Origin of the sequence: Vibrio sp. HENC-03 (assembly GCF_000305755.2) — a bacterium.
GTDB lineage: Bacteria > Pseudomonadota > Gammaproteobacteria > Enterobacterales > Vibrionaceae > Vibrio > Vibrio owensii.
In genome coordinates, this window is record NZ_JH976124.1 from 57,672 (window position 1) to 115,342 (window position 57,671).

A 57,671-nucleotide genomic window follows, 5' to 3' on the forward strand; every position below is an offset into this window, starting at 1 on the left:
CTAATTGCTCATCCAACCAAGTCGCATTCTCTTCACCCAAGGTGTGGTGCAACACGGTATTGCTAAAGAAGTTGGTAAACGCCGATGCATGGCGGTTGTCATCCAAGTTAATGTTCGTCACCACCAAGGTTTCATCTAGCGTGCCGTTTTTGGCTTTTTCGCTTAGCTCTCGGTAGGAATACATGACAATGCCGACTTTGCTTCCTGTCCCTTCAAGTAGGTTAGCAATTGCACGCGCACATCGTCTCAATGCCGTGTAGTTGTATCCTGCGATGGTGATATGTTTAGGCAGTTTGCTTTCTTCACCAAACGGTCTTAGTACGGGCTTCCACGTTGGCAGCATGTTGTAAGCAGGTACGCTGCCAAACACGATCTTTTCTTTGCGCATCACATCGGCAAGCCGTTCCGGTTGAATCAGCTCGGCGATATAACGGCGCTGCGCTTGAGACAGAGGATACTTGGCATGTTGATTAAACAAGGCAAACAAGCAGCCGTCCTCGGTGCGACTGTGCTGACTCGCCGGGGCCGCCTCGGCATCTTGTGTCGACATGTAATGCCCGCACATGCTGTCGGCAAGCTCATCGTCTGCTTTTTCTACCTGCTTAGGTGGAGTGTTTGCAGCTAGAGATGGGTTCTCCATTTTCTCATCATTGACGATCCAGATTGTTACCATGTCGGTCAGTACTCGACAGGCGTAATAGCCATCAAAAGCTTGCAGTTTTAATCGATGAGCACTGTGTTCAATCACAGAGAAAGGACCACTGCCAACGACCAAATTGTTATTGGCAACGTTTACTTGGCTAACAGGTTGAATACCGTACTTCACGCCAGAAATAAGCCCAGCAAAACCCAAATCTGGCTTGCTGAGGGTAAACACAACCTTGAGTGGGTTTGGCGCGGTAATGTTATCGACATGAGCTAGCTCTTTCTCATACAACTCAAGAGAACTGAGTTTGGCAAACAGGCTAACAACGGTATCGGCATCAATCGGTGCGCCATTGTGAAAAGTTAAGCCTGGCCGCAGATAAAAGGTCCATTCATAACTTTTCTCGTCATACCGCCAATGATGAGCAAGCTCTGGCTTCACCACACCGTTGTAGTCACTCGATACCAAACAACAGTAGATTTGACGCAAGAAGAAGCGCTCACTGCTGCGATGCAGTTGATGAGGAACAATACGCTCAAACATACGTTTGTAGGTGAGCTGAATGTTGAGTCGACCTTCTTGAACAGAAGCCCCTGAAGTCGTTTTGAGCAAACGTCCAAACGCAGCTTCATCTTCATCGAGAATCGCCAACGCTTTTTCGTATTTACCCAGCTTGATCCGCTCCAGTGCGAGGCTTTCTTTTAAGGCACTCAACTCGATGTTCAGTAATAACGTTGAACGCTGATTACGTCCCGCTTTTGGCAGCCAACTCAACCACGCTTGCTCCTGCATTTGCGACAGTAAGCTGCGTGCATGGCGAGGAGAAGTGAACAGCAAGTCAGCGACTTCCTGCAATGTGGTTTTGGCTTCACTTCCCACGCCAAATGGTGTGAGTCGTTGGTAGTAGCGGAACAAGTTGAGATCAGACACCGCGCGCCCTCAAAAAGTGGATATAGGTTTATTTTACTCAACTTATTCGAGAGAAAATAAGAAAACTTCCAAACACTTTGTTCCCCTTTTTACCCTCACTAACGCAAAAATCGGTGAGTTAGCGCACCTTCTGGGGCTAACTAGGAATAAACCACAGAAATCTACTCTCTTTTTCAGCTCCTCTTTTCTTCGCATACTGACCCTGTCAGCAACAAGGAGGAAACACTATGCGATTCCAAATTCGATCAGCAAAAGACATGCCTACAATGGCAACCTATTTCCGAGAGCGCGTTGCGCATTCGGACAACAAGCTTGAAGTAATGGCTCTGGTAACAATGAACGATTTCTTCAACTGGTAAACGAACCTTAAGCAGAACTTAGCTCCTGATACTACCCCCCCAATTCGTTGTATCTTTAAGTTCTGCTTTCCTCTTCTAACTGTTTCTTTTTCTTGCCATTCATTATCTAGGTTACCAAAAGTTAACTAGTTGAAATGCCGTAAAACTGGGTCTACATTGAAGTCTCACCCCCTACACAATCGCTTTTTATTGAGAAGGGGCATCCATGGATATATACCACCAATTCGGGAGTCATTATGGCAACTTCAGTGAAACTTAAAGCGGGCAACAGCTTCCCTTCTCTTCAAGCAACCTTGCTAGATGGTTCAAGCGTGACGTTAGGTCAGCCGCAAGGTGATGCGACTTGGCAAGCCGTATTCGTTTATCGTGGTAAACACTGTCCTCTTTGTACCAAATACCTCAATGAGTTAGAGGGCTACAAACAAGCTTTTGCAGAAGCAGGCGTTGATATTCTTGCGGTTTCAGGCGATTCAAAAGAGCAGCTTGAGGGACATCTAGAGAAACTCGAAATCAGCTTCCCGATTGCTTACGGCCTAACCGAAGAACAAATGAAAACATTAGGTCTGTACATTTCACTGCCTCGTTCAGAGCAAGAAACTGACCATAACTTCGCAGAACCAGGTCTGTTTGTAGTGAATGAACACGGCAACTTGCACGTGGTGGATATTTCAAACAACCCGTTTGTTCGCCCTGAGCTTGGCGCGCTGTCACGTGGTTTGGCTTGGATTCGTAATCCAGACAACAACTACCCTATCCGTGGTACGTTGGACTACTAAGCGGATTACGCTCAATCAGTCCCAGACAACAATCAAACATAAAAAATGCCAGCGATATGCTGGCATTTTTATTCGCTCAAACCGTTAAGCGATGATGAGATACAAGAGACCGCGTTATTTACGCAACTCAATCTGGTGAGTCTCAGACCAAATTCGCAAATCATCAAGAATCTTAAGTGCGGTACGGCCGAACTCTGTTAGCTCATAGCTTACTGCAATTGGGCGATCGCTGATCACTTTGCGTACCACCATACCTTCCGCTTCTAGCTCTTTGAGGCGCTGGTCGATCATCTTTTTGCTTGCGCCGCCTAGCATGCGTGCTAGGTCATTGAAACGAACTGGGCCATCTTTCAAATGAAAAATCAAAGAGCCTTTCCATTTACCACCAATTAGACGCATCCCTTTCTCGATAGCACATGGCTCCGCACATACGTTCGCCACTGACTTACGACCTTTGCTATCTACACTGATTCTGCTTTCCACAATACACCTCAAGATACGCACCTAATCTAGGTAACGAAAAGTAAGCTAGATACATTTAGTGCTTTAGAGTAATAAAAACGTCACCTCGCCGCAAACAAATAAAAATGGACCGCATGCAGCAGTCCATCTCAATTCATCATTCAGTTCGCACTATGTTTCTAAAAGGATTAGAAGTTTTCGTTAATGTGCGCTTCGAAACGAACAAAATCGTTTTCGATATCTGCGTTCTTCATCACGTCGTAACACGCGAATGTAGGCAGTGCTGACATACCAAAGAAGCGGAAATTAGCGTGCATGTGGAACATCAAATCGTCCACGCCTTTACCTTGGAATAGATATTCGTTCTCATCATCAAACGATTCTTCTGGCGCGTTGAATGTCAGTGACAGCATGTATTTGCTGTTGGTTTGAGTGCCGCCTGTACCATAGTTTTTCTTTGGTTCTTCTGCGCTACGGCCATCGAATGCACACAGTGCGCCGCCCATACCCGCAGTAAACACGTCGTCCATGTATTTTTTGAATGACCAAGGCACAGACATCCAGTTGATTGGGCTTTGGATGATCACGCGATCAGCCCATTCAAAGTGTGCGAGTTGCTCATCTACGTTGATCTCATCTTGCATTGTCACAACGCGAACCTCATGGCCTTTTGCTTGCAGAAGCGTCTGTGCTTTGTCGACAAGAGAAGCGTTTAGACGACCTTCTGAGTATGGTGATGGTTCGTGTGCGTTGATGATCAGTACGTTGCTCATGGGATTACCTTTAAATAAGTTCACAAGATGACGCAATAACCATTGTGCGTCGGATGTGGTTTATTATGGTAACCTAGAAATATAGTGCAATTAGTTAACTTTTAGTAACCTACTTAATTTTTGATTATATCACTGTTTTTAAAAGAGATATTTTTTCAATTTTTTATTCATCGTTATTTCCCGATTAATTTTTTCATCGATTTGTTGCATCTTCCACAGAGCAGGCGTACACTTTATCGCAATTCGACGATTAACTATTAAGGCCAGCGAATGAGTGATAAGTGCAACGACACGTGCGAAGTTGTTTTTCAGACAACACAACAACAGCTCGAGAAAGAGCAAACTCTAGCAGCACAAGCAAAAGCTTTGTCACATCCAGCACGTTTGCGCATTCTGCATATCCTGCACACGCTCGATACCATGGGCGGTTGTTTGAACAGTGATTTGGTTTCTGAACTGGGTCTTGCGCAATCTACTGTTTCCGAGCACTTACGTATTCTAAAGCAAGCTGGCTTTATCAGCGCCGAGCCAAACCCACCTAAGGTGTGTTACCGCATTCAACGCGACGCGTTTGATCAGTTCAATCTAGGATTTTCCAAGTTATTTGATTAATTCCCTTTGCACGCTGGTCAGGCGTGCAGAGATAAACTATACCTTTAACTATCGTCTTTCGACGATAAACGAATAAGAGAACACTATGACTACTCAAGTTTTAAATAGTGCCAGCGACAAAATGAGCTTCTTGGACCGTTACCTAACGGTGTGGATTTTTGTTGCAATGGCAATCGGTGTAGGTATTGGCGCAGCATTCCCTCAAGTTGCTGAGTGGAACGAGTCAATGTCAGTTGGTAGCACAAACGTACCGCTAGCGATTGGTTTGATTTTGATGATGTACCCGCCACTCGCAAAGGTGAACTACAACCTGCTAGGTACAGTGACGAAAGACAAAAAAGCAATCACGCTGTCTTTGGTCATGAACTGGATTGTCGGCCCTATTTTGATGTTCATCCTTGCATTGACTTTCCTAGGTGATCATCCGGGTTACATGGTTGGTATCATTCTGATCGGTCTTGCTCGTTGTATTGCGATGGTGCTTGTCTGGAACGATATCGGTGGCGGTAACAAAGAATACGGCGCAGCCCTAGTTGCACTAAACAGCGCTTTCCAAATCGTGACTTACAGTGTGATGGCATGGTTGTTCATCACTGTGTTGCCACCAGTCTTTGGTTACGAAGGTTTCGTGGTTGATATCTCGATGATGGACATCGCGGAAAGCGTTCTGATTTACCTTGGTATCCCATTCCTAGCGGGCTTCCTAAGCCGTAAATGGCTGGTCGCTGCGAAAGGTGAACAATGGTACAACGACGTGTTCATACCACGCATTTCACCAATTACGCTTATCGCCCTGCTTGCGACCATCGTACTGATGTTCAGCTTGAAAGGTGAAATGATTCTTGAACTGCCAATGGATGTATTCCGTGTAGCAATTCCACTGGCTATCTACTTCGTGTTGATGTTCTTTGTCAGCTTCTTCGTTGGTAAGAAAATGGGCATCGACTACGACAAAAACGCATCGATTGCTTTCACGGCAACGGGCAACAACTTTGAATTGGCGATTGCGGTTTCTATCGCGGTGTTTGGCCTAAACTCAGACCAAGCTTTTGCTGGTGTCATTGGTCCACTGATCGAAGTGCCTGTATTGATTGCTTTGGTGAACGTAGCACTCAAAATGAAGAAGAAATACTACAAATAACCAAAGGTTATAGTGACTTGAAAGCGCCCGTCGTTAAAGCGATGGGCGCTTTTTTATATCCGCTCTAGGCATAGGCTTATTAACAAATTCCTATTTGCTAACTCAAAGTTTTGAACAATGTTTTAAATTAATCATTCACATAGGAGTTTGAGTATGAATTTAGAATATAAAAAACTGAAGTGGCATGCTGTTCTCAAGCTTTCACAACAGACAATTAAATACCTTGAAGAAGAAAACAGTACGAGTTGGAGTGACGTTGATAAAGTAAAAGCGAACGTCCACGCTGCAGAATTACTGCAACAGCTTTTGTCTGATTTGGCGATTGCAGATTCGAAAGCCCCCACTGCGTTGCACTCAGTTAAGCGCGCGTAAACGATTAAACGCGCACAAGCAATTTTTCGCTAGCGCTAACTGACCACAACCGTTTTGATGTAGTCACTCGGAGTCAATCCGAATTTGCCTTTAAAGCGTTGACTAAAACGCCCCTCGGATTGATAGCCGCAAGACTGAGCCAACAGCGCGACGTTGTAGTGGCCGTTCTGCATCAAATACAAGGCATGATTTAAGCGCACTTCCGCCAGCACTTCCCGATACTGAGTACCCTCTTGCTTGAGCTTGCGAATCATGGTCGCGCGGCTCATGGCAAAACGTTCAGCTACCAGTTCTAGTGGGTGTTCCTCTCCCGGAGAATGCGACAAATAACGGCTCAGCTTCTGGCTGAATGTTGTGTTCGCACTCGCAAACAAGTGATGCAACACGCCACGCTCAGCAAGTTGTTGATACACCCCCATTACCCAGAAGGTTTGGGTCTCTTTGCTCATGGTTTGTTGGTCAAACGAAAACAAAGCATTGAGCGTGTCTTCCAAGGCTTTATCGGCTTCTAATGTCGGCTTTTCTTCAGCCTTGTCAATGCTCGCGCTAAGTTCAAGCATTGCTTCTGACGGCAAGCAATGAAAGCTAAACATTCTAGAGAGAAACTTACCTTTTTGCGGTAAGTTCTCAAAACTCAATGATGCGGAAGCCTCACAAAGCAGCAACTCAGAATGGGAAAGATCCAGCGCCGATTCTTTCCAGAAAAGACGCTTACTACCTGTGATGATCTGAATGATACTTGGGGAATGGATCTTCACATTACGCAGTTTCTGTAACTGCTCGGCACGAAACAACGTGACTCGATATTGATGGCTCATCTATTCCCCTCGTTTTCTATCATCTACCCATTACGGTTTAACGTGTGTACGTCGCCGTAAGTTTAGCTTTGTCTAGTGCCATGCTGTTAAGCGTAAAACCAACCACAGCAGCCGGCGTGTTTTCATCTAGGTTTAGTTTCTCTGTTGGCAATGCCCAAACCGTAAATTGGTAGCGGTGCATGCCGTCTGCTTCTGGTGGGCAAACGCCACCAAAACCAACTGTTCCGTAGTCAATACGCGACTCTTTACCGCCCAATTTTTCAATGTTCACTGCGCGAGGCAGTTCGCTTACTGAATCTGGAATGTTAAACGCAACCCAGTGCCAGAAACCACTGCCAGTAGGTGCGTCCGGATCGTACGCAGTAATGGCAAAGCTCTTAGTTCCTGCTGGCGCATCCTTCCACATCAATTGTGGAGATTGGTTGCCGCCATTACAGCCCCAGCTGTTGTATTCGAAGGTCTTCGCCATAGGATGACCTTCTTGGATGTCTTTACTGGTTAACTCAAATGCTTGTGCTGAACCCACTGCCAATAAGCTTAATGCCAAAACCGATGTAGTGATTGCTTTCATGATGATGCTCCTATTTCTTAAGTTCGGAATAAGTGTATGTCCCAAAAGAAACAGCAACCAATCATTAAGTATCAACAACATTCATTTTAAGCCAATCAGTGATACTTTTCGTAATATTTTTAAATTCGTGCTTATCGACGACTTATTTGGTTTATGCTGATTAGCCCAAAAGCAAACAAGGAAGCGTAAATGGAACTGGATATCTACGTGGTGGACGCCTTCACCGATACGCAATTCAAAGGCAACTCTGCAGCAGTGGTACCGTTAGAGGAATGGCTTGCTCCAGAGTTGATGCAAAACATCGCGGCAGAAAACAACTTGTCGGAAACGGCTTTTCTAAAATCCATTGGCGCAAACCGATATGAGATTCGTTGGTTCTCTCCTATAACTGAAATCGACTTTTGCGGACACGCCACACTGGCCTCGTCGTTAGTTCTGTTTGATGAGCTTGGCATGAGTGGCACGATTGAGTTCCATACTCAAGAAGTAGGAACGCTCACCGTAGAAAAGAATGCGCAAGGTAAGATTGAAATGACGTTCCCTGCTCGTCCTCCAAAAGCCGTTTCTGATATTCCCTCGGCATTAATTGAAGGCTTAAGTTGCGATGTGGAACGCGTACTGCTTAGCCCCCAAGCTTACTTTGTGGTGGTCGACAGCCAGCAGGAGGTACTTGAGGTTCAATACCGTTCTGAGCACCTCAAGACACTCGCCCCTCATGATGTGGTCGTTACTGCGAAAGGCGATCAACAAGACTTTGTATCGCGTTACTTTTGGCCTGCAAATGGTGGCGATGAAGACCCCGTAACCGGCTCGATTCACGCTGGATTAGCACCGTTCTGGGCAGAAGAATTAGGCAAAACATCACTGGTCGCTTACCAAACTTCTCAACGCGGAGGCATTTTGCACTGTGAAGTTATTGGCGAACAAGTAAGAGTATCTGGCGACGGCGTGCTCTACATGAAAGGAAAGATTTTTGTGTAGACCTTTAGCTTGTCTTTAGCATTAGCCCAATGGAACAAAGCCCAGCGTTATTGAGCTATATAACGCTGGGCTTGAGGATAACGCTGGACTTGATGGTTTGAGTAGAGTGATGTCGAACTACTGGAACTTCTCACCCGCAGCAGCAACGAACGCCATTTCTACCAACAGTTCAGGATTTGCCAATTCAACTTTGACGCATGCACGGCTTGGTGCACAGCCCTCAGGGAACCACGCATCCCATACTTCGTTAAGGGCATCGAAGTTAGCAAAATCCGTCACGTAAATCGTCACAGATAAGATGCGCGACTTGTCGCTATCAACACTGGCTAGCATTTGCTCGGCTTGGTCGAAAATCTGTTGTACTTGCCCTTTCATATCCGCAGTAGTGTCAGCTTCTGCCACCTCAACAAAGTTGGCAATACCGTTGAACACCGTTACATCAGACCAACGTTTGCATGGATTAATACGATGAATTGTCATGTTATTTCTCTTAATTACGGCTTCTCAACCAAACACACAGGCGCACCGATGTCGCACGAATATCCGGTTGGAGTGATAGCGCCAGTTTCCGGATTCCTGTGAAAGCTAGCGACATTATGTGAATGTTGATTGGCAACGAGCATCCACTGCCCGTCACGGGATAAAACAAAATCTCTTGGGAACGCGCCACCACAATCGGACGCCGCAATTTGAACCGGAGTATTGCTCGTTACATCAAATGTACTGATCAGATTTTGCGCGCGGCATGAGACATAGACAAAGCGCTCATCCGCAGAGAGGCGAATCGCAGACGCCGCTTCTTTGTTCTCTTCATCGGCTAGCAGTTTAACTTGCTGAGTCAGATTCCATTGTCCGTTTTGCTTGCGAAGTACCACCAGAGTTTCAGACAATTCGCAAACAACGTACGCGACAGACTCATCACGATTGAAGACCAAATGACGAGGCCCAGAACCAGCAGGCATAGCGATGCTTTGAGAAAGTGAAAACTTAACTGTCTTACCGTCATTGTCGTAGTCATAGAAATGAACACAGTCTGTGCCTAAATCGACCGCAGCCAATTGAGCGGAGTGTTTTAGAAAAGTGACTTGGTGGGCATGAGGGGAAGTTTGACGGTCAATATTCGGCCCATTGCCTTCTACATACAATTCTGCAATAGATTTCAATGGCTTACCTTGTTCATCAAGTTGGTAAACACTTACATTGCCGGAACCGTAGTTTGCAACAGCAATTAGCGGCTCTTTAATGTCGATATGGCAAGGGTAGTCACCTTCAATTGGCAATCCATAGCTGTCTATTTTTTCAGCAAATATCAGCTCTGCACCTTCTAAGCGATCGACTTCATTAAAGGTATATAAACCCTCTCCTTTGAGCGCAAGGTAAGAAGGGTTACGAATCGTTTTTACTGCGTCTGGAACAAGTTCATTAATGAGCGTTAATGCGCCAGTAGCAGTATCGAGAGAAACACACGCAATGCCCTGACTTTGGCTTGGTGAATCGGTATAGGTGCCTACATAAAAATGTAAGTGACCATTTACTATCATGGGAAACCTTTAGGAGATAAAAGAGTGCTTAACCGATAAGATGCCGCCTGCGTTACCAGACGGCAATCCCTTTTAGTTATCAATCGGTTAAAGTGTGAAGCAACTGCTCGGTTGGTACTACGATGGCGACAATCGTTTCATCAAAAATACTCGCATTTTCATCGATAGTGCGTTGATACGCTTCAGCGTCAGATTGGCTAATGTCACTGCCCTGCTTGGCGAGCTCAATCAAGGTTAAACCTAAATCGGCAACTTTGATTGCGGCATCTGCAACTGGCACCGTTTCTACCGACGCCACGTTTGCAGCGAAAATAGGTTTGGCTTGCTGCGCCGCTAACTTAACGCTTTGATAATGCATCGCCAACGCATCCAAGGCTGCTGTATCACCTTGAGCATAAGCCGCGACCAAATCTTGCATCTCATACACTGCTAGGCTTTCTACTGGCAGTGCATCCGCGAAGCGGTTTAGTCGCTCATACTGATTGTATAAATCGCCTTCGTTTGGCGTAGAAATCCACTTCTCCCAATGACGAGCGTAATATTGAGCCGGCTCGATGTACTTCGCTAACGTTTGTAGCGGCGTTTCGCCCGCACCATTGGCAAGACGTTTTAGCATCATATTAGCATCGGCGTGATGGCGTAGACCAAGCGAGATCTCAGACCATGTATCCATCACCTTCATGCGCTTGTACATGCTACGCTCATCGGTCAGTTCTTGACTCGACCATAGACGCTCTGCAATCGCGTAGCTTCGTGGCCATAAGCGTTGCTCGATGGTCATTGAATCGAGGTTCTCACCCCAAATGGTGATTTCTCCGCCTAAGATCAAATGCTGTTCTTTCTCGGTCAGTTCAGCTGGATAGCCGCCATTCGGCTCAGGAATGACACTCCCTGCCATATCACTGCTCGCGACCAATTCTCCAGTCGCAGGCCAACGCACATTACCAATCAATTGGTAACTGGTGTCTTTCAACTTGCCGTTTGCAAAGTCATAGTTGAATTCGGTGTAAGACATAAAGTTATCGAAGTGGCCTTTAAACTTCACACCTGGCACATACTCGATGATGAACACTTCTTCGCGAGACTTACCGTTGTAATCGGTAAACGCACGGTAACTGCCGTCTGTCGCTTCAATAATGGTCAGATTACCTGTACGTGGACCACCTTTGTTGCGCGGTTTCACCCAATCATAAGTCGCGAATTTCTCACCTTGATGAAGTTGATCATCAACGGTGATTCCTTTCGGTATTGGGTCATTGCGATAGTGGTAACTGGTTGGCTGCGGTTGGTCTAAGTAATAGCCAGTTGAGAGAATGCCTTGGTAGCCCTCTTTTGCCGCACGACCGATACTGTCGTGCCCTTGCCAGCTTTGAATCACAATCGAGGTTGGAAGGTCTTTGTGCCAGATTTCATCCCAGCCAGTCATCTTCTTGCCGCGCTGTTCCAGCATCTGTTCAACCTTGGTGTTCAGATACGATTGCAGACCACGCTCACCATCCAGATTGTTGTCTTTGATGAATTGCTGAATCTTCGGGTTGTCTTTCCACTGTTGGTAATTTGGTTCATCGCCGCCGATATGGAAATACTCATCAGGGAAAAGCTCAACCACTTCGTCAAACACGCTCGCCAGCATCTTATAGAGTTCGGGATTGGTCGGGTCCATTAACGGCTCAAACACACCCCAGCCACGTTGATGCGGATAAGATTGCTCACCCATACCAGACATTAATTCAGGGTAAGCGTGCGCCACTGCCGAAGCATGTCCCGGCAAAGAGATTTCAGGGATAACTCGAATGCCAAGGTTACGCGCGTAATTCACCACATAGCGGATTTCATCTTTGGTGTAGTAATCACCATCTGCGGTGTTTTGCCAAAGCTTTTGGTAATTATCGAGCTGGATACGAATCGCTTGGTCATCCCAAATATGCCAATGGAAAACGTTCATTTTTGCTGATGCCATAGCATCGAGTTGGCGAAGAATCACATCAAGTTCGATAAAGTGACGGGAAGTGTCGTAAGAAACGCCACGCCAAGGAAAGCGAGGTTCATCTTGAATCGACACCGCAGGCACAAAATAGCCAGTCGCGTCCGTAGTCACCAGCTGCAAGAAGGTTTCTAAACCATGGAAAGCACCGTAAGGGCGTTCGGAGCGAATGATGATCTGACCATTACGCGATTCAAGTTGGTACGATTCATCGCTGTTAATATCTTGCACCTCGGACTTAGGCGCATTACGAATATCAATCACCAAGGTCGCGTCTTTTTCCGACTCGGCATGCCAGTTCAACATTGGTAAGCCAGTTTGACGATATAGACGGTCCATGGTGCGCTTGGCGCTGAACTGCACGCGCGGTGAGTCGTAGCCTTTGATGTAAATGCTGAAGGATTTATCCAGTGTGATTTTACCCTGCCCCAACTCTACATTTTGTGGGTAAGGCATTAGGTTAAGATCGGTGTTGGGAGTCATCGCCATCGCTGCCGTTGGAATTGTGATTAAGCCTGAAATGAGTAGTGCTAATGTACCTTTGTTCATCCGCGCCATCCTGTCGTTGTTATTATTGTTCAACCCAAGTCACGCTATTTAATGGGGTCTCGTGACTTGGGTATGAGAGCTCTGTTTGAGTTACGCGACCAGCTCTACTGCTTCACGAACCAGCTTGCCAATTTCGTCCCACTGCTCGTTTTCAATTAAGCTCGGTGCAACCATCCAAGTGCCACCGCAACACACCACACGGTCGATGGCTAGGTAATCATTGACGTTGCTTTTACCGATACCGCCTGTCGGCATCAGACTCACATCAACGTATGGAGCCAGTAGCGACTTTACCATCGCGATACCACCGCTCGCTTCTGCCGGGAAGAATTTGAGGAAGTTCAAACCCAGCTCAAGTGCTTGCTCAACCTGACTTGGGTTATTCACGCCCGGTACGATTGGCATGTTGATTTCTTGGCAGCGACGTACGGTATTTGGGTTCAACCCCGGCGCGACAATAAACTCTGCACCCGCGTCTTTTGCTTGGGTAATTTGCTCTGGCGTCAGTACCGTGCCAGCACCGATGCACATTTGCGGGTAAGCATCGCGCATGGCTTTAATCGCATCGGCAGCCGCTTCTGTTCGAAACGTTACTTCTGCGACTGGCAAACCGTTTTCTACTAACACTTTCGCCAGTGGAATCGCGTGCTCAACCTTATTGATTTGAATAACAGGAATAACTTTGAATTGCTGAAGTTGCTGAATCATTGCTTGGGACATAATACGTTCTCGGAAATTATCGAATTAGATGAGTCATGGCGTCGTTTGGAATGATCGCGCCAGGATATTGAATAACGGTTGCCGCTAGTGCGTGACCGAGTTGGGCAGATTGCTCGCAACTTTGTTCGGTCAATCTGCCAGCAAGGTAACCAGCAGCAAATGAATCGCCAGCGGCACAAGTGTCGATCACTTTGATGACCTTCTCGGCGGCTACGTAAGCGGTTTGCTTGTCATCACCATGCGACCAAACCAATTTGCAAGGCTCACAGCCACGTTTAATCACGATTTCTTGGCAACCGAAGCGAAGGCAGCGCTGCTCGGCACTTTCCTCTTCACCCCATACCAAGACATCATCGTCTTCAGTGATAAGTGCAATGTCGACCAATGGCAGAATTTGGCTGTACCAATGCTTTGCCTCTTGTGCAGACCAAAGTTGAGGACGGAAGTTATTATCGAAGATAACCTTGCCTCCAGCTTGTGAGAACTGGCTTAACGCCTTTTTAAGCCTTACTTTGCTATCGTCATTTAGAATCGCAATGCTGATGCCACTCAGATAGAGATAATGCAGCTCTCGGTTCGCAATCGCGGCTTCTAATTTGTTGAGCGAAGAGCTAGAGAAGTAGCTTTTAACGGCTGCACTGTCACGCCAATAAAGAAAGCTGCGTTCGCCTTCTTGGTCGGTCTGCACCATGTACAAATCCGGAAGCTGAGCTGGGAATATTTCGACAAGGTCAGTCGCAATGCCCTCTTGTTGCCAGTTTTCCAGAAGCTCTTGAGAAAGTACGTCTTCCCCAAGACCGGTCGCGTAGGACACTTGGACAGGCTGCTGAGCCGTTAGTCGAGAGAGGTAAAGTGCGGTATTGAGCGTGTCGCCACCAAAGCCTTTGCGAATTGGGTCGCCGCTCAGTTCAATCATGCATTCGCCAAAGAAAGCAATTTTAGTCTGGGATGAATCGGTCATCGTTCACCTACTTTGGATAAATTTAGAATGGTGGCTCGGGGGAGCCACCAGTTTGTCAGGAGCTTATGAGCGAGTTTCTGTTCGAGCCGAAACTCTTTGTTGCTAAGCGTTTTGATTTGCTGTTGTGCGGTTTTTTAATGAAACATCTTCTTCTAGAACACCATCGTCAGACAGTTCCATTTCCATCAGAGCACGCTCATCATCAAGGATTGCTCGTGCCATTTCTGGTGACACTTGGTTAGCTGGAGTCACTAGGCTCACTGCCACACCAGCAGTTAGAGCAAACAAACAAGATGGAATGACTGGGTTGCCCCAGAAAGCGGTTAGGTCTGGGCTCAGCATTACTGCAAATGAAGCAATAGACGCACCTGCCAATGTAGCCAATGCACCTTGCCAGTTGTAACGCTTCCAGAAGCGACCCAACATACCGCACACGAACATGCCAGACATAACTGTCGAGATCATCTTAGTGATGTAGCCGATGATGTCGTTAGAGGTTAGCGCGAACAGCAATGCACAACCGATCACCACAACCAAAGCCAAGCGAGAGTAATTCAACATGGATTCTTTGTTTGGCACGCGACCGGTGAACATGACGTAAACATCACGCAGTAGGATAGACACGCCCGCAATCGCATCGGAACTTGCACTCGACATGGTTGCCGATAGACCTGCAATAAGAACGATAAGACCAACGCCTACTGGCAATACCGTTGCCGCGATGTATGGGAAAGCAAAGTTTGCATTATTCAGCTCGGGGTCAATCGCATGCGCTGCCATACCAATGACTGCAGGAATGATAGAGAAGAACAAGTACAGCACACCAGAAGCCACGAACGAACGGCGGATGGTTGATACATCTTTGCCTGAGTAGATGCGTTGGCGGAATGAAGGCGTTGCAAGTACACCCACACCAATCACAACAGCAAGAGAAACCGCTGGGATTAAACCAAGCTTATCAATCGCAAGGAAGCTAACCGCTTCTGGGTCCATGGCAGAGTAAAGGTTGTCTAAGCCGCCAATGTGCTGCACTGACAGTACCGCCATTAGGATGAAGCCAACAAACAAGATGATCGCTTGAATGGTGTCCGTCCAAACTACCGCAGTGTAGCCGCCAATAACCACGTAAATAGTAAACGCTGCTGCGATAATCATCTTCGCAGTGCTCAGCTCAATATCGGCAATCCATGCTAGGTACATACCACCACCAAGGATGTGTGCACCCAACCAGCCAATAGAAGCGATAAAGATAAGCAGACCAACCACGTTCTTCACGATGCGGTTTGCGCCTACGTAATATGCGAGCTCTTCACTCATGGTCATAAAGTTGAGTTTACGAACTGGCGCGAACCACAGTGCCAATAACAAGATACCAATTGCGCCGCCAATGCCGTACAGCGCACCAGCCCAACCGTTTGAGTAACCAAAGCCAACCGCGCCCATACTAGAGCCCGTGCCAACCATGGTTGCTACCGTGGTACCTAATACGAGGAACAGAGGTAAGCCTCGACCACCGAGTAGAAAGTCTTCACCTGATTTTTGATTGCGAGAGACAAACCATCCCAACCAAATTAAAAATAAGACATACGCACCGAAGCCGGTAAGAAAAAGTGTACTGTTCATTGAACACCTCTCATATCAAAATCCATCTTTCAGATTGATATAATTCCAGCAGCAAGTATTAGATTTTATTCCAGAAATTATCTAATTTTATTTTTATAGCTTTTGCTAAATATATTAGGCACTACTGCTTTATGAAATTATATTTATGTAGGGAGTGAGAGTGCCAAAAAGATAATAACAGGAAAGTAATTATTTCCGGCACTCTATTTTATTTAATTAGGTAAAGTGTGATTTCTATCGGCGATCTTCGCGGTAGCAAGTCACATCGACTTCAACTTTCACGTCCACCACGAGATCACACACCATGCAAATACGTGCAGGTGGGTGGTCACCAAAGAACTCTCTGAACACTTTATTGAACGATTGGAAATAACGAGAATCCGTTAGTACCACTTTTACGTGTACCACGTCAGCTAGTGTGTAGCCTGCTTCTTCCATGATGTCGACACAGTTTTGAATCGCTAGGCGAGACTGATCAACGATACCACCTTCTACCACTTCGCCGTCAGTCATTGGTGTTTGACCCGATACGTATAAGAAGCCGCCCGCTTCTGTTGCACGTGCAAATGGTAAATGTTGACCGCCAGTACCTACGCCGCCTTCTACACCATAACGTTTAATTGACATAATATTCTCCAGTGATAATGCTTAATCTATAAAATTAATTAATTTAATCAGTTATTGATGGGTATTATTTCTATAAATAAATACGCCATTTCTATTTTCGGTGACTTTATCTTTTAAATAAGATAGTTCGCCATTTACAAATACAGATTCAATACCTTGCGCGACGGAAATTGGATTTTCGAACGTTGCAGTATCTTTAATTGTATTTGGGTTAAATAAAACCAAGTCTGCGTAAGCGCCTGTTTTTATTTCCCCACGATCTTTCAATTGGTAGCGTGTTGCTGACATCCCCGTCATCTTGTGAATCGCTTCTGCCAATGGGAAAAGCTGTTCTTCACGACAGTAATGCCCCAAAACTTTCGGGAATGTGCCCCACAAACGTGGATGTGGATGCGGGTCATTTGGTAATCCATCCGAGCCCACCATGGTCAACTTATACTTAAGGACACGTTTGACGTCGTTTTCATCCATGCAGTGATAAACCGCGCCCGCAGGTTGCAACGCTTTTGCTGCTTCCATAAGAGGCAGTTGCATCTCGTCAGCAATGTCTTTCAGCATCTTGCCAGCGTGTTCAGGTTTACTTTCAGACCAAGTGATGAAGATGTCGATTTCATCCGTCACCTGTTTTAAATCCAGCGTTGAAGAACTGGCAGAATATGGGTAGCAATCGCAAGACACGTCTTGATGCTCAGAAACCTTATCCATCAAATCCAGCACTTCTACCGTGCGTCCCCAGTTGCCTGCACCTGCGCATTTCAGATGAGAAATCACCACTGGCACTTTGGCGTACTGCCCAGTTTCAAAGGCTTCTTCCATTGCGCTGATGATTTCTTCAAACTCGGTACGCATGTGTGTGGTGTAGATACCACCGTGATGGCCAAGAATTTCCGCTAGGCGCATGACTTCATCCGCGTTCGCTTGCTTGGCACTCGCATAAGCAAGACCCGAGCTCAAACCCAATGCGCCCTCTTCCATCGCTTGTGCCAGTGTTTGGCGCATTTGCTCGATTTCTTCATCGGTAGCCGTGCGCAGTAAGTCGTCCATCACGTTGTTACGTAAAGTGGTGTGACCGACTAACGCAGCTACGTTGACCGCAGGGTTCGCCGCTTGTACCGCCTTCGCATACTCCGCAAAGGTTGGGTATTTGAAATCTTCCTGCTTGCCCAATAGGTTCATTGGGTCCGGCGGAGTATCACTGAGTACCGCAGGGCTCGCGCTAATTCCGCAATTGCCTACGATTACCGTCGTCACGCCTTGGCTGATCTTTGGCAAGCAGTCAGGGTAACGAATCACATTGGTGTCATCGTGCGTGTGCACATCAATAAATCCCGGAGCCAACGCAAGACCCTGACCGTTGACAACTTTCTTTGCAGAAAGCTCGTCTAGCTGCCCTACTTGCTCAATACGATCTTGACGAATCGCAACATCAGCAATGAATGGTGCTGCACCCGTACCGTCAAATACCTCTACGCTTTTGATAATGGTATCGAACAACATACTTCACTCTCTTCGTCCGTCGTTAACATGATTCCATCTTAATAATTCTTGAAATTTAAACAGTGAAGAAACACACAAAAAACTCAGATTTGTTTGATACTTTCTAACATATTATTTATGGTAGTTAGCAACAAACAATTAATATCAATCACTTAGACCATGTTAGAAGTAGGTACGCCATGAAAGACAATCGCCAAAAGTGTGATAAAAACTATCATAATGAGTGTGTTACCACGCCAGGTTACGGAGAGAAAGCTCAACCTGTTGCGTGTAATTCCGATGGGTTACACAGTTTGATCCATGAAGAGATCACCTTGCCCGCTGCGGTGATCAAATCTTCTTCATTGAAGAACAACCTCGATTGGATGCAGCGTTTTGCCAATCAGCACAAAGTGAAGTTGTCACCGCACGGTAAAACCACCATGACTCCCGCTTTCTTTCAGCAGCAATTAGAAAACGGCGCTTGGGGCATTACCGTCGCAACGCCAGCTCAGGCAGAGATTGCGGCGCTAGGCGGAGCGAAAAACATCATCATGGCGAACCAACTAGTCGGGCGCGCTAACATGACCATCATCGCCAACTTGATTGAAACCCATGGAATCAACTTCTATTGCTGTGTGGATTCAAGCCGAAACGTCAAAGCGCTAGAGCGTGCCTTCGCTGAACATCAATTGCCGCTTAATGTACTGATTGAGTTTGGTGTCGAAGGCGGTCGCTGTGGATGCCGTAATCAACAAGATGTGGTTGAGCTCGCCACACTCATCCACCAGCAACCTCACCTTACACTCAAAGGTATCGAGGTTTACGAAGGTGTCATTCATGGTGACAATGCTGAGCAGGACATCCGTGACTTCCTCAACACCACATTAGAAATCGCAGCCCAACTACAAAGCGACAAGTTGATTGAGTCTAAACCTCTTGTTACTGGCGCAGGCTCTGCTTGGTATGACGTGGTTTCTGAATGCTTCGCCAACCTAGAAGATTTTGACGCCATCATTCGCCCAGGTTGTTACGCAATTCATGACACAGGCATTTACCTAGACGCACAAAACAAAGTCATGCAGCGTGCTGAAAACAACCAAGGTGCGGCATGTGATTTAGGTGGTGACTTGGAATCGGCACTAGAGCTTTGGGCGTATGTGATTTCTCGCCCTGAGCCAACCAAGCTAGTTGCCGGCTTTGGCAAACGTGACGTGGCGTTTGATGCCGGGTTACCAATCCCCGAGCGCGCTTACCGCGATGGTGAGTCAATCTCTATTGAAAGTGCGGTAACGACCGCGGTGATGGATCAGCACGCGTTCATCGAAGTAGACGCAAACAGCGACCTTCAAGTGGGTGATATGATTGCCTTCTCAACCTCTCATCCATGTTTAACGTTTGATAAGTGGCGTGCCGTGGCGGTTTGTGATGATGAGTATCAAGTCACTCATTGGGTTAAAACCCGTTTCTGATGATGAGCTTAGTGAGGCTTTTCGTTATACTTCATGCCAAACCAGTGGAGGCGGCACAATCGTCTCCATGCAAAAGATAGGAACACAGCTTGAGTTTAGAAGTCGATATTATCTCTCAAATCACTGAACGTTTCAGTGCGCTGCGCGATGCCGAAAAGAAGGTCGCGAAGTTGATCATGGACGACATTCAAACTGCCGCTAACGCCAGCATTACTGAACTGGCAGAAAGCGCAGAAGTGAGTGAAGCCACCATCACCCGTTTTGCTAAAGCTGTTGGCTGCAAAAACGTGCGTGATATGAAGATCAAACTGGCACAAACCTTAACGGTTGGACAACGATTCATCCTTGAACCGCCTGATCAAAGTGGCTACCAAGGCATCTATGAGTCGATCAAGCAATCCCTTGATGTAAACCGCAGTTTGATTGTTGAAGAAGATATCGACACTGCTGTGAACTGGCTGCACAACGCAAGACAAGTGATCTGTATTGGTATGGGTGGTGGCTCAACCATTGCAGCACAAGAGATGCAGCATCGTTTGTTCCGTCTGGGCTATCCTGTTGTGGCGTACAACGATGGCTTGTTATCGCGCATGATTGCGGCGACGGCAGACGCGAACGATGTGTTAGTGATGATCTCAGCTACTGGCTATACCCCTGCCATCATAGAAACCGCACAATTAGCCAAGCAGTACGGCGTGAAAGTCATTGTGATTACTCCGAAAGACACACCTTTGACTGAGCAAGCCGATTTGGTTCTGCCTATTGAGCACCAAGAGACGGATTTCATCTACAAGCCATCGGCTTCTCGTTACGCGATGCTGGCGTTGGTTGATGTACTTTCCATGGCGTTGGCCGTTAATCATAAGCGACGCTCGCGCGATAAACTTCGTCGACTCAAAGTTGCTCTCGATTCTTATCGTGGCGGTTTGGAAAGACAGCCTCTTGGTGATTAAACCAACGTAATTTAGATGCCTTAAGTCTTGGCTATAAAACTCAAACAATGAAGCCCGATGTTCAGCATCGGGCTTTTATTTTACCGAAATAATACTTCAATTCGGTACGATGTCTTGTTTTAATATTTAGGAAAACTTGCTAACACATAAATAACGAAATTCATCAATAAGAAAATTCTGATTGAATGTAAGGTTATCAAGATTAATACCAATTCGTACTCGAAATAATTTATAAGTTAATTAATTATTTTCCCCATCAATATTGATTAACTATTAACTTATTTTCAAACGAAATATGAACATTAAGTTTCCATTTTATTTTGGTTTCCGATAAAACTATTTGAGACTTTCATCACACTAAATTTCAAATCTCAGGAATAGACTCCGAGCCTTTCAAGCCCCCAATTTGCAGTGAGTCTATGAAACTTTCTAACCTAAGTATTAAAAGTAAAATCAGTGCGTTGATACTTGTTATCTCCGCTGCCGTCATTGCGTTATCTTTCTTCTTTACCTCTCAAATAAAACTTATTGATGGCAAGATGACAGAATTTTCTGACACCACAGTGCCAAGTATTTTATTGGTAAAAAATATTGAAATCGAAATTGGCACCTTAAGAAAAGACGAATTCTCTTTACTGACCAATGTAAACCATGCTGAATTTAACACTTGGCTTAAAGGTTTGGATGAATCAGAAAATAAAATCGACAACTATATTGAACAATACGGTAAATCACTTTGGGATCAGCGCGACCGTGATGCTTATAATGAAGTATCGAGTGCGTGGTCAAAATACCGTAGCTTCAACGACAAATATTCAGAGCTACTAACCACGAAACGCATTGATGAAGCCAACGCTATGCTGCTGGATGGTTTTTCAACGTTCCAAGCACTTTCTAACTCGATTAAAGATCTGGTTGAGTTAAACCAAACCTTCATCAAAGAAGACATCAGCAGCACTCACGATGTGGTAGCAGACGCGATCACTTACAGCATTATCGCGATTGTTGCTTTATTGGCATTGAGCTTTGTACTCGGCCTATTCCTCACAAAACAAATCTGCTCTCCACTGCAATACGTGGTTAAAATGGCCTCTAAGATTGCTTCCGGCGACCTTACCTACGAACTTCCACGCAATAAAATTGGTAACGACGAGCTCGGTTTATTGGCAGACGCCTGTGAAGATATGCAAGCCAAGCTGCTGAGTCTGGTCGACAACATCTCCTCTACTACCGCTCAGGTGAGCACCGCTACCGAGGAAGTGAGCGCCATTTCAGAACAAACCTCTTCTGGCATGGATGAGCAGCAGCAACAACTTAACCTGATTGCGACCGCAATGAACGAAATGCAAGCAACGGTGCATGATGTAGCAAGCAACACGGAAGCCGCTTCAGAGACTGCAAACAGTGCCTCTCAAGAAGCCAAAGAAGGCTTAGAAGTGGTTCAAGAGTGTATTGAACAGATCAACGAAGCTTCAGTCGCGATTCAATCTGTAGGCACCATGGTAAGCGAGCTAGAGCAAGACGCATCGAACATCAGCGTGGTGGTTGACGTAATTCAAGACATCGCAGAGCAAACTAACCTGCTTGCTCTCAATGCTGCAATTGAAGCTGCCCGAGCGGGTGAACAAGGCCGCGGATTTGCCGTTGTAGCTGATGAAGTTCGTACGCTAGCGAGTCGCACACAAGCATCGACAGAAGAGATCATTGCCATCATCAGCAAGCTTCAGAATTGCTCGAAAACCGCTGTATCGGCAACAAACAACAGCAGCGATTTGATTCAAGTGTGCGTTGAACAAGCTCAGCGAGCAGGTACGACGATTGGTCACATCGAGCAAAGCGCTGACAACATCGCTGAAAAGAGCATCCAAATCGCGAGTGCGTGCAGTGAGCAGAGCTCTGTGACTGAAGAGCTGCATCGCAATGTCGAACACATCAACCAGTTCTCTAGCGAAGTCGCAACAGGCTCTCGTCAAACCGCGATTGCGTGCCGAGACTTAAGTGAACTGGCGGTTGGCCTACAAGAAATCGTCAGTCAGTTTAAAACGGCTTAAACAGCCATTAAAGGTTGCGTTAACTTTGTCCTAGCGCGCTCTGTAAAGCCCGATGCTCAGCCATCGGGCTTTACTTTATCTAGCCGTTTCTTTACGCGTGCACGGTAAACCTGATCCTTGTCTCGATTCTTTAATTTATCTTTCCTAATCCCACCAACATCACGGTAACCCACTATATTTGAATGAGAATATTCTTAGAGACGCATTCAAGAGTGAGGCCAGTTTCAATAATTAATCAATTGATGAATATTGAAGGAATTAACTTCCTAGCCGGACAAAACTGACTCACGTTACACTGAATGCAGTCCCACACTCTTCTATAGCTTGATACGATTTCGAGCTCACCTTCTTAGAGGAAGCGTCGCATGATGAAGCGAATCATTCTTGGCACCCTAGCCCTGACTCTTTTAACTGCTTGTTCCAAAGATGACGGACAGCAAGCCCTTGGCACACTAGAACGTGACCGCGTAACCTTTACTGCAACCTCTAGCGAGATAATTCGTGCCCTACCCATCAAGGAAGGCAGCCAAGTCACCGAAGGAGAAGTGCTGGTTCAGCTCGATACAAAGAACCAAGAAGCCGTTTTAGCTCACGCCGTAGCCGAACAAGCCAAGGCTGACGCCTATCTTTTGAAATTGACCAATGGTGAGCGACCAGAAGACATTGCCGCAGCGCAAGCTCGCGTTGCCAGAGCGGAAGCTCAATTGGTTGAAGCGCAAAAGAACTACCAACGTAAAGCAGAGTTAGTTCGTAAGAAACTCATCAGCCAATCAGAAAAAGACACCGCTTTAGCAGCCAGAGATTCTGCCCGTGCAGAGCTAGACTCCTCACAAGAAGAGTTCAGCAAACTGACCGCTGGCTCTCGTCCTGAAGATATTGAACAAGCGAAAGCCGCACTCATGGCAGCAAAAGCCGATGTGGCACTACAAGAACAGAAACTGGCAGAACTCACCATCACGGCCACGCGAGATGGCTTGTTAGATAACCTACCGTTTAACCTTGGTGAACGCGTTCCTGTGAATGGTGTGGTTGCTGTAATACAAGCCAGCCGCGTCCCATACGCTCGCGTTTACGTTCCTGCCAACTACCGAGTCGATTTTGTGCCGGGTAAAACGGTTAACGTGCATGTAGATGGCGTTGAGCAACCATATAGCGGCACCGTTCGTTGGGTAGCGACTGAGCCTTCATTTACGCCTTATTTCGCGCTTACCGAGGAAGAACGCTCGCGTTTGATGTACCTAGCAGAAGTCGACCTACAAGACTCCGCACATTCCTTGCCTTCAGGTATCCCAGCGCAAGTGGATTTGGTGGAGTAAGCCAATGACCGAATACGCGATTCAAGCTGAAAATGTAGTGAAAAAGTTTGGTGACTTCACCGCCATCAACAACATCACGCTTAATGTGCCCAAAGGCAGTATTTATGGTTTTCTTGGCCCGAACGGCTGCGGTAAATCGACAACCATTCGTGTGTTGACTGGCTTGCTTAGCCCAAGTGAGGGCAAGGTCGATGTACTCGGGCTAGAGATCCCAAAACAATCTGAGCTTCTGCGCCTCAAGATTGGCTACATGACACAAAAGTTCTCGCTTTATGATGACCTGACGGTTCAAGAGAATCTTGAGTTTATTGGACAAATCTTTGGTATGGAAACCAAGGCGCTGAAAGCTCGCATCGAGGAACAGCTATCCACCTACGGTCTCGACCAGTTGCGTAAACAGCGCGTCGGCGGAATGAGTGGCGGCCAGAAGCAGCGCTTGTCTCTCGCGGCAGCGACCATGCACAAACCAGAACTGTTGTTTCTCGATGAGCCCACGTCTGCGGTTGACCCAGAAAACCGACGCGATTTCTGGGAGCAGTTGTTTGATCTCTCTGACCAAGGTACGACGATTTTGGTCACAACGCACTACATGGATGAAGCGGAGCGTTGCCATCGTCTGGCTATTATGGAAGCTGGGGAAATCCGCGCCGATGGTGAGCCAGAAGAGCTCATGGCGCAAATGGGCGTTAACATCGTTGAAGTCAAAGCGGATAACTTACGCGAGCTAAAAGAGAAAGTCATTCAGCGCGAAGAAGTACGCTCAGCCGCACAGCTCGGCATTCGCTTACGCATTTTGATCCACCAGCACATCGAACAACCGATCGAATGGTTAACCCAGACCTTTCCTGAGCTTGATGGCTGCGAGATGAACATCGCTCGTCCTAGCTTGGAAGATGTGTTTGTCAGTGTTACGGGAGAAGGTCGCCAATGATGAAATCTATTGCCCGTATGAAAGCGGTGATGATCAAAGAGATCCGTCAGCTTTCACGTGACCGCATTACCTTTGGCATGGTCGTGATGATCCCGTTGATTCAGCTCCTGCTGTTCGGCTTTGCCATTAATACGGATATTCGTAACATTCCCGTTGGCGTCGTCGATCAAAGTGGCAGTACTGCCGGGCGTGTGATCACCGAGTCCGTCAAAGTCACGCAAGTGGTCGATGTGGTCGAAACCTTCGCTACCGCATCAGAAGCCGAGCAAGCCATTCAAGACGGCTTGGTACGAGCGGCTTTGATTCTACCCAGCGACCTAACCCAACGTATGGTGCAAGGTAGAGAGCTTGGACAATGGATTGTGGATGGTTCAGACACCATGATCAGCTCAGCGATTCTCTCTCTACAAACCATGCCGTTAACGGATTTTGATTTTGAGATACGCCCTGCCCCAACCAAAACCTTTGAAGTTGCGCTGTATTACAACCCGAGTCGGCGCTCGGCGGTGAACATTGTTCCTGGTTTATTGGGTGTAATTCTGACCATGACGATGATCTTGTTCACCAGTGCAGCCATTGTTCGAGAACGGGAACGCGGTAATTTAGAGTTACTGATTACTACGCCAATCCACTCCATCGAACTCATGGTGGCGAAGATCATTCCCTACATCTTTGTTGGTCTGATACAGGTGTTTATCATTTTAGGCTTGGGGCACTGGATATTTGGTGTGCCGATAAACGGCGCCATTAGTCAGATACTGTTTGGCACGCTGTTGTTTATCGCCGCGAGTTTAACCTTAGGTTTGGTGATATCCACCATTGCGACGACACAGCTTCAAGCAATGCAAATGACGGTGTTTATTCTTTTGCCGTCGATTCTTTTGTCCGGATTTATGTTCCCTTATGAAGGAATGCCCGTCGCGGCACAATGGATATCAGAAGCCCTGCCAGCCACTCACTTTATGCGTATTATTCGTGGTGTGGTGTTGCGCGGTGCAGACTTAATGGAGCTATGGAGAGATACAGTCTGGCTACTGGGCTTTACGGTGATAGGTTTAGTTGTTGCGTCATTACGCTTTAAAAAATCACTCGATTAATCCATCAGATTCCAAAACTAAAAACGCCTCCGGATTTGGAGGCGTTTTTTATTGAATCATCAATTATCGTAGCGAGATCAGTAGTACTCTCCCAGAGAGCAGTCGTGCAGGTCTGAAATGCTATAACTTCTTAGCGAATTGATTTTGAAGTTGAAAACCACTTGTTTGCACACATTTCGACTGCGGTCGCTATAGGTAATGTAACCTTCGCTGTATGCACGTTTACCGCTGGTTGAGGTGATATCTGCGTTCAACTCCAGATGCGCCTTGTGCGCTTCTACACGTTCCATCATCTCATGTACGTCAAGCCACTCTTCACGGTTGGCCATTTGGATCAGCATCGATTCCGCCTGTGTTTCTAGCTTTTGCGGATAAACGTAAAAACGGTTATAGGCAAAATAGGCGCTCATTAAAATAAGTATTAACACTGCTGAGGTAGTTCTTGTCATACAAGTTGCCTCTTATCATTATGAATTTCTGCTTTTCTCTATATTCTCAGTATAGGAAGCGGATGGAGTTTAGGTTAAAGAATTCACCCAAATAACAACTTAAGGTCAGAGTCCGTCAATTCCATGACAAGCCACACCGCGATTTAACCTAATTCTAAATAACTAGACACTTTGCCAATAGAAAGTACTAACTCATTGCCCGATTAGAGTCGTCACCAACCTGTGATCAGAGCCATTCGGTTGATTTGTCGATGTTCTTGAGCAGATCATCCGATTTGAGTTTTCTGACTTAAGCCAGAGATGATCAATCCCTATCATGGCGAAAGCAGGTACAGGCAAGCCTTCCACTGATGTTGGCCAACTGGCTACGGGTTGAGTTTGGAAACGAGAAAACAGCCCATTAAACCTCGGGCTTGCAGCAGAAAGATTGAAATCCCCTATCACGACCATTTCCGGTGTTGGATACAAATCAGTAAGAGTTTCTAGGGTTCGAATCAGGGCATTGCGGCGTTGCCATAACGGCTCAGTTCTTGGCGAAGGAGGATGCGCCGTCATCAGGGTAATAAAGTTGTCCACTTGCCATGTTGCTCGAATCACCTCTTGACCATCTGGGGTGTGATAAATCGAAACTGGCTCCAAAGGATAACGGCTCAAAATCATCTGATTTGACGGGTAACCAACGCCGCGCTGGCCGCCATAATAGAAAGGATAAATATCGTCGAGAAGATGAAGTTTCTCCCCCACTTGAGGCGAGAGCTCTTGCATCACTACCAAATCCGCAGGGTGTTTAAGCAAGTAATTAATGAACTGATTAATGTCCGGATTTTCGTAGAACAGGTTGAATTGGACTATTGTCAGCGGATTTTCGCAGGTTTGGTTGTTTGTGATTTGAGTGGGTAAGAGAAACGCAATAGAAGCGAAGCCGATTAAAGCAGAGAAAATGGCTTTCACCCAGTGACGGCAAACCAAAAGCACCAGAGCAAAGCCTAGGTAGACGAATAAAAGGAGAGCGGGAATCGAGGTTAGATTCTCCGCCCACCAAATATCATGATATTGCCTTGCCACCAGCCAAATTGAAGCGGGTAAAAACAACACAATCCATTTAATGACTCTCAGCACACGCACGGCTCATTTAGCGATTACATATCATAAGCTTATATGTAATCGCCCAACTCGCCAGTGCACTGCTAACCTGTATCTAAACAGATTGGCTTAAATGGAATGAACCGCTTCCGTTACAGGCTCTGTAAGCAGCGCTTTTTCGCTCACTTCGACTTTAACCGCAGCGACCTTAAACTCAGGGATCTTCGCGTGCGGGTCAGTCGCGGTTGTCGTTAGGCGGTTGACTGGCGATTCAACAAAGTGGAAAGGAATGAACACCACACCTTTTTGAATCCGCTTAGTCACAAAGGCATCAATTTCAATGCTGCCGCGACGTGTAGACACTGTCAGACGCTGACCATTACTGATGCCAAGTGCTTCTGCGTCTTCCACGCTCACCATTGCGCGAGGGCCAGCAAGATTATCCAACCCTTTGGTTTTGCGCGTCATGGTTCCAGTATGGAACTGCTCAAGTACGCGACCCGTCGTTAACACAAGTGGATACTCTTCATCTGGCAGCTCAGCCGCATAACGGAACGGTACGCCCACCATTTGCCCTTTACCACGAGTAAACTGGGTTTGGTGCATGATGCGAGTACCCGCAGGGTTGTTCTTGTTGCTCGGCCATTGCACACCGTTTGGCGTAATGGCATCCCAACGAAGACCAGCGTATTGAGGTGTCACTCGTGCGATTTCATTGGTGATATCAGACACGCAGTGGTAATCCCAATCACTGCCCATGGCATTGGCAATTTCTTGAATAATCCACCAATCTTCTTTCGCTCCACCCGGTGCCGTGACAACCGGATTCACACGCTGTACACGACGTTCTGTATTGGTGAAGTGACCCGCTTTCTCTGCAAACGAGCAAGAAGGCAGAACCACATCCGCGTATTGCGCAGTCTCCGTTAGGAAGATGTCTTGAACAACCAAGAAGTCGAGTGCTTCTAAACCTTCAATCACATGCGCTTGGTTCGGGTCACTCAACACTGGGTTCTCACCCATGATGTACATACCACGAACGTCACGATGGCAAGCCGCATCAATGATTTCTGTCAGGGTTAGACCTTGCTCAGAAGGCAGATTTGGCGCATTCCATTCAATCGCAAACTTCTGACGCACAATTGGGTTGTATACCTTTTGGTAGCCTGGGAAACTGTTTGGCAAAGCCCCCATATCACAAGCGCCTTGCACGTTAGATTGACCACGTAGCGGGTTAATACCACCACCTTCAATACCGATGTTGCCACACAGCAATTGCAGGTTAGCGATAGAACGCACGTTGTCATGACCTGTCGTGTGCTGAGTGATACCCATCGAGTAGTAAACAGCCGTACGATCTGCCGTACCGATCATGCGCGCCATTACTTGAATGTCTTCGGCTTTTACGCCCGTCACCAACTCCACTTTATCGAGGTTGTAAGCTGGTGACATTACTTCTTGCAACAAGGTATCAAAGCCGTCGACACGTTCTTCGATGTACTCTTGATCGTACCAACCGTTCTTGATGATCTGCTGCATGACACCGTTCAGGAGCATCACATCCGTACCCGGGCGGTGCGCCATATACAGCTCTGCATGCTCTGCCATATCGACACGTTTCGGGTCAGCCACAATCAAACGAGCGCCGTGGTGACGAATTGCTTGTTTGATATGTGAAGCGATAATCGGGTGCGCCGATGTGGTATCCGAACCAATAATAAAGATCACATCAGAGTGCTTAATGCTTGGAATGTCGTTGGTCATTGCACCACTACCCAGTGACGCCTCAAGACCGGTTACACTCGATGCGTGACACAAACGCGCACAGTGGTCGACGTTGTTAGTGCCCAGTTCACGACGGACAAATTTTTGGAACGCGTAGTTGTCTTCGTTGGTGGTTTTCGCTGAAGAGAAACCCGCTAATGCGTTGCTGCCAAAATCTTGCTTGATGCCAGAGAACTTGCTCGCAATCAGTTGAATCGCCTCTTCCCAGCTTGCAGGCTGCAACCAACCGTCTTTGCGGATCAAAGGCGTGGTAAGACGCTCTTCACTGCCTATGAAATCAAAACCAAAGCGCCCTTTCACACACAGCATGCCTTGATTCACTGGCGAGTCACCGCCTTTCACGTAACGAATCGTATTGGTTGCTTCGTCCACGAACATAGTCAACTTACAACCCACACCACAGTACGTACAAATGGTGTCGACCGCTTTCAGATCTTCAGTACGACCTTGTGAACGGTCACGACTATCGACCATCGCGCCCGTTGGACACACTTGAACGCACGCGCCACATTGCACGCAGTTCGAATCGCCCATTAGGGTTAAGCCATTCTTGTTACTTCCAAAGTGTGGACGGTCGTCAGGACGTAATGCAGGACGACCTTGTTTGTCGCACACAAAGTTCAGTACGCCGTGCACGGCTTTGTCACGACACGCTTGGATGCACTGACCACAACTAATACAGCGGTTGGCATCAAACTCAATAAACTCAGAGCTACGGTCAACTTCGTACTTATGACGCAAGTCTTTCGCACGAAGATCTAACCAATCTTGATGCGATTTAATCTGTAAGGAGAAGTCAAAGCTTTGCTCAGCTTCATATTCGGTGGAGTAATCACGCAGCGCACAATCGGTATTTGCCTGACAGCCACATTCAAGGCAGCGTGCAGCTTCCTTCATCGCTTCTTCGTTATCAAAGCCCAACTCCACTTCAGCGAAGCTTTGCTCGCGTTGTGCTGGAGTCAGCTCAGGCATGATAGATCGAGCGACTTTCTGGATGTTCTCGAAGTGAAGCGGATCGACTTGAGAGAGCTTCTTCTCTTTACGCGAGTTGAACGCTGCCTTTGGCATATCCGCCATATCGCCATTCAAAAACAGGTCAATGGCTTTTGCCGCAACGCGACCATCACCCACCGCTTCAACTGCCGTTGCAGGACCACGGCGGAAATCACCAATACTGAAGATGTTGCCCGTGCCGGTGTGCATGGTCTTTTCATCTGCATCAGAGGTGTTCCAACGCGTAAGCGGAATAGATAAGTCTTCACCTTCGAGGAAACTCAGATCTGGCTTTTGTGATACTGCCGCAATCACGGTGTCGAACTCTTCGGTAAAGAACTCGCCGGTTGGTTTTGGGCTTCGACGACCAGATGCATCCGGCTCACCCAACGCCATGCGCTCTAGACGAATCGCATTCACGCGTCCGGTTTCATCGGCAAGGTTTTCTGCAGGATTGGTCAAGAAGTGGAATTTCACCCCTTCGTGTTCCGCTTCAACAATCTCGTAGTCTTCTGCCGGCATTTCGTCACGGGTACGACGGTAAATCAACGTGGTGTCTGCACCAGCACGACGCGCAGTACGAGCACAGTCAATTGCCGTGTTACCACCACCGATCACCGCGACTTTCTGACCCGTTACATAGTTTTGCTCGGTAACGTAATCTTTAAGGTAATCAACGCCTAAGTAGCAACCTTCAAGGTCACTGCCTGTGTAATGCATTTCAACTGCTTGAGACGCACCGACAGCTAAACACACCGCATCGTATTCTTCGCTCAATTGAGAAAGCGTGAAATCCACACCCAGCTTTTGATTAGTGTGAACTTGCATGCCATTACGGCACATCAGTTCGATTTCTTTATCGAGAATGTCTTTTGGCAAACGGTATTCAGGAATACCGTAACGCAACCAACCGCCCGCTTTTGGCATGGATTCAAAGACCGTAACGTCGTAGCCTTCATTCGATAAGTAGTAGCCAGCCGTTAGACCACCAGGGCCACTGCCGACGACGGCAATGTTCAAACCTTTGCTTGGTTTCTTTTCTGGTACGTAGGCTTCATGCGCAGACAAATCCGCATCCGCGGCATGACGTTTTAGCTGACGAATTGCAATAGGCTCATCGACTAACGAACGGCGACATTCGCTCTCACAAAATGCAGGGCATACGCGACCAATCGATAGTGGCATAGGAAGTGTACGCTTAATCACTTCAATCGCTTTTTGATGATCGTTCTGTGCGATGTGATAAAGGTACGATTGGATATCCACGCCCGCAGGACACGCGGTTTTACATGGCGCTTCACAATCGGCGTAATGGTCCGTCATGATGCGGTTGAGTGCTTTTCTGCGGTGCTCGCTTAATTGTTCTGATTGCGTGACCACATTAAGGCCGCGGTAAACTTCGAGTTCACACGCACGCTTAGTACCGCCACTTTCGACTTCAACTACACACAAGTCACACGGTACTTTTTCATTACTTTTGTTCATTCCGCACAGCGATGGGATCTCGACCCCACACACTTTTGCTGCTTCTAAAAGGGTTAGACCCTCTTCTACAATTCTATATTTTCCATCGATGACAATTTCTATCATGCAACCCCCGCAGCAAAGCAAATCCAAATCTGCACAAGTAAAACCATGCATTCTATAAGGATAATCATTTGTAAGACAAGTTAGTGTGATGTAAAACTTATAAACCACATTTTTCACGTGTCATAAAAAGCGAGGGCTTCTTTCGCTAACTTTCAACACTCGGTGTTTAACAAACGTTTTACTCCCTCAAAAGTGCGAAAACTGAAGGGTTGGACTATTTTGATAATAAGAGTAATAAATGATTGACCTTACCCTTAGGTTAACCTTTAGAATCGAAGGGTTTTCATCATTTTCATCAAACACATGGGAAAAGGTATGCACTTAAAATCGCTGCATACAATCTGGTTAACTCTCTTCACGACGCTAGTACTATTGGTATCTAGTGTGGCGAACAGTGAGCCGTTGATGAATATTCAAATGATGTCTACTGGCATGGCTCATCATCCTTCTATGATGAGTGACAGCGAACACTGCGGTATGCCCGGCATGATGGACGTCTCCATGACAGACGCTTCTATGTCCGAAGATGGCGATGTAAGAGAAACCAGCATGAACTGTGGTGGAGGCTCTGGCATGGTTCATACCTGCTGCACTGCCGCGTGTACGATAGTTTTCGTCCCCCTACCGAATCCTATCAATAGCCCAATGCCCGTCGTCTATCGCGCAACTATTACTCCTGAAGTTGCTTCCCCAGTCGTACACGTCAGCCGCGACCTATACCGACCTCCAATAGCCTAAATCCGTCCTAGCATTCGACCCTGCGTGTGTATCGCAGGTTGTTTTAATGCGCCTGAACGATGAGGTAACAAGGCTTTACTGTTCCCGCAATAAAATCCGCACCTCCATCGATCCGGCGAACACTGGATTTAGATTATGGATATCAAACCATACCGCTTAGCTGCACCTATTTTTATGGTGGCTCTGGTCGCTGCGCCAACCTTGGTTAACGCCGCTGGTAAAGAGACGCACGCAGCACAAAATTCCGCATCAAGTGAGCGAGCTTCGACGACCAAGCTTGCCCAACTGATCAACGTCGCTTTGAGTAACGATGGCAATCGTAAGCAATACTCAGCGCAATCTGCTGCCATGCGTGAAACGGGCGTCGCGAGTTCGACCTTAATGGACCCAAAACTGAAAGTGGGTTTTGGTGGCTTGCCTGTCGACAGCTTCAAATTCGATGAAGACCCAATGACCAACATCTCCGTTGGTTTAATGCAACAATTTGAGCGTGGCTCGACGCTTGATTTACAACAGAAGAAAGCCAATCAACAAGCTAACGGCCTTGGGCTTCAAGTCCATGCTCGTGAGCTTGAGGTAGCCAACAGCATGACTCAACTTTGGTTAGAACTTGGTTACCAGCAACGCGCGGAGCAAATCATGCTTGAGAACCGCAAGTTGATGAAGGAAATGGAAAGCTTTATTCAAACCAACTATTCGATTGGTAAGAGTGAAGCGCAAGACCTGCTCAACGCCCAACTTCAAGTCAGCAAGTTGGATGAGAAACTGCAAGCCAATGCACAAATGCAACGTCGTCTTATCTCTCAACTCTCCGAATGGTTGGGCTCAGATTGGCTGGCGAACGAAGAGGCTCTGCACGCGAGCAATCAACTTAATTGGGACACACTGAACAGCAAACTTGCTGCGAGTCAGGGTTCCACCAAGCATTATCAGCAACTCAGCCAACACCCGATGGTTAAGATGGCCGACGTCAGCATTTCTGCCAATAAAACGCAGGTGGAAATTGCTGAGCAAGCCTACAACCCACAATTTGGCGTCGAAGTAATGTACGCCTACCGCCAAGCCGACAACATGATGGGTGAGCCCGCCTCTGATTTGGTTAGCGCTTACCTCACCATGGACATTCCACTGTTCACAGGTGACCGCCAAGATCGCAATCTCGCGGCCGCTCAATACCAAGTTGGCGCGGCACAATCGCAAAAAGACACCTTACTAACGCAGATGAATGCCAAGGTGAACACTTTGCTGGTTGATCGCGGCAACTTAACCCAACGCTTAGAACGTTATCAATCCACCTTATTGCCTCAAGCGAAAGCGCGCATTCAAGCCGTTGAGCGGGGTTATCAAAACAACACAGCTCAGTTTAACGATGTGATTTCTGCCACGACTGACGAGTTGGCTCTGCAATTAGAGCAACAACGTCTGCTGACCGATCTCAACATCGCAAACAGCAATTTAGCCACCCTACTCGGTGGTTTCGACTATCAAGTCGAGCAACCAGAACTGTCTGAATTTAAAAAATAATAAGGTAAAACAATGAAAACATTACAAGTTGCAACCATCGCGCTGATTGTTGGTGGTGCTTTAGGGTTTGGTGCTAATCATTTTCTTGCGGGCTCGACTCACGACATGAGTGCGATGGGTGGCGAATCTGCTGCAAGCTCTAATGATCCGCTTTACTGGGTTGCCCCAATGGATCCGAATTACAAACGCGACAAGCCGGGTAAGTCCCCAATGGGCATGGATTTGATTCCGGTTTACGCAGAAGACCTATCCGGTGAACAAGACGCACCGGGTACAGTGACTATTGACCCTTCAGTAGAGAACAACCTCGGGGTTAAAACCGCAAACGCGACACTACAGCAGTTATCACCACGCATCGAAACCGTTGGTTATATTGCCTTTGATGAAAGTCTGTTATGGCAAACCAACGTTCGTGTGGCAGGTTGGGTAGAAAAGCTCTACATCAATGCCGTGGGTGAGAAAGTGAAGAAAGGCGATGTGCTTTTCACGCTCTACTCTCCAGAACTGGTTAAAGCACAAGAAGAATTGCTGAATGCGTACCGCACTGGCCGCAAAGGTCTGGTAAAAGGCGCAACCGAACGCTTGGTAACACTTGGTGTTGACCGCGCTCAAATCAAATCCATTACTCGTAGTGGTAAAGCATCACAAACCATTGAAATCAAAGCGCCTGCTGATGGCGTTATCGCGAGCTTAAACGTGCGTGAAGGTGGCTATTTGTCTCCTGCTCAAGCGGTGATCAGTGCCGGTCCTTTGGACAATGTTTGGGTTGATGCGGAAGTCTTTGAGCGTCAAGCACACTGGATGAAAGCGGGTTCTCAAGCCACGATGACCCTTGACGCGATTCCGGGCAATGAATGGCAAGGCGTCGTGGATTACGTGTACCCAATCCTCGATCCGAAAACACGTACGTTGCGCGTGCGTCTTAAATTCCCTAATCCAGATGGCGCATTGAAGCCAAACATGTTCGCCAATATTGCCTTGCAGCCTGTTACTGACGACGCAGTGTTAACGATTCCTAAATCATCTGTTATCCGCTCTGGTGGTATGACTCGCGTTGTTCTAGCTGAGGGCGAAGGCAAATATCGCTCCGCTCGAATTGAAGTTGGCCGTGAAGCTGGCGAACAAATCGAAGTATTACAAGGACTTAAACAAGGTGATAAGATCGTTACTTCATCTCACTTCATGCTCGACTCTGAATCAAGCCAGTCGGCGGATCTGTCTCGCATCAATGGTGTAGAAGCAGCGGCAGAAACGGCATGGGCCAAAGGTGAGATCACGGATGTGATGAAAGATCACCGCATGCTGACCATCAACCACCAGCCTGTACCAGAATGGGATTGGCCGGGCATGGTAATGAACTTCACTTTCGCAGATGGCGTTGAAATGGGTGACTTGAAAAAAGGTCAGGCTATCGAATTTGAAATGCAAAAGACGGAGTCCGGTCAGTATCAAATCATCGACTATAAGGCAGACAACAGCGTCATTGCCGCAGAAGTTTGGCTAACTGGTGACATCACCATGCTGATGGCCGACTTTGGCATGATCACCTTAAACCACTTACCGGTTGCAGAATGGAACTGGGATGCAGGCGAGATGAACTTCTCTGTGGGTGAAGACGTTGATCTAACGGGTTTTGAAGAAGGACAGAAAGTTCGGTTTCTAGTTGAAAAACAAGGATCTGACTACGTTCTTAAACAGCTAATTCCTGCAACAACAGCCGTCGAGGGTTAATTATGATCAATGCTATTATTCGTTGGTCACTGAGCAACCGATTCCTAGTGTTGGTCGCGACCTTAGCCCTTGTATTAGGCGGACTTTACAGTGTAAAGAATACGCCTGTTGATGCGATTCCGGATCTTTCTGATGTGCAAGTGATCATCAAGACAAGCTATCCGGGGCAAGCTCCTCAAGTCGTTGAGGATCAAGTTACTTACCCACTCACCACCGCCATGCTTGCCGTGCCGGGTGCTGAGACAGTTCGTGGCTACTCCTTCTTTGGTGACTCTTACGTTTACATCATTTTCAACGATGATACCGACATGTACTGGGCACGTTCACGCGTGTTGGAGTACTTAAGCCAAGTAGCACCAAAGCTGCCACCGAACGCAAAACCAACCTTAGGTCCTGATGCAACGGGCGTGGGCTGGGTTTACAGCTACGTATTACAAGACAAAACCGGCAAGCATGATTTGGCGGATCTTCGCAGCCTGCAAGACTGGTTCTTGAAGTACGAATTGCAAACCGTGGATGGCGTTTCTGAAGTCGCTACCGTGGGCGGTATGGTGAAGCAGTATCAAGTGCAGATTGACCCTGCCAAGCTGCGTGCTTACAACCTCACTCTGCAACAAGTGAACATGGCAATCCAAAACGGTAACCAAGAAACCGGCGCGTCCGTTATCGAAGTGGCCGAAGCCGAGCACATGGTTCGTACCACGGGTTACCTAACCAGCATTGAAGACATCAAGTCACTGCCTCTCAAAGTCACTGAGAAAGGTACGCCGTTGCTATTAGGAGACATCGCAGACATTAACCTTGGTCCACAAATGCGACGAGGTATCTCAGAGCTGAATGGCGAGGGTGAAGCGGTCGGTGGCGTTATCGTGATGCGCTTTGGTGAAAACGCCAGTGAAGTGATTGCGAAAGTCAAAAACAAGCTAGCAGACCTACAACGCAGCCTGCCAGAAGGCGTGGAAATTGTGGCAACCTACGACCGCTCTACCCTTATCGATTCAGCGGTAGAAAACCTATGGAAAAAGCTTGCAGAAGAGTTCATCGTCGTCGCGATTGTGTGTGCGTTGTTCCTGTTCCACATTCGTTCTTCATTGGTTATCGCTCTGAGCCTACCGGTTGGCATTCTCACTGCGTTTATCGTGATGCATTGGCAAGGCATCAACGCCAACATCATGTCCCTTGGTGGTATCGCGATTGCCATCGGTGCCATGGTAGATGGTGCAATCGTGATGATTGAAAACGTTCACAAGCACATTGAACGAACGCAATTGACCGACAAGAACCGCTGGCAAGTAATCGGCAAAGCCGCAGAAGAGGTCGGCGCACCGCTGTTCTTCTCGTTGTTGATCATTACTCTTAGCTTCGTACCAGTGTTCGCCTTAGAAGGCCAAGAAGGCAAGATGTTCTCGCCGCTTGCGTTCACTAAGACTTACGCAATGGCAGCGGCAGCAGGTTTGGCAATCACGCTCGTGCCTGTACTCATGGGCTACTTCATTCGCGGTAAGGTGTTACCGGAACACAAAAACCCGGTTAACCGCGGCTTGGTCGCGCTGTACCGCCCGCTGTTGAATACCAGCTTAAAATACCCTAAGACCATGATTGTTATCGCATTAGGTCTGATGGCGTCGGCTTACTACCCAACCAGTAAACTGGGTAGCGAGTTCATCCCGCCGCTGGATGAGGGCGACTTGATGTACATGCCAACGACCTATCCGGGTATCTCGATTGGTAAGGCGCGTGAGCTTCTACAACAGACCAACAAGCTGATCAAAACCGTTCCAGAAGTGAAAACCGTATGGGGCAAGATTGGCCGAGCTGAGACCGCAACCGATCCAGCACCACTCACCATGATCGAAACAGTGATTCAGTTGAAGCCACGCGATCAATGGCGTGAAGGGGTAACAACCGAGTCACTGCGCAAAGAGTTCGACAAGCTAGTTCAGTTCCCTGGTCTTACTAACGCTTGGGTAATGCCGATCAAAACGCGTATCGACATGCTGGCAACGGGCATCAAAACCCCAATCGGCATTAAGATCGCCGGACCCGATCTGAAAGTGATTGAGAAGATCGGCTCTCAGTTGGAGCCAATTCTTAATGGCGTACAAGGTACAGCATCGGTTTATGCAGAACGTGTAGCAGGTGGTCGTTATGTCACGATCGACATTAAACGTCGTGCCGCAGCGCGTTATGGCTTAAGCATCAAAGACGTTCAGCAAGTGATCTCCACTGCGGTGGGCGGCATCAATGTGGGTGAAACCATCGAAGGCTTGGAGCGTTACCCAATCAACGTTCGTTACCCACAAGACTACCGAGACTCAGTGGTTAAACTGCAAAACCTACCGTTAGTGACACCAAATGGTGCTCGTATTGCGCTGGCTGATGTAGCGGACATTCGTTACGAAGACGGCCCTCCGATGATCAAGACGGAAAACGCACGTCCAAACGGCTGGGTGTTTGTCGACATCGATGGTCGTGACCTTGGCTCTTACGTCGTGGAAGCACAGCAAGTCGTGGCTGATCAATTGGAACTTCCTGCGGGTTACTCGCTGGCTTGGTCTGGTCAATACGAATACATGGAGCGTGCGAAAGACCGCTTGAGTGTCGTGGTACCAATTACCATCGCCATCATTATGCTGCTGCTTTACTTCAGTTTCCGTCGTGTCGGCGAAGTAATGATCATCATGCTTACCCTACCACTCGCTATGGTTGGTGGTTTGTGGCTCATGCATATCCTCAACTACAACTTCTCGATTGCCGTTGGGGTCGGCTTTATTGCCCTAGCAGGCGTCGCGGTTGAAATTGGGGTCATCATGCTCGTCTACCTCAACCAAGCATGGCACTACAAAAAGCTGGATGCGGAAGAGAGCCAACAGAAGCTTGAGGCGAAAGACCTAACCGATGCCATTCGTGAAGGTGCAGGCCTGCGTGTTCGCCCAGTAATGATGACGGTACTGACGGTCATTATTGGTCTGATTCCGATCATGTACGGCGAAGGTACAGGGTCAGAAGTGATGCAACGTATCGCTGCACCAATGATTGGCGGTATGGCCTCAGCACTGCTGCTGACGCTGTTGGTACTTCCAGCCATCTTCAAGCTGTGGAAACAACGTGAGTTGCGCCAAAGCAATGCGACTAATCACCAAGCTAGCACACAAGCTAGTGATGTAAACAACAACGCTTAATCCCTACCTTCCCCTCAAACATGCCGTCTTGAGGGGAAGCAACCAAGTTATTAATGAATTAAAACAAGGATATAAAAATGAAAAAGACACTAATCACTCTTGCTCTAGCCCTAACAACAACGACTGCGTTTGCTCAAATGGATCATTCAAACATGGACCACGCGAACATGGATCATAGCAACATGAAGCATGAAAATATGGACCACGGCAGCATGAAGATGGACCACAGTAAAATGGACCATTCAAACATGATGGATATGCCGGGCATGTCGGCAGTAGGTATGCCAGCAAAAGGGGCAAAGCCAGACAAAGTGGTACACGTTATCTTGGGTGATGACATGACCATCAAGTTCAAGAAAGACGTTAAGATTGAGCCAAACGATGTGGTGCAATTTGTGGTGATGAACACTGGCAAGATCAACCACGAGTTCACAATCGGTTCTGCCAAAGAGCAGCTAGAACATCGCGAAATGATGAAGACAATGAGCGGTGCTCACATGCACGACTCGGGCAACTCTGTGACGGTAGAACCGGGTAAAGCGAAGCAGTTGTTGTGGCATTTCCACGGTTACAACAACGTTGAGTTCGCGTGCAACATTCCGGGCCATGCAGAAGCAGGCATGACGAAGAACATTACGCTGTAAATCGTACTTTAACACCCAAAAGGAGCTGACATTTCAGCTCCTTTTTTCTCTGAATCCATACTTACGTAGTGGTATCGGCTCAGAAGTTATAGGCTGCCATGACTCGAACCGCTATCTCATCTTCCTCCGACAAGCTGATGTCCTCGTCAATTTTGTAGCCTTCAACAATAAGTCCAACGCTGGCAATATCGACTTTGACACCTAAGGTTGGTTCAAAATTGTTTTGGCTGTCTGTGTCGACATACTCACCCGTCTCTTCTTCAAAATACTCAATCTCGACATTGTTGTAATTCAAACCGATACGCGGCGTTATCGCCAACACGTCATTCACGCGAATTTCGTAGCCCAACGCAGTATGTAATCCCCAAACTTGCTTCTCTGCCCAATGCGTACCAAAGTGCTCTTGTTCACCACTGTCTATCGGTGCATTGAAGCCGAGTGACCAATTGATATTGGGTAACACTTCCGCGCCCAGCTCTACACTCAAGACCTCATGCTCATCCAAAAACGTTACGCCACCGGCGATAAAAGGTTCTCTCTCTTCAGCAAACACTGGAGCACTAAGCAAAAGCACCAAAATGAATAAGCCAACCAGATCTTTAAGCATGACACCTCCGAGCAATGAATACGTCGATTTACCACTCTCAGAATACGTGGATTACGTGCGCATTTTTGACGGTTAAGAAGCTCAAATTTGAACCTTTGAACACCACACAATGTCGTAACCAACGACGTAAATTTATGCTTAAGGCGCTTTGTGAAACACTCCATAGACCTCAACCTGTATCGCTTTTTAAACCTGATTTTTGAACAGAAGTCGTTGCCCAAGGTGTGCCATACGCTCGATATCAGCCGAGCCACGTTTAATCGCCAGCTGGCTGACTGCCGTGAGCTATTTGGCAACGAGCTGTTCATTGCTAATAAAGGGCTGTATTTCCCGACTCTGTTTTGTAGCCAGCTCATGAACATTATCGAGGAACCGTTAGAACAACTGGAGTCTGCTCAAACTCAAGTCAACGTTCTTGAAGCCGCTACGCAACCGACCCAATTTCGCTTTTTTGTACCAAACCCTCTTAGCGCTATTCTCACCACGCCGTTACTCGAATTGCTCAGCCAACACGACAATATCGCTGACTTCTCGATGGTGGATTGGAATCTTGAAGGCATCGAATTTCCAAAAGCGGGCTCACTCGCCGTCGGCATTTCTGGTTACCCTTCCGTCATGAATGAACGCGTGGTTGAGCGGAAAATCGGTGAACTAGGTTTGTATCTCTATACCTCGCAGAACAACCCGCTTTGGCAACATGAACGTATTGATATTCAGCGCCTACAAAACGAAAAACTGGTGCGAGTGTCGATGGGCGCACTTGATGACGCCATTTACTACGAGAGGGTGAAACGCCAACTTGGGTTTGCTTTGGAAAGACGGTTAACCGTGCCATCGGTTCATGCCGCTTTGGATTGGTTGATCAAAACCGATTATGTTCTGATTTGCTTTGCCCTGCCCAATTCGGCTTTGCCGCAAGGCATCAAGAAGATTCCGTTGATTCAGGATAACGCTCAGATGTTCTTTGATATCGGCTTGCAGTTTCACCGTGGCTATTATCAACACCCAACGATAGTGAAATTAGAAAAGCACCTGTCCGATATTCTCAACGATTTATAACGTCAATGGCCATCGAGATACTGGACATACAAAAAAGCCGCCCGGTACAGGCGGCAAACAAGCAGTATGTGCAATAAAACGATAAAAATATAAAGGTCGATGAAAAACGTTAGAAGTTGAAGCTCAACGTAGCGCGAACCACATCCTCTTCAAATTCTTTACCATTGATCGGGTTAACCGCTGAGTCGTTGATCTTACCGTAATCAACCGTTAGGCCAACCATGCGCCAGTTAACCGTACCGCCAACAGAAGCGTAAACGCTATCAATGTTCATGCTCTGGCCAGAGTGAGTGCCACCATTGATATCAACGTCCGCATTAAAGTAGTTGATACCAAGCTTAGGAATGATATCGAACTCAGCAATTTCAAAGCGGTAACCAATGTTCGCGTACATACCCCAAGCGTCTTGATCGTTCTTTACGGGCATATCAATTGCGTCAGAACCAACGAAAATACCACCACCGGTGACAATGTTGTTACCCACATCGCGGCTGTAACCCAAGGTATACATTTCGTGGTCGCCAACGAAGGTCGCACCCGCTTCAATTGAGTTGTTGCGGCCTTCTGCCAATGCGTGGCCAGAAGCGGTCACAGTTGCCAATGTTGTTAGCGCTAGAATGCGTTTTGATGTGATAGTCATCTTTACTCTCTCGGTTTGGATTTGCTTATTACCCTACCCATTTCTGAATATCGAAATTGAGGCTTAAAAAGCTCACTGCTGAGCTAACTTATGACTAACAATCTTGACACTTAGCGCATAATAAATAGCTCTTCGTGATAACTCTGCTCAATATTAAATTGATGCGCATCTAGCTCTTTTTTCAGTGTTTTTGAGAAAGCTTCTGGTCCACAGAAGTACATTTCATACTGGTTCAAATCACCACACTGAGCCGCAATACGTTCAGCATTCAAACGTGGCGATTTCATAGTATCTATCACGTGCAGTTTGACGCTTGCTTGGTGCGCTAAGTGCCAAAGCTCATCGACCAACTGACCGTCGATACCACGACTGCAGTAAAACAAATGAACGTCGCTAGTTTGCGCTTGCACTTTCAATGCTTCCAAAGCGGCAAAGAAAGAAGCAATCCCTACCCCACCAGCAATCCAGATTTGAGGTTTCTCTAAATCAAATTCCAAACGTCCGTAAGGCCCCTCTACCATTACTGCATCGCCCGCTTTTACGCGCTCATACAAGCCGGTAGTAAAGTCGCCTAGCTCTTTGATTAGGAAACGTAATTCATTACTTTCACTGCCAGATACGATAGTGAACGGATGGGCATCTTCATCACCAAAACGTAAGTAAGCAAATTGCCCCGCCTTGTGCCCTTGCCAAGACGCATTTGGTTTCACGACCAATTCCATCACTTCAGCTTGAGGGAAGTAACGTGTCGACGCGACAACCGCAGAATGTTTGTTACGACGACCAACAAAGCCAAATAAGCTGTAGAGAGCGGCAATCGAACCTACGACGGCAAACCCAACAGTAAGATAGTAAACAGGCTCACCCCAATACGCGCGTTTGAGCAGCAGTACGGAGTGAATCGCGATCAGCAAATACGCCACAGACATAAAGCGGTGCGATAGTTTAAAGGGTTTGTATTTCACTGCGCCCCATAGAGAAACCACCAGCAAAACCAATAGCATGTAGAAGCCCCACTCACCCATGCCTTGAGCAAGGTCGCGCAGACCATGAATCCAAGCTTCGATTCCAGAGAGGTTACCCTCCGGCCCAGCACCTGTGTGCTTCTCCGGTCTTGCTAATACACCAGACATGACTAGCCACTTCGGCACTTGATACCAAAGCCAGTGTGCCAAACCTAATGCAACGCCACCAATACCGAGCCATTTGTGCACTCGATACGCTTTGTCCATGCCATGTAGCCAGTTTTCAACCACAGGAAGGCGCATTGCCAACACCATGGTGATCGACATTAGCATCAAAGACAGAATGCCTGAATATTGGATCATGGCAGATCGCCATTCAAAGATATTGGTAGAAGAGAAAAGCTGCGGTTCCATCGCAAACCATAATACGGACATCGCGGCGATCATTGCCCAGATGAGATTGCGGAATGTTTTCATGATTGGTTACTCGGTTAATCGACAACTTTACTTTAGCGCTTCACATGTAAAGCAACGTCAATAAGAGTAAAAGCGGGTAAAGCTCGACATATGCAAGGATTCCTACAGAAAAAAGACAAGAATCTAACAGTCATTAGAGTATTCACTCGTTATAGTTCCGGCTAAATTCGCCAAAGTGCGAACTGGAATAAATAACACTAAGAAAATCAATAATGAAAAAGCTATTTCTGCTACTCGGATTGTTAGTCTGTTCGAGTGCAACGTACGCCGCCAAACTGAATGAAGACCTCTCCGCAATTGAAGACCACATTACGGGTCGTATTGGTGTTTCTGTTTGGGACACGCAAACAGACGAAAAGTGGGATTACCGCGGCGACGAGCGCTTCCCAATGATGAGCACCTTTAAAACGCTGGCGTGCGCGACCATGCTGAAAGACATGGACAGCGAAAAGCTTGATAAAAACGCCACCGCGAAAGTCGAAGAGCGCAACATGGTGGTGTGGTCACCTGTCATGGATCGAATGGCAGGCCAAACTACCCGTATTGAACATGCCTGTGAAGCCGCAATGCTGATGAGCGATAACACCGCCGCCAACATTGTTTTACGCAGCATTGGCGGCCCGCATGGTGTAACAAGATTCTTGCGTTCTATTGGTGATAAAGCCACTCGTCTTGACCGTTTTGAACCACGATTGAATGAAGCAAAACCGGGCGACAAGCAAGATACAACAACGCCTAACGCCATGGTAAACACTCTACACACCCTACTAGAAGGCGATGCGCTATCTTACGAATCACGCATTCAATTAAAGATTTGGATGCAAGACAACAAAGTCTCTGATTCTTTGATGCGCTCGGTGTTGCCAAAAGGCTGGTCGATTGCCGATCGTTCTGGTGCTGGCGGATTTGGATCGCGTGGTATCACGGCGATGATCTGGAAAGAAAACCATAAACCAGTTTACATTAGCATTTACATTACTGAGACCGATTTATCACTGCAGGCGCGCGACCAAGTCATCGCTCAAATTAGCCAGTTGGTATTGGACGAATACAAAAATATTTAACGCTAACTTGATGATTTAAAACGGAGCTTTCGGGCTCCGTTTTTTTATGTCTGCGATCTTAGTTGACACAGGTAGAATGATCGCTCTACCCTAAAGGTAGAACATTCATTCTACCCATGAGAAGACGCTATGTTGAAAGAACAGATCGCCGCCAGTTTAGAGCAAGCTTTTAGCGAGCTTGGATTTGCCGAGCCGAGTGTGGCACAGCTCAAGACGGCCTGTGGCGTTAGCCTACGTACCTTGTACAAGCACTACCCATCGAAGGAAGACATGATCGTGGCTGCGTTAGAACACCGCCACCAGCGCTACTTAAACTTCCTGCTGGATAACTCGCCACAAGCCGGGCTAGAAGCGACTCAGCACGTATTCAACAAGCTCAAACAATGGATGGAAGACTACGCACCGCATGGTTGCATGTCGATGAACGCGATTGCGGCATTTCCCGAGCACGACATCATCAACCAAACCGTGAAAGCACACAAAGAAGACGTTCGACAATTTTTGGGTAAGCAGAGCCTTCGCCAAGACCTCGCCACGCAGCTTTTCTTACTGCACGAAGGCGTCTCCAGCGCTTGGCCGGTACTCGGTAACGAGGCTCTGAACTCTGCGCAACAAGCTGTTTTAAGATTGCTAAAGGAAGATTAATCATGACAACACTACCAACCACAATGAAAGGTGTTCTATTGACCGGTCACGGCGGACCAGAAATGTTGGAATACCGCCAAGATATTCCAGTCCCAACCCCAAAAGAGAATGAAGTGCTGATTCGCGTATCCGCAGCAGGCGTGAACAATACCGATATCAATACACGTATCGGCTGGTATTCAAAAGGTGACAACGACAGCGAAGACGCAAGTTGGAGCGGCAACGCACTGGTTCTTCCACGTATTCAAGGTGCTGACGTCTGTGGCAAGATCGTTGCCGTGGGCAGTATGGTAGATGAAGGCCGCATAGGTGAACGCGTGCTGATTGAACCTTGCTTGAGCGATGTAAATGGCGAAACCATTAATCCACCTTGGTACTTTGGCTCAGAATGCGACGGTGGTTTTGCAGAATACACCGTGGTCTCAGCCAAGCACGCTTACCAGCTAAAGACGGATTTGACTGACGTTGAACTTGCGTCTTTCCCATGTTCGTACTCAACGGCAGAAAACATGCTCACTCGCTCTCGTGTTGCCAAGGGAGACCGTGTCCTGATTTCTGGTGCTTCCGGCGGTGTCGGCTCTGCGGCGATTCAACTTGCCAAAGCGCGTGGTGCCACCGTTATTGCCATCACAAGCCCAAGCAAAAATGAACAAGTGCTGGAGTTGGGCGCAGATGAAGTCGTGCCACGCAATGCAAATCTTGTTGAAGCGCTTGGCAGTAACAGCGTCGATGTGGTGATTGATTTGGTTGCTGGCGACCAGTGGCCACAGTTCCTTGAAGTGTTGCGCCCGAAAGGTCGTTACGCGGTATCAGGTGCCATTGGCGGTGCGATGGTTGAGCTAGACGTTCGCACTTTGTATCTCAAAGATCTCAGCTTCTTTGGTTGTACTGTCCTTGAGCCTGAAGTGTTTGGAAACTTGGTTCATCATATTGAACAAGGCAACATCAAACCATTAGTCGCACAGACATTCCCACTGGAAGACATCAACCAAGCGCAAGCGGCATTCCAAGAGAAGGGCCACGTAGGCAAGATGGTTCTTACCGTAAAGTAATACCTGGTAGAACGCATTAAAAAGCCCCTCTGCAAGCTCATCGCGGAGGGGCTTTTTCGTTCAGGTTAGGCTAATCAATTACCTGAGCTTAATGAGTTACCAGTAAGCAGGACTATCCAAACCTTGCACGCAAAAGGATGTGCCTTGGATTGACGTTAATTCACCTGCAAGTGATTGTGCCAACCAACCATGTGGAAAGCTCAAAGTATGAGGCGCTTTGAATTGCGCTTCCGTCACTTGTTGGAAACCAACGCGCGAATAGAAGTTAGGATCGCCGTAGGTAAACACCAACTCGATACCTTGCTGTTTCAAGTGTTCAAGGCCAAAGTTGATCAGGGCTTGTCCTACGCCTTTACCTTGGCACTCTGTCAGTGTTGCCATTGGCGACAATAAGTAACCCACTTCACCACTCTCAAAGCTTAATGGAGTAAATAACACGCCTGCGATCAAGCGTTCACCCTGTTTCGCAACAAAGCCTTTCAATTCTTGCTCTGGCGTTGTCGTTAACAAATCGCCGACTAATTCGCCAATGGTTTTGCCTTCTGTTTCGCCTTCAGAATCAGAAAAGGTTTGAGTAAACAAAGCGATCATCTCGCTGCTCATGCCTCTCTCGTATTGAGAAAGTGTGTAGTTAGATTTTTGAGTATTTTGATTTGTTGTTTCGTTCATTTTTCTATCAATCTTTTTGTAAGATATACATCTGATACGCCACTTCATTACCACGGCGTTTAACGATATCTAATTCAACTTGTATGTCTTTTAATGCTTGTGATGCTGGCATCTCAGCTTTCAAACTTTTCACACGCTCATCTAAAGGAACGTAGTAGTTATCCCATGCCTGTTGGCTAATTGGGAATGTATCTAACACTCGGTAGCCTGCTGCTTTCGCCTGCGCAATGCGCTTTTCAACACTGCCCACATCTGGGTATTCTTTTTGCCAAAACGCCACCGTGTCTTCGCTTGGTGTAGCCGTGTTCCACACCAAATCGCTCACCACTAAGATACCGCCGTCTTTAAGCAATGGGCGCCATGCTTTGAATGCGTTCTCCACACCCATGATGTAAGCACTGCCTTCTGCCCAAATGACATCGGCAGAGCCTTCTGCAAATGGCAGTTCTGTCATGCTCGCACACACCGTGGTGATATTGTCACTTAAGCCAAGAGCCTCAGCTTTGCCTTGTAGGCGTTGCAAAGATGGCTCGTCGTTATCGACCGCAGTGATGTGTGCATGTTTTGCCAAAGTACGAGTCGCAATGCCCTGCCCGCACCCTATTTCCAATATTTCATCAGGCTGAGTTGGTAATAGGCTCAATGCTTTCAACGTATCTTGCTCTGAACCAGGCCCCCAAAACTCCAAGGCTTCATATACGCGGAAGAAGTCCGCCATGTAGTCGTCGTGAGTATTCATATCTTTTGATAACCAACGTAAGTGAAGGGCTTCTTTCTCGCTAAAACCTTGCGTCATCAGCCATTTCAAGTGCGCATCCGGTGCGACTTCATCCAACGATTCATGCCAATCGGTTAACGGTGTTTCACCAAGCAGCGCCGCCAATAACTGGCGCGATTTCTGCTTTTGCTCAATCTCTTCATCGAGCTGTTTGAGCCTTTTCAACATCAACTGTCGATCTACTTTGGCTTCCAAACAGGCTTTACACTCCTTGAGTGTCAGTCCGCCACTCTGCAATTGCTGGATCAAACGCAAGCGTTGCAGATCCGCATCGCTGTAAGCGCGATAGCCGTTGCTTAACCGTTGCCCTTTGATGAGCTCAATCTTCTCGTAATAGAGCAATGTGGTGCGAGACAAACCCAGCATCTCTGCCAGTTCCGATATCCGATACATGTAATTTTCCTCAGCGCTGATGAAAGCATCTTAAACTGTAGAGTTATAGACAGGTCAATATGAATTGTAGAAAAAGATACGCTGAAAGATAAAACGCGGTGAGAAAGCATCAGGTTACTAAAAGGTAACTGGTTGAATTCGCACTCTTGGTCTCCATATCCAATTTATAACTCGAAAAAGTAAGGTCTGTTTTATGGAATCAGTAATCAAAATCGACGTAGTGTCAGATGTGGTTTGCCCTTGGTGCATCATCGGCTACAAACGCTTAGAACAAGCAATTCAAGAACTAGGATTGGAAGACAAAATTGAGTTGGAATGGCAACCGTTCGAGTTGAACCCAAACATGCCAGCAGAAGGTGAAAACCTACGCCAACACCTAGCGAAGAAATACGGAACAACGCCGGAAGACAGCGTTCGTGCACGCGATAACCTGACTAATCTGGGTAAAGAAGTGGGATTCGACTTTGACTACTTTGATGACATGAAGATGGTCAATACGCGAGATGCACACGTACTGCTGCAGTGGGCGGAGCAATTTGGTAAGCAAACTGAACTGAAGTTAGCCCTGTTCGCGGCCTTCTTTGGTCAACGCAAAGATGTCTCTGACCGAAGCACACTGTCAGCGATTCTGACTGACATTGGTTTAGATGCAAACATGGGCATCGCCACCCTAGACGACGCAAGTAATGCTGACTCTATCGAGTATCAAGAAAGCCAATGGCATCAACTTGGCGTGAGCTCAGTACCAACAGTGGTGTTCAATATGGAAAGTGCTGTGACTGGCGCTCAACCAGTTGAAGCCTACAAGCAGATCCTGAGCGAATACACAGAAAAACTGGCTAAGTAACAAGTCATAAGAAAACGCCCACAATACGGTCGCATTGTGGGCGTTTTTGTATTCTGCTCGTGATTAGGCGCTATTTCACTAATCCTTGTTCAACCAAGTTCGGGAAAACCTCTTTGCGGAAAATCGTGCTTATCTCGATGTCATCCACGTTTGAAGAATCTACCCATTGGCACTCTGCGATTTCGTTACTGGCAACCACCTCGCCCGAATAATCATTAACGAAGAACACATCCATGACTAAAGTAATGCCGTCTTTATCGTGTGCAGGCGCTTCAAAGCGACCAAACAACGTCAAGGCATCTTCCTTCACGGCAATGCTCACTTCTTCTTGCAGTTCACGGCACAACGCTTGCTCTGACGTTTCGCCACTATCTAGTTTTCCGCCCGGCGCATAGAAGGTGTCTTTGCCTTTTGAGCGCAGCACCAACAGTGAGCCGTCTTTAATGATGATACCTGCTGACTTGTGCATCTTGCTTTCCTTCTAGGCGTTAGAGAAACTTCTCGATCATGAGTTCATTGATGTACTTGCCGTTAACCTTGGCATGCTTCTTAGCGGTACCGACCACTTCAAAGCCATGTTTCAGATACGTTGCGAGCGCGTTGGGGTTATCCTCTCGGACATAAGCAAACAACTTTTCATAGCCTTTGGATTTAGCATCAGTAAAAGTGGCGGTAAACAAAGCTGAAGCGACACCTTGTCGGCGACATTTGGCATCGACGAACGTACCAATAATGCCAACGTGCGCGAATGCCTTGGTATAACTGGCGAAAGGCTCTACGTTTTGGAAACCCAGCACGGCGCTGTCTTCTTCATCCGCTTCTTTTACATTCAATGCCACATTGAACACTCCCGTTTCAGGAAAGCTTTCAATGAAGCCTTCTTCCTCTTCTGGGGTGAAGGTGGTATCAAGGATGGTATATAAGCCCTCTTCTATGATGGGATTGAGAACTTCGGTGATGCCTTGAGCGTGCTGTTTTTGTGCCTTTGTGACGACAACTTTCATAGTATTTTTCGTTCTTTTTATAGGGATGAAATAGGAGTTCGATTATCTTCTATCTTGATCGTAAAACCAATGACCTAACGATCGTTCGATCAGTAAATACCCACTGACTCATCCTATAGTTAACGCCCTATAAATAAACCACCGCTTCGATGTTGTTACCATCGGGATCATAAAAAAATGCCGCGTAGTAATTTGGTGCATACTGTTCACGCAAACCTGGCTCACCATGACAAGTAAAACCAGCCTCAATACCCGCTTTATGAAAGGCCTCAACGAACGCTTTATCATTCGCTTTAAACGCAATGTGGCAAGGAGCACTTTGGCCACCCTTTTCTATCAGGAAGCGCGTATTGGCTTCACCAACTAATCCAAAGCCTGCCGCTGCTTCGTCCGACCATTTTAGTTCGATGCCCAGAGGGGTAAGCACCTTGGAATAAAAAACGACACAAGCATCAAAATCCACAACCTTAATTTCAAAATGATCAATCATATCTATCCCTACTTGATTGAATTTGTTCCATAAAAAAGACCACCTTAATCAAAGGTGGTCTCGATTGCGAAGTCTATCGTTTTATCGGTGACAAACTTGTCGGTAATGCCTCAGCTTAACTTAAAGGACGACCTTCATAATCACCCGTCAGTGTTTTCAAGAACGCTTTGATGGCATCCACTTCTTCATCCGACATTTCCACTCCAACTTGGTATTTACCCATGTCGTAGATGGCTTTTTCTAGCGTATCAGCATGTCCATCGTGGAAGTATGGCGGTGTCAGTTCAATGTTACGCAAGGTTGGCACTTTGAACTTGTGCTTGTCTTCTTTGTTGCCAGTAAAGTTGTAGCGACCAAGGTCTGCGTCCGTCATATCAGTACCACGCTCAGCAAAGTAGTCCGCTTTCATGCCCATGGTTTCAAACGTTTCACCACCCATCGCTTCACCTGCGTGACAGGTTTGACAATCGTACTTCTTAAACAACATCAAACCGTATTTCTCGTGCGAGTCCAGCGCCTTTGTATCACCCATCATGTATTGGTCGAAGCGGCTGTTTGGTGTTGTTAAGGTTTTCTCAAACTCGGCAATCGCATCCGTAATGTTGTTGCCATTAATCTCACCTGAGTAGACCTTTTGGAACATCGCAACCATTTCTGGATCTTGGCTTAACTTGTCGACGATTTCATCCCAATCCATAGAACCCATTTCAATCGGGTTAAACGGAGGACCACCCGCTTGGTCTTGCAGATCCGCGGCACGGCCATCCCAAAATTGCAGTTTGTTGTACACAGCATTAAACACGGTTGGCGCGTTGATGCCACCCACTTGTCCATGAATACCAACAGACGTTACAAGTCGGTCCACGCCGCCTGTATCAAGGCTATGGCATGACGCACATGAGACACTATTGTCTCCTGATAGTCGCGTGTCGTGATAAAGCACCTTACCCAGTTCAGCCTTGTCTGCATCGGTTTCGAACGTGGTGTAAATTGGTTGTAGAACTTTGGTTTTACGCTCTTCAGATACCGGAGACTGTGCATGACGCTCTGCACGCTTCTCACGAATCCACTTCAATAAGGTGTGCTTTTCGTCTTTCGACATGCTTGCTGACCAGTGCATCGTGAGGTAAATCGCTGGCGGCATTGAGTCGTCGTAAAGCACCTTCTCAAGACGAGCAAGTGCCACTTCAGAAACAGGATCATTCTGCTTCACGTCGTCGAACAGATTGGTAATATCAAAGTGACGCATGGCCACCTTCACATCCGCTTCCATGATCTGTTTCGCCACTGGCATTTCTGAGTAGAAAGGCATTTCGCTGTTTGGCGTATGACAATAGCCACAACCTTTATCCGCTAAAACCTTCATCGCTTGATAATCTAACGTAGATTGATCGAGTGAACTAAATTGCGCCAGATTTTGTTGAGCCACTTTTTTATCGTCTTGGTTCACCATGTAAACGGTGCCGAAGTAAGCCACCAAGCCTGCTCCCACGATCCCTAGTGTTATTTTCTTTTTATTCATCACTGTTCCCCTAAATCAGTCGGGGCGAAAGTTATTGAAATGCCAATATTTTTAAAAATGGGAAAAAGGAATAGATATTAATCGAATATTTAGATGAGCAACGAATTTAACATCTAAAGTTTAGAAAAACAGACACTTGCAGCGACAAGTGAAAAATACAACATAAAAACAACAACTTAAAACCGGAACTTTTATTGATATGAGTCAAAAATGACGGAGGCGACAATATATTAACCAAACATATTAAATTTGATTAAAAATAATTCAGGTCGAAATAAAGTAGGAATTTAGGAAGGAATTGTAGGCACAAAAAAAGGCAGCTCGAGAGCTACCTTTTTAGCAAGTCAGCAAATGTAATTATGCTTTCTTAAGATCTTTAGCTGGGTAAGTTAGTGTCTTTTCGCCAGCTTTAACGTGTGCGTAAAAACCGCCGCTGCTTAGACCTGTAACAACCATTTCGCCTAGTTCGATACCTTTAGTAGCTACTACTACGTCACCGATTGAAAACATATTTAATACCTTGTTTCTGTAGATTATGACCTTAAGTCGTTGGCGGTATTTAATCTGAAATTGCACCCTTAACCTAATCAGGTTTTTTGTCGTCATGATTAAGTTTAATTATTGCTGTAGCCCTTATAGATAAAGGCGTTGCAAGGGTATGACGAAGATCGCTTTTACGACCCTAAACTCTTAGAAGTAAAGGGGAGATTTCCCTCTAATGGGCTAAGATGGCTTGGTTATAGTCGCATTTGATTATGCTTTTGCTCTCTGGAGATAGACGATGAAAAATGGTCTCACAATTCGTGCTTTAGAACGTTCAGACCTGCGCTTTATTCACGACCTCAACAACAACCGCAACATCATGACGTACTGGTTTGAAGAGCCTTACGAATCTCACGATGAATTAGAAGAGCTGTATCGCAAACACATTCACGACGATGCCGAGCGCCGCTTTGTCGTAGAAGATGAACACGGCGTCTTAATTGGTCTGGTAGAGTTGATTGAAATTAACTACATCCACCGCAGCGCCGAATTCCAAATCATCATCGCCCCAGACCACCAAGGACGAGGCTATGCCGAAGAAGTGATTAATCGTGCTTTGGATTATTCGTTCTCGATTCTTAACCTGCACAAAATCTACCTGTTGGTTGCCTTGGACAATGAAAAAGCGATCCACCTTTATCAGAAATGCGGCTTTATTGAAGAAGGCCACCTTGTGCAAGAGTTCTTCATCAACGGTAGCTACCGCGATGTAAAACGCATGTACATCCTGCAAGACCAATACCGCGCAGAGTTAGAGAGCTGATCCATTCTGATATGGCGTGGCACTTTTTAATTAAAACGCAGCCGATGGGCTGCGCTTCTTTAATCAAACTGATATTGGTATGAGACAATGACGCGCTTGTCTGGATCATCGAGATAAGTGTTGTTGTCCATCATAAACGTCATCAAGTTAAACGAGTGACGTTTTTGCACAAGATAACCTAAACCTAAGCCACCAAAAGCGCCTTTGTAGTTGTCGCCTTCACTGTTCTCTGAGCCATAAGAGCCACCCGCAAATCCCATCAAGGTCAATTGCTCTGTCAGGGGCTTCAATGTGAACGCTCCCAAATAGCCGCTACTACCTGAAGAGTTCATCATGTTGAACCCATTCTCTGGGCTAGGTGTGCCAGCAAAACCAGGGTCTGAACATGCACTGCCTTCTGCGCCATCACAAACCGGCACATCGCCATCGTTATAGGTGTAACCAGCCATAGGGAATATCTGAAAGCCTGCTGGCTCGATGCCAAAATAGCTCAATGGTACAAAGGTTCCGACGCTGTAGTTGGTTTGATCAGCACCGTTGGTGTATTCGTTCTTACCAAAGTTGAAGTTCACGATACCCACCGGAAACAGCCAAGAGCCGCCCACGCGCCATTCACTCGCATCATCATTGATACGAACATTAATCTTGCGAGCTTCATCCAATGCTAAAGAGCCAGAGAAAGAGATGTTCTGGTCATCAAAATCATAGTTGTTGGAATAAGCCGCACCGAACTTGGTGATCACCTTTGTTGGGTCATCGGCTAATTTGTTTTTGTTCTCTTTGGGAACGCGTTCGCTAGCCAGAACCGACGAGCTTAAAACTAACGCTGCACATGCCAGCCAAAACGTGTTGTTCATTTCAAATTTCCTCGACGAATTCGCTATCGTCTTTTTACTTTGTGCTTTTTGTTCAGTTGAATTGATACGGTCCCGCTACAAACAAAAACGGCGGTAAGCCTAGGACGTGCTTACCGCTGCTTTTCGTCGTATCGCTAATCTAGTGATTGCGTTAACGCCGGATTATTGGTTTTTCCAGCTGTAGCCAATGCTCAAGAAGTACAACGCTGGATCATCAAAGCTTGCAATCGTGTTACCTGTTGGGCCTTTCACTTCAGACGATTCAATTAAGGTCGCTTCAAAGGCAACTGACACCGTGCTTGCTTCATCAATCTTGTAATCAATGCCCGTGCCTAGACGGTAAGCGTTGCCAGTTGGGATAGTCAGATCACCGTTGGATTGGTCTGTGTACATGCTTGAGTCAAAGGCGAAACCTGCATTCCACATCACTTTGCTATTAACCTTGTACTGTGTACCCAAAGCAATCTGATAGGTGTCTTGTGTTTCCACATCCATCAGCGTCTGGTAAGCGCTCCAGTCTTGCCAGTTCAAGTTACCCATCACAGCCAGTTTGTCATTGAGCTCATGGTAAGCACTGAATACCAACTGCTGAGGCGCAACGGCACTGGTCGAGAAGTCTTTATCATCGAATTCGAACTCAGTTTCATTCGAGTAAGACAGACCTAAGCGAGTACCTGAATTCAATTCATACAGCACACCAACGCGGCCATTCACTTGAGTGTCGGTATCTTCAATGCCACCAGCGAGAGTCGTACCATCAACTTTTACATCCATATCTAAGATGCCGTAATGGATGCCCAATGCAGCACCTACAGACCATTGATCGTTAATACGGTATGAAGCAGAAGGTTGAACCGTCACGGCCTGAGTAATTGCATTAGGAATATCAATACGGCTGAACAGCTTGTCGTATTCCAGACCCAAGCCGTAGTTGCCGTACATACCAATACCAAGCGTCCACTTATCGTTCACTTGTTGGCTATAAAACGCAGAACCAAGCGGCACGTAACCAATGATGTTACCTGCGTCACCGCCACCAAAGGTGTCCAGTGTTGTGTCGCCATACAAGCTGATCAAGTGACCTGAAAATGACTGACCCGCCACGTTAGACAAACCCGCAGGGTTCGCCGCCATGACCGAGGCATCCTGCGCTCTTGCCGCCATGCCCGCAGACGCTAAACCAATGTCTGTGGTGGAAGTCTCGTACAAGTACAGACCTCCTGCTTGCGCTGCTGCACACGAGATGAGGGACCCCACAGCAACGATTTTGGTAAGATTTTTCATACTAAAACCTATAAGTATATTTAAAAGAAAACCCATGCTGACAATTTGGTTTTATCTCAACAAAAACTCTTTTCATTGCAGCAGCATGGGAAGGAGCGATTAGAATTTACGCGCTAGGTTCCTCCGTTTTAGTTGGAACATTACGCTTAAATCGTTCGCGCAATGACTGCATCATCACGAAGAAAACTGGAGTCAATAATGTGCCGACAAAGGTTGAAAGGATCATGCCGCCGAAGACAGCGAAACCTAATGAATGACGTGAAGCAGCGCCTGCACCAGATGCAATCACTAACGGGAAAACACCCCAAATGAATGCAAATGCCGTCATTTGAACCGCTCGGAAACGAATTCGAGCTGCTTCTTTTGCCGCATCAATAATCGATAGCCCTTTCTCTTCTCGAAGTACTTTGGCGAATTCCACAATGAGAATGGCAACTTTCGCTGACATCCCGATCAAGATAACAACACCTATCTGTACATAGAGATCGAAAGACTGACCAACCATGACTAGCGTTCCCATTGCTCCCAGAATGGCTACGGGTACTGCCATCATTACCGCAGCAGGAATCGTCCAACTTTCATATTGAGCAACAAGGAATAGGTAGGTAAATAAGAGGGATAGAGCAAAAGCAATAGGCGCAAGGTTGCCTGCCTTTTGCTCTTGATAAGTCATGCCTGACCATTCGTAAGAATAGCCGCTCGGCAAACTGGTTTGTGCTAGCTCCTCTATCGCGTTAACGACATCACCAGAACTGTAACCTGGAGCAGGAGCGCCATTCACTGTTGCCGAACCAAACATGTTGTAATTTGATAGAGTATCCGGGCCAAAGATCGGCTCTACTTTTACTAACGTTGCCAAAGACACCATCTTTCCAGAACTAGAGCGAACATACAGATGGCTAATGTCATCAACGTTGTCTCGGAACTGCTCCTCTGCTTGAACCTTTACTTGGTAAGAACGACCAAATAAATTGAAGTCCGAGATATACGCACCGCCTAACTCGGCTTGAAGCGTTGTAAATATCTCATTCAATGGCACTCCCATTGAGATTGCTTTATCACGATCAATGTTGATGTAACGCTGTGGGATGTTTGCGCGGAAAATGGAAAACGCTCGTGCAACCTGCGGCAGTTGGTTTATCTTTGCTACAAACTCTGCGGTAGTTCTTGCCAACTCCTTCGGAGAGCGACCCAAGTTATCTTGCAAAACAAGATTGAAGCCATCGACCGCTCCCATCCCTTTAATTGCAGGAGTCGCAAATACAAACGAGGCTGCATCTGGCGTAGAATTCAGCAACTGATTCACTTTTGCCATCAGAGCACGTTGATGCAACGCAGGATCTTGTCGCTCATCCCAATTATCCAGTTTAATAATTAACATGCCGGAGTTTGGGATAGCGGCCATATTGATGACAGAAAAGCCTGCCACCGAGACAACATTCTCCACGCCATCCATCTGTTTAAGCTCATCGACATATTTTTTCATTAAAGGAGCGGTGCGTTGCAATGCGGCAGCATCAGGTAACCTCATCTCAACCATAAACACACCTTTGTCTTCATTTGGAACAAACGACGACGGGACATTCATAAATCCGTAGGCAAGCGCACCGATTAACGCTCCATAGACTCCAAGACTGAGAACAAGACGACGGCTCAAAAAACCAACTAAGCCTTGATATTTACGGGTGATGGCATCAAAACCGCGGTTGAAAGCACGTAAAGGTGCGATAGGCTGCTCATGCGTCGACTTGAGCATCAGAGCACATAATGCAGGGGTAAGTGATAACGCATTGACTGCTGAGATAAGAACCGAGACACAAATCGTCACTGCGAACTGGTTAAACATGCGCCCAGAAATACCTGGTAGTAGTGCAACAGGTACAAATACAGCAAGTAAAATAAGTGTGGTTGCCAGTACAGGTCCCGTCACCTCTTTCATCGCTTGAATAGTCGCATGCACAGGAGCAAGGTGCTCCTCATGCATTACACGCTCAACGTTTTCTACCACGATAATGGCATCATCGACGACGATACCAATTGCCAATATCAGTCCAAATAGAGATATCGTATTTATCGTCATCCCCATGAGAGCCATTACCGCAAAAGTAGCAATGATCGACACTGGAATTGCTAACGTGGGTATGACCGTTGCACGCCAATTTTGGAGAAACACGTACACAACTAGCGTAACTAAAAGAACCGCAATAACGAGGGTCTCATACACTTCATCGATGGACGTTTCTACATATTCGGTAGAGTCGTAAGCAATATCGTAAACAAGATCATCAGGAAACGTCTTTTCGTACTCTTTCATTGCCTGCTTGACTTCTTCCATGACTGCCAACGCATTCGCTGTAGGCAATTGGTACAGCGCAAGTACTGCTGCAGGGGCGTTATTCATACGGCCATCAGCCTCATACCCTTGAGCGCCAACTTCCACACGAGCGACATCTTTAAGGCGAATTAAAGTCCCCTTTTCACTTGCTCGAATCACAATATTTTCAAACTCAGCGGCAGTCGTTAGTCTCCCTTTTGTCTGCAAAACATATTG

52 protein-coding genes (2 of these 52 cut by a window edge) are annotated in these 57,671 nt (G+C 46.9%); 23 read left to right on the plus strand and 29 right to left on the minus strand.

From position 1 onward, the window contains the following. Nucleotides 1-1,576 carry the 5' portion of an SgrR family transcriptional regulator gene (locus tag VCHENC03_RS12105; protein WP_009706195.1) on the minus strand. The gene continues 197 nt to the left of window position 1, outside the view, so 1,576 of the gene's 1,773 nt are visible here — the first part of the coding sequence; it begins with the start codon at nt 1,574-1,576; its stop codon lies beyond the left edge, outside the window. Nucleotides 1,577-1,803: 227 nt separating this feature from the next. On the opposite strand from VCHENC03_RS12105, the gene VCHENC03_RS28115 reads away from it, so the two are divergent. Beyond that, nucleotides 1,804-1,935, plus strand: a complete 132-nt coding sequence (locus VCHENC03_RS28115) for a hypothetical protein (protein WP_009706196.1) — start codon at nt 1,804-1,806, stop codon at nt 1,933-1,935. Between the two features lie 236 nt (nt 1,936-2,171). After that, the gene (locus tag VCHENC03_RS12100) at nt 2,172-2,711 is read left to right on the plus strand and encodes a redoxin domain-containing protein (protein ID WP_009706197.1); all 540 of its coding nucleotides are present in this window, start codon (nt 2,172-2,174) and stop codon (nt 2,709-2,711) included. Nucleotides 2,712-2,825: 114 nt separating this feature from the next. On the opposite strand, the gene VCHENC03_RS12095 is transcribed toward VCHENC03_RS12100, so the two are convergent. Both VCHENC03_RS12095 and VCHENC03_RS12090 read right to left on the minus strand, forming a co-directional pair. Then, nucleotides 2,826-3,194 carry a winged helix-turn-helix transcriptional regulator gene (locus VCHENC03_RS12095; RefSeq protein WP_005435493.1) on the minus strand — a complete coding sequence of 123 codons (369 nt, stop codon included), beginning with the start codon at nt 3,192-3,194 and terminating at the stop codon, nt 2,826-2,828. A gap of 167 nt (nt 3,195-3,361) precedes the next feature. Then, nucleotides 3,362-3,946 (minus strand): NAD(P)H-dependent oxidoreductase, encoded by a 585-nt coding sequence (locus tag VCHENC03_RS12090; protein ID WP_005375454.1) that lies wholly within the window; start codon nt 3,944-3,946, stop codon nt 3,362-3,364. 270 nt (nt 3,947-4,216) lie between these two features. Here VCHENC03_RS12090 and VCHENC03_RS12085 point away from each other — a divergent pair, with 270 nt between their 5' ends. From VCHENC03_RS12085 to VCHENC03_RS12075, 3 genes are all read left to right on the plus strand, one after another. After that, nucleotides 4,217-4,558 (plus strand): ArsR/SmtB family transcription factor, encoded by a 342-nt coding sequence (locus tag VCHENC03_RS12085; RefSeq protein ID WP_009706198.1) that lies wholly within the window; start codon nt 4,217-4,219, stop codon nt 4,556-4,558. A gap of 85 nt (nt 4,559-4,643) precedes the next feature. Beyond that, nucleotides 4,644-5,699: an ACR3 family arsenite efflux transporter gene (gene arsB / locus VCHENC03_RS12080; RefSeq protein WP_005435488.1), complete on the plus strand. Its 1,056-nt coding sequence runs from the start codon at nt 4,644-4,646 to the stop codon at nt 5,697-5,699. A gap of 153 nt (nt 5,700-5,852) precedes the next feature. Beyond that, the gene (locus tag VCHENC03_RS12075) at nt 5,853-6,071 is read left to right on the plus strand and encodes a hypothetical protein (RefSeq protein WP_005435487.1); all 219 of its coding nucleotides are present in this window, start codon (nt 5,853-5,855) and stop codon (nt 6,069-6,071) included. 35 nt (nt 6,072-6,106) lie between these two features. Here the strand turns inward: VCHENC03_RS12075 and VCHENC03_RS12070 are convergent, their stop codons facing one another. Together VCHENC03_RS12070 and VCHENC03_RS12065 are read right to left on the minus strand one after the other, a co-directional pair. Further along, nucleotides 6,107-6,889, minus strand: coding sequence for a helix-turn-helix transcriptional regulator (locus tag VCHENC03_RS12070; protein WP_009706199.1), 783 nt, complete (start codon nt 6,887-6,889; stop codon nt 6,107-6,109). A 37-nt stretch (nt 6,890-6,926) separates the two neighbouring features. Next, nucleotides 6,927-7,460, minus strand: coding sequence for a YbhB/YbcL family Raf kinase inhibitor-like protein (locus tag VCHENC03_RS12065; RefSeq protein ID WP_009706200.1), 534 nt, complete (start codon nt 7,458-7,460; stop codon nt 6,927-6,929). A gap of 189 nt (nt 7,461-7,649) precedes the next feature. Here VCHENC03_RS12065 and VCHENC03_RS12060 point away from each other — a divergent pair, with 189 nt between their 5' ends. Then, on the plus strand, nt 7,650-8,441 hold the full coding sequence (locus tag VCHENC03_RS12060; protein WP_009706201.1) for a PhzF family phenazine biosynthesis protein: 792 nt from the start codon (nt 7,650-7,652) through the stop codon (nt 8,439-8,441). Nucleotides 8,442-8,558: 117 nt separating this feature from the next. Here the strand turns inward: VCHENC03_RS12060 and VCHENC03_RS12055 are convergent, their stop codons facing one another. The 8 genes from VCHENC03_RS12055 to VCHENC03_RS12020 all read right to left on the minus strand — a co-directional run bounded on the left by VCHENC03_RS12055 (nt 8,559) and on the right by VCHENC03_RS12020 (nt 17,943). Continuing rightward, nucleotides 8,559-8,921, minus strand: coding sequence for a RidA family protein (locus VCHENC03_RS12055; protein ID WP_005534602.1), 363 nt, complete (start codon nt 8,919-8,921; stop codon nt 8,559-8,561). 14 nt (nt 8,922-8,935) lie between these two features. Next, nucleotides 8,936-9,982, minus strand: coding sequence for a lactonase family protein (locus VCHENC03_RS12050; protein WP_009706202.1), 1,047 nt, complete (start codon nt 9,980-9,982; stop codon nt 8,936-8,938). Between the two features lie 79 nt (nt 9,983-10,061). After that, on the minus strand, nt 10,062-12,515 hold the full coding sequence (locus VCHENC03_RS12045) for a family 20 glycosylhydrolase (RefSeq protein ID WP_009706203.1): 2,454 nt from the start codon (nt 12,513-12,515) through the stop codon (nt 10,062-10,064). Between the two features lie 90 nt (nt 12,516-12,605). Then, nucleotides 12,606-13,235, minus strand: coding sequence for a bifunctional 4-hydroxy-2-oxoglutarate aldolase/2-dehydro-3-deoxy-phosphogluconate aldolase (locus VCHENC03_RS12040; RefSeq protein WP_009706204.1), 630 nt, complete (start codon nt 13,233-13,235; stop codon nt 12,606-12,608). 16 nt (nt 13,236-13,251) lie between these two features. Then, on the minus strand, nt 13,252-14,196 hold the full coding sequence (locus VCHENC03_RS12035; RefSeq protein WP_009706205.1) for a sugar kinase: 945 nt from the start codon (nt 14,194-14,196) through the stop codon (nt 13,252-13,254). Between the two features lie 102 nt (nt 14,197-14,298). Next, nucleotides 14,299-15,819: a sodium:solute symporter family protein gene (locus tag VCHENC03_RS12030; protein ID WP_009706206.1), complete on the minus strand. Its 1,521-nt coding sequence runs from the start codon at nt 15,817-15,819 to the stop codon at nt 14,299-14,301. Nucleotides 15,820-16,053: 234 nt separating this feature from the next. Beyond that, the gene (locus VCHENC03_RS12025; RefSeq protein ID WP_005425100.1) at nt 16,054-16,446 is read right to left on the minus strand and encodes a RidA family protein; all 393 of its coding nucleotides are present in this window, start codon (nt 16,444-16,446) and stop codon (nt 16,054-16,056) included. Nucleotides 16,447-16,497: 51 nt separating this feature from the next. Next, on the minus strand, nt 16,498-17,943 hold the full coding sequence (locus VCHENC03_RS12020) for an N-acyl-D-amino-acid deacylase family protein (protein ID WP_009706207.1): 1,446 nt from the start codon (nt 17,941-17,943) through the stop codon (nt 16,498-16,500). Nucleotides 17,944-18,122: 179 nt separating this feature from the next. On the opposite strand from VCHENC03_RS12020, the gene VCHENC03_RS12015 reads away from it, so the two are divergent. The 6 genes from VCHENC03_RS12015 to VCHENC03_RS11990 all read left to right on the plus strand — a co-directional run bounded on the left by VCHENC03_RS12015 (nt 18,123) and on the right by VCHENC03_RS11990 (nt 25,742). Next, nucleotides 18,123-19,394 carry an amino acid deaminase gene (locus tag VCHENC03_RS12015; protein WP_009706208.1) on the plus strand — a complete coding sequence of 424 codons (1,272 nt, stop codon included), beginning with the start codon at nt 18,123-18,125 and terminating at the stop codon, nt 19,392-19,394. An 89-nt stretch (nt 19,395-19,483) separates the two neighbouring features. Further along, a complete protein-coding gene (locus VCHENC03_RS12010) occupies nt 19,484-20,347 on the plus strand; it encodes a MurR/RpiR family transcriptional regulator (protein ID WP_005425077.1) in 864 nt (287 codons plus the stop codon). Nucleotides 20,348-20,766: 419 nt separating this feature from the next. Beyond that, nucleotides 20,767-22,398 (plus strand): methyl-accepting chemotaxis protein, encoded by a 1,632-nt coding sequence (locus VCHENC03_RS12005; protein ID WP_009706209.1) that lies wholly within the window; start codon nt 20,767-20,769, stop codon nt 22,396-22,398. A 365-nt stretch (nt 22,399-22,763) separates the two neighbouring features. Continuing rightward, nucleotides 22,764-23,714, plus strand: coding sequence for an HlyD family secretion protein (locus VCHENC03_RS12000; protein ID WP_009706210.1), 951 nt, complete (start codon nt 22,764-22,766; stop codon nt 23,712-23,714). A 4-nt stretch (nt 23,715-23,718) separates the two neighbouring features. Next, nucleotides 23,719-24,645 (plus strand): ABC transporter ATP-binding protein, encoded by a 927-nt coding sequence (locus VCHENC03_RS11995; RefSeq protein ID WP_009706211.1) that lies wholly within the window; start codon nt 23,719-23,721, stop codon nt 24,643-24,645. Then, nucleotides 24,645-25,742 carry an ABC transporter permease gene (locus VCHENC03_RS11990; RefSeq protein ID WP_009706212.1) on the plus strand — a complete coding sequence of 366 codons (1,098 nt, stop codon included), beginning with the start codon at nt 24,645-24,647 and terminating at the stop codon, nt 25,740-25,742. Before VCHENC03_RS11995 ends, VCHENC03_RS11990 begins: the two co-directional genes overlap by 1 nt. 77 nt (nt 25,743-25,819) lie before the next feature. Here VCHENC03_RS11990 and VCHENC03_RS0125925 read toward each other — a convergent pair whose 3' ends face one another. The 3 genes from VCHENC03_RS0125925 to fdhF form a co-directional block, all read right to left on the minus strand. After that, complete coding sequence (locus VCHENC03_RS0125925) at nt 25,820-26,191, minus strand: hypothetical protein (protein ID WP_027726579.1); 372 nt, start codon at nt 26,189-26,191, stop codon at nt 25,820-25,822. 192 nt (nt 26,192-26,383) lie between these two features. Beyond that, nucleotides 26,384-27,310, minus strand: a complete 927-nt coding sequence (locus VCHENC03_RS11985) for an endonuclease/exonuclease/phosphatase family protein (protein WP_009706213.1) — start codon at nt 27,308-27,310, stop codon at nt 26,384-26,386. A 93-nt stretch (nt 27,311-27,403) separates the two neighbouring features. After that, nucleotides 27,404-31,642, minus strand: coding sequence for a formate dehydrogenase subunit alpha (gene fdhF, locus VCHENC03_RS11980; protein ID WP_009706214.1), 4,239 nt, complete (start codon nt 31,640-31,642; stop codon nt 27,404-27,406). Nucleotides 31,643-31,957: 315 nt separating this feature from the next. On the opposite strand from fdhF, the gene VCHENC03_RS11975 reads away from it, so the two are divergent. The 5 genes from VCHENC03_RS11975 (at nt 31,958) to copI (ending at nt 39,461) form a co-directional block, all read left to right on the plus strand. Beyond that, nucleotides 31,958-32,380 carry a hypothetical protein gene (locus tag VCHENC03_RS11975; RefSeq protein ID WP_032802776.1) on the plus strand — a complete coding sequence of 141 codons (423 nt, stop codon included), beginning with the start codon at nt 31,958-31,960 and terminating at the stop codon, nt 32,378-32,380. Between the two features lie 135 nt (nt 32,381-32,515). Then, complete coding sequence (locus VCHENC03_RS11970; RefSeq protein ID WP_009706216.1) at nt 32,516-33,904, plus strand: TolC family protein; 1,389 nt, start codon at nt 32,516-32,518, stop codon at nt 33,902-33,904. 12 nt (nt 33,905-33,916) lie between these two features. Further along, nucleotides 33,917-35,635, plus strand: a complete 1,719-nt coding sequence (locus tag VCHENC03_RS11965; protein WP_009706217.1) for an efflux RND transporter periplasmic adaptor subunit — start codon at nt 33,917-33,919, stop codon at nt 35,633-35,635. 2 nt (nt 35,636-35,637) lie between these two features. Further along, a complete protein-coding gene (locus VCHENC03_RS11960) occupies nt 35,638-38,817 on the plus strand; it encodes an efflux RND transporter permease subunit (protein WP_009706218.1) in 3,180 nt (1,059 codons plus the stop codon). Nucleotides 38,818-38,894: 77 nt separating this feature from the next. Then, nucleotides 38,895-39,461, plus strand: coding sequence for a copper-resistant cuproprotein CopI (copI, locus tag VCHENC03_RS11955; RefSeq protein WP_009706219.1), 567 nt, complete (start codon nt 38,895-38,897; stop codon nt 39,459-39,461). A 79-nt stretch (nt 39,462-39,540) separates the two neighbouring features. Here the strand turns inward: copI and VCHENC03_RS11950 are convergent, their stop codons facing one another. Beyond that, on the minus strand, nt 39,541-40,068 hold the full coding sequence (locus tag VCHENC03_RS11950) for an autotransporter domain-containing protein (RefSeq protein WP_009706220.1): 528 nt from the start codon (nt 40,066-40,068) through the stop codon (nt 39,541-39,543). 150 nt (nt 40,069-40,218) lie between these two features. Here VCHENC03_RS11950 and VCHENC03_RS11945 point away from each other — a divergent pair, with 150 nt between their 5' ends. Beyond that, nucleotides 40,219-41,127: a LysR family transcriptional regulator gene (locus tag VCHENC03_RS11945; RefSeq protein ID WP_020194745.1), complete on the plus strand. Its 909-nt coding sequence runs from the start codon at nt 40,219-40,221 to the stop codon at nt 41,125-41,127. A 109-nt stretch (nt 41,128-41,236) separates the two neighbouring features. On the opposite strand, the gene VCHENC03_RS11940 is transcribed toward VCHENC03_RS11945, so the two are convergent. Beyond that, nucleotides 41,237-41,767, minus strand: coding sequence for a hypothetical protein (locus VCHENC03_RS11940; protein ID WP_009706222.1), 531 nt, complete (start codon nt 41,765-41,767; stop codon nt 41,237-41,239). Between the two features lie 110 nt (nt 41,768-41,877). Next, on the minus strand, nt 41,878-43,209 hold the full coding sequence (locus VCHENC03_RS11935) for a ferredoxin reductase family protein (protein WP_009706223.1): 1,332 nt from the start codon (nt 43,207-43,209) through the stop codon (nt 41,878-41,880). Between the two features lie 212 nt (nt 43,210-43,421). Here VCHENC03_RS11935 and blaCARB point away from each other — a divergent pair, with 212 nt between their 5' ends. From blaCARB to VCHENC03_RS11920, 3 genes are all read left to right on the plus strand, one after another. Continuing rightward, nucleotides 43,422-44,273 (plus strand): CARB/PSE/RTG family carbenicillin-hydrolyzing class A beta-lactamase, encoded by an 852-nt coding sequence (gene blaCARB, locus VCHENC03_RS11930; RefSeq protein WP_009706224.1) that lies wholly within the window; start codon nt 43,422-43,424, stop codon nt 44,271-44,273. 129 nt (nt 44,274-44,402) lie between these two features. Next, nucleotides 44,403-44,918: a TetR/AcrR family transcriptional regulator gene (locus VCHENC03_RS11925; RefSeq protein ID WP_005435424.1), complete on the plus strand. Its 516-nt coding sequence runs from the start codon at nt 44,403-44,405 to the stop codon at nt 44,916-44,918. Nucleotides 44,919-44,920: 2 nt separating this feature from the next. Next, complete coding sequence (locus VCHENC03_RS11920; protein WP_009706225.1) at nt 44,921-45,970, plus strand: alcohol dehydrogenase family protein; 1,050 nt, start codon at nt 44,921-44,923, stop codon at nt 45,968-45,970. Between the two features lie 96 nt (nt 45,971-46,066). Here the strand turns inward: VCHENC03_RS11920 and VCHENC03_RS11915 are convergent, their stop codons facing one another. Both VCHENC03_RS11915 and VCHENC03_RS11910 read right to left on the minus strand, forming a co-directional pair. Further along, nucleotides 46,067-46,639, minus strand: a complete 573-nt coding sequence (locus tag VCHENC03_RS11915; RefSeq protein WP_083481840.1) for a GNAT family N-acetyltransferase — start codon at nt 46,637-46,639, stop codon at nt 46,067-46,069. Between the two features lie 7 nt (nt 46,640-46,646). Continuing rightward, on the minus strand, nt 46,647-47,810 hold the full coding sequence (locus tag VCHENC03_RS11910) for a MerR family transcriptional regulator (protein WP_009706227.1): 1,164 nt from the start codon (nt 47,808-47,810) through the stop codon (nt 46,647-46,649). A gap of 193 nt (nt 47,811-48,003) precedes the next feature. On the opposite strand from VCHENC03_RS11910, the gene VCHENC03_RS11905 reads away from it, so the two are divergent. Beyond that, nucleotides 48,004-48,657 carry a DsbA family oxidoreductase gene (locus tag VCHENC03_RS11905; protein ID WP_009706228.1) on the plus strand — a complete coding sequence of 218 codons (654 nt, stop codon included), beginning with the start codon at nt 48,004-48,006 and terminating at the stop codon, nt 48,655-48,657. A 70-nt stretch (nt 48,658-48,727) separates the two neighbouring features. Here the strand turns inward: VCHENC03_RS11905 and VCHENC03_RS11900 are convergent, their stop codons facing one another. The 5 genes from VCHENC03_RS11900 to VCHENC03_RS27430 all read right to left on the minus strand — a co-directional run bounded on the left by VCHENC03_RS11900 (nt 48,728) and on the right by VCHENC03_RS27430 (nt 52,183). After that, nucleotides 48,728-49,126 carry an NUDIX hydrolase gene (locus VCHENC03_RS11900; RefSeq protein WP_009706229.1) on the minus strand — a complete coding sequence of 133 codons (399 nt, stop codon included), beginning with the start codon at nt 49,124-49,126 and terminating at the stop codon, nt 48,728-48,730. 19 nt (nt 49,127-49,145) lie between these two features. Beyond that, nucleotides 49,146-49,661 (minus strand): GNAT family N-acetyltransferase, encoded by a 516-nt coding sequence (locus VCHENC03_RS11895; protein WP_009706230.1) that lies wholly within the window; start codon nt 49,659-49,661, stop codon nt 49,146-49,148. 127 nt (nt 49,662-49,788) lie between these two features. Continuing rightward, on the minus strand, nt 49,789-50,151 hold the full coding sequence (locus VCHENC03_RS11890; protein WP_009706231.1) for a VOC family protein: 363 nt from the start codon (nt 50,149-50,151) through the stop codon (nt 49,789-49,791). A 115-nt stretch (nt 50,152-50,266) separates the two neighbouring features. Further along, complete coding sequence (locus tag VCHENC03_RS11885; protein WP_009706232.1) at nt 50,267-51,673, minus strand: cytochrome-c peroxidase; 1,407 nt, start codon at nt 51,671-51,673, stop codon at nt 50,267-50,269. Nucleotides 51,674-52,030: 357 nt separating this feature from the next. Continuing rightward, a complete protein-coding gene (locus tag VCHENC03_RS27430; RefSeq protein ID WP_005452601.1) occupies nt 52,031-52,183 on the minus strand; it encodes a hypothetical protein in 153 nt (50 codons plus the stop codon). Between the two features lie 271 nt (nt 52,184-52,454). Here VCHENC03_RS27430 and speG point away from each other — a divergent pair, with 271 nt between their 5' ends. Continuing rightward, a complete protein-coding gene (gene speG, locus VCHENC03_RS11880; protein ID WP_009706233.1) occupies nt 52,455-52,979 on the plus strand; it encodes a spermidine N1-acetyltransferase in 525 nt (174 codons plus the stop codon). A 59-nt stretch (nt 52,980-53,038) separates the two neighbouring features. Here the strand turns inward: speG and VCHENC03_RS11875 are convergent, their stop codons facing one another. The 3 genes from VCHENC03_RS11875 to VCHENC03_RS11865 form a co-directional block, all read right to left on the minus strand. Further along, the gene (locus tag VCHENC03_RS11875; protein WP_009706234.1) at nt 53,039-53,836 is read right to left on the minus strand and encodes a hypothetical protein; all 798 of its coding nucleotides are present in this window, start codon (nt 53,834-53,836) and stop codon (nt 53,039-53,041) included. A 162-nt stretch (nt 53,837-53,998) separates the two neighbouring features. Further along, nucleotides 53,999-55,120 (minus strand): OmpP1/FadL family transporter, encoded by a 1,122-nt coding sequence (locus VCHENC03_RS11870; protein ID WP_032802777.1) that lies wholly within the window; start codon nt 55,118-55,120, stop codon nt 53,999-54,001. A gap of 106 nt (nt 55,121-55,226) precedes the next feature. Beyond that, nucleotides 55,227-57,671, minus strand: partial view of an efflux RND transporter permease subunit gene (locus tag VCHENC03_RS11865; RefSeq protein WP_032802778.1) — the 3' portion only. The gene runs 696 nt beyond the window's last position; only the last 2,445 of its 3,141 coding nucleotides appear in the window; its start codon lies off the right edge, out of view — the gene reads right to left on this strand; the stop codon is at nt 55,227-55,229.

Coding starts and splice junctions, on each gene's coding strand:
- VCHENC03_RS28115 (WP_009706196.1), top strand. CDS start 1,804: ATGCGATTCCAAATTCGATCAGCAAAAGACATGCCTACAATGGCAACC.
- VCHENC03_RS12100 (WP_009706197.1), top strand. CDS start 2,172: ATGGCAACTTCAGTGAAACTTAAAGCGGGCAACAGCTTCCCTTCTCTT.
- VCHENC03_RS12090 (WP_005375454.1), bottom strand. CDS start 3,946: ATGAGCAACGTACTGATCATCAACGCACACGAACCATCACCATACTCA.
- VCHENC03_RS12085 (WP_009706198.1), top strand. CDS start 4,217: ATGAGTGATAAGTGCAACGACACGTGCGAAGTTGTTTTTCAGACAACA.
- arsB (WP_005435488.1), top strand. CDS start 4,644: ATGACTACTCAAGTTTTAAATAGTGCCAGCGACAAAATGAGCTTCTTG.
- VCHENC03_RS12075 (WP_005435487.1), top strand. CDS start 5,853: ATGAATTTAGAATATAAAAAACTGAAGTGGCATGCTGTTCTCAAGCTT.
- VCHENC03_RS12070 (WP_009706199.1), bottom strand. CDS start 6,889: ATGAGCCATCAATATCGAGTCACGTTGTTTCGTGCCGAGCAGTTACAG.
- VCHENC03_RS12065 (WP_009706200.1), bottom strand. CDS start 7,460: ATGAAAGCAATCACTACATCGGTTTTGGCATTAAGCTTATTGGCAGTG.
- VCHENC03_RS12060 (WP_009706201.1), top strand. CDS start 7,650: ATGGAACTGGATATCTACGTGGTGGACGCCTTCACCGATACGCAATTC.
- VCHENC03_RS12055 (WP_005534602.1), bottom strand. CDS start 8,921: ATGACAATTCATCGTATTAATCCATGCAAACGTTGGTCTGATGTAACG.
- VCHENC03_RS12050 (WP_009706202.1), bottom strand. CDS start 9,982: ATGATAGTAAATGGTCACTTACATTTTTATGTAGGCACCTATACCGAT.
- VCHENC03_RS12045 (WP_009706203.1), bottom strand. CDS start 12,515: ATGAACAAAGGTACATTAGCACTACTCATTTCAGGCTTAATCACAATT.
- VCHENC03_RS12040 (WP_009706204.1), bottom strand. CDS start 13,235: ATGTCCCAAGCAATGATTCAGCAACTTCAGCAATTCAAAGTTATTCCT.
- VCHENC03_RS12035 (WP_009706205.1), bottom strand. CDS start 14,196: ATGACCGATTCATCCCAGACTAAAATTGCTTTCTTTGGCGAATGCATG.
- VCHENC03_RS12030 (WP_009706206.1), bottom strand. CDS start 15,819: ATGAACAGTACACTTTTTCTTACCGGCTTCGGTGCGTATGTCTTATTT.
- VCHENC03_RS12025 (WP_005425100.1), bottom strand. CDS start 16,446: ATGTCAATTAAACGTTATGGTGTAGAAGGCGGCGTAGGTACTGGCGGT.
- VCHENC03_RS12020 (WP_009706207.1), bottom strand. CDS start 17,943: ATGTTGTTCGATACCATTATCAAAAGCGTAGAGGTATTTGACGGTACG.
- VCHENC03_RS12015 (WP_009706208.1), top strand. CDS start 18,123: ATGAAAGACAATCGCCAAAAGTGTGATAAAAACTATCATAATGAGTGT.
- VCHENC03_RS12005 (WP_009706209.1), top strand. CDS start 20,767: ATGAAACTTTCTAACCTAAGTATTAAAAGTAAAATCAGTGCGTTGATA.
- VCHENC03_RS12000 (WP_009706210.1), top strand. CDS start 22,764: ATGATGAAGCGAATCATTCTTGGCACCCTAGCCCTGACTCTTTTAACT.
- VCHENC03_RS11995 (WP_009706211.1), top strand. CDS start 23,719: ATGACCGAATACGCGATTCAAGCTGAAAATGTAGTGAAAAAGTTTGGT.
- VCHENC03_RS11990 (WP_009706212.1), top strand. CDS start 24,645: ATGAAATCTATTGCCCGTATGAAAGCGGTGATGATCAAAGAGATCCGT.
- VCHENC03_RS0125925 (WP_027726579.1), bottom strand. CDS start 26,191: ATGACAAGAACTACCTCAGCAGTGTTAATACTTATTTTAATGAGCGCC.
- fdhF (WP_009706214.1), bottom strand. CDS start 31,642: ATGATAGAAATTGTCATCGATGGAAAATATAGAATTGTAGAAGAGGGT.
- VCHENC03_RS11975 (WP_032802776.1), top strand. CDS start 31,958: ATGCACTTAAAATCGCTGCATACAATCTGGTTAACTCTCTTCACGACG.
- VCHENC03_RS11970 (WP_009706216.1), top strand. CDS start 32,516: ATGGATATCAAACCATACCGCTTAGCTGCACCTATTTTTATGGTGGCT.
- VCHENC03_RS11965 (WP_009706217.1), top strand. CDS start 33,917: ATGAAAACATTACAAGTTGCAACCATCGCGCTGATTGTTGGTGGTGCT.
- VCHENC03_RS11960 (WP_009706218.1), top strand. CDS start 35,638: ATGATCAATGCTATTATTCGTTGGTCACTGAGCAACCGATTCCTAGTG.
- copI (WP_009706219.1), top strand. CDS start 38,895: ATGAAAAAGACACTAATCACTCTTGCTCTAGCCCTAACAACAACGACT.
- VCHENC03_RS11950 (WP_009706220.1), bottom strand. CDS start 40,068: ATGCTTAAAGATCTGGTTGGCTTATTCATTTTGGTGCTTTTGCTTAGT.
- VCHENC03_RS11940 (WP_009706222.1), bottom strand. CDS start 41,767: ATGACTATCACATCAAAACGCATTCTAGCGCTAACAACATTGGCAACT.
- VCHENC03_RS11935 (WP_009706223.1), bottom strand. CDS start 43,209: ATGAAAACATTCCGCAATCTCATCTGGGCAATGATCGCCGCGATGTCC.
- blaCARB (WP_009706224.1), top strand. CDS start 43,422: ATGAAAAAGCTATTTCTGCTACTCGGATTGTTAGTCTGTTCGAGTGCA.
- VCHENC03_RS11925 (WP_005435424.1), top strand. CDS start 44,403: ATGTTGAAAGAACAGATCGCCGCCAGTTTAGAGCAAGCTTTTAGCGAG.
- VCHENC03_RS11920 (WP_009706225.1), top strand. CDS start 44,921: ATGACAACACTACCAACCACAATGAAAGGTGTTCTATTGACCGGTCAC.
- VCHENC03_RS11915 (WP_083481840.1), bottom strand. CDS start 46,639: ATGAACGAAACAACAAATCAAAATACTCAAAAATCTAACTACACACTT.
- VCHENC03_RS11910 (WP_009706227.1), bottom strand. CDS start 47,810: ATGTATCGGATATCGGAACTGGCAGAGATGCTGGGTTTGTCTCGCACC.
- VCHENC03_RS11905 (WP_009706228.1), top strand. CDS start 48,004: ATGGAATCAGTAATCAAAATCGACGTAGTGTCAGATGTGGTTTGCCCT.
- VCHENC03_RS11900 (WP_009706229.1), bottom strand. CDS start 49,126: ATGCACAAGTCAGCAGGTATCATCATTAAAGACGGCTCACTGTTGGTG.
- VCHENC03_RS11895 (WP_009706230.1), bottom strand. CDS start 49,661: ATGAAAGTTGTCGTCACAAAGGCACAAAAACAGCACGCTCAAGGCATC.
- VCHENC03_RS11890 (WP_009706231.1), bottom strand. CDS start 50,151: ATGATTGATCATTTTGAAATTAAGGTTGTGGATTTTGATGCTTGTGTC.
- VCHENC03_RS11885 (WP_009706232.1), bottom strand. CDS start 51,673: ATGAATAAAAAGAAAATAACACTAGGGATCGTGGGAGCAGGCTTGGTG.
- VCHENC03_RS27430 (WP_005452601.1), bottom strand. CDS start 52,183: ATGTTTTCAATCGGTGACGTAGTAGTAGCTACTAAAGGTATCGAACTA.
- speG (WP_009706233.1), top strand. CDS start 52,455: ATGAAAAATGGTCTCACAATTCGTGCTTTAGAACGTTCAGACCTGCGC.
- VCHENC03_RS11875 (WP_009706234.1), bottom strand. CDS start 53,836: ATGAACAACACGTTTTGGCTGGCATGTGCAGCGTTAGTTTTAAGCTCG.
- VCHENC03_RS11870 (WP_032802777.1), bottom strand. CDS start 55,120: ATGAAAAATCTTACCAAAATCGTTGCTGTGGGGTCCCTCATCTCGTGT.